Here is a 56,153-nt window from a genome sequence, read left to right on the forward strand (position 1 = left end):
TTAGAAGTGAGAATGCCGGTATGAGTAGCGAAAGACGGGTGAGAATCCCGTCCACCGAATGCCTAAGGTTTCCTGAGGAAGGCTCGTCCGCTCAGGGTTAGTCAGGACCTAAGCCGAGGCCGACAGGCGTAGGCGATGGACAACAGGTTGATATTCCTGTACCACCTCTTTATCGTTTGAGCAATGGAGGGACGCAGAAGGATAGAAGAAGCGTGCGATTGGTTGTGCACGTCCAAGCAGTTAGGCTGATAAGTAGGCAAATCCGCTTATCGTGAAGGCTGAGCTGTGATGGGGAAGCTCCTTATGGAGCGAAGTCTTTGATTCCCCGCTGCCAAGAAAAGCTTCTAGCGAGATAAAAGGTGCCTGTACCGCAAACCGACACAGGTAGGCGAGGAGAGAATCCTAAGGTGTGCGAGAGAACTCTGGTTAAGGAACTCGGCAAAATGACCCCGTAACTTCGGGAGAAGGGGTGCTTTCTTAACGGAAAGCCGCAGTGAATAGGCCCAAGCGACTGTTTAGCAAAAACACAGCTCTCTGCGAAGCCGTAAGGCGAAGTATAGGGGGTGACACCTGCCCGGTGCTGGAAGGTTAAGGAGAGGGGTTAGCGTAAGCGAAGCTCTGAACTGAAGCCCCAGTAAACGGCGGCCGTAACTATAACGGTCCTAAGGTAGCGAAATTCCTTGTCGGGTAAGTTCCGACCCGCACGAAAGGTGTAACGATTTGGGCACTGTCTCAACCAGAGACTCGGTGAAATTATAGTACCTGTGAAGATGCAGGTTACCCGCGACAGGACGGAAAGACCCCGTGGAGCTTTACTGTAGCCTGATATTGAATTTTGGTACAGTTTGTACAGGATAGGCGGGAGCCATTGAAACCGGAGCGCTAGCTTCGGTGGAGGCGCTGGTGGGATACCGCCCTGACTGTATTGAAATTCTAACCTACGGGTCTTATCGACCCGGGAGACAGTGTCAGGTGGGCAGTTTGACTGGGGCGGTCGCCTCCTAAAGTGTAACGGAGGCGCCCAAAGGTTCCCTCAGAATGGTTGGAAATCATTCGTAGAGTGCAAAGGCATAAGGGAGCTTGACTGCGAGACCTACAAGTCGAGCAGGGACGAAAGTCGGGCTTAGTGATCCGGTGGTTCCGCATGGAAGGGCCATCGCTCAACGGATAAAAGCTACCCCGGGGATAACAGGCTTATCTCCCCCAAGAGTCCACATCGACGGGGAGGTTTGGCACCTCGATGTCGGCTCATCGCATCCTGGGGCTGTAGTCGGTCCCAAGGGTTGGGCTGTTCGCCCATTAAAGCGGTACGCGAGCTGGGTTCAGAACGTCGTGAGACAGTTCGGTCCCTATCCGTCGTGGGCGTAGGAAATTTGAGAGGAGCTGTCCTTAGTACGAGAGGACCGGGATGGACGCACCGCTGGTGTACCAGTTGTTCTGCCAAGGGCATAGCTGGGTAGCTATGTGCGGAAGGGATAAGTGCTGAAAGCATCTAAGCATGAAGCCCCCCTCAAGATGAGATTTCCCATAGCGTAAGCTAGTAAGATCCCTGAAAGATGATCAGGTTGATAGGTTCGAGGTGGAAGCATGGTGACATGTGGAGCTGACGAATACTAATAGATCGAGGACTTAACCATATAATATGTAGCAAATGTTATCTAGTTTTGAAGGAATATGCCTTCATAGTTTGGTGATGATGGCAGAGAGGTCACACCCGTTCCCATACCGAACACGGAAGTTAAGCTCTCTAGCGCCGATGGTAGTTGGGACCTTGTCCCTGTGAGAGTAGGACGTCGCCAAGCAACTAAAACACGAGTCAAATGACTCGTGTTTTTTCGTGTTTTATTTTATAATCCATAGTAATAAAAAATGTGTTTAAAGTATTCATATTTTGTTTAAATACAGGGGAATGTGGCTAGGATAGTGAATAAGCAAAAGAGTTGCAAATTTTATTAATACGTATATAATTAAAGTCAAAGATAGTCAAAGTCAATAAAGGTGGCGGATAAATGAGAAATATATCTGATATCATTGAGCAATATCTAAAGCAAGTTATTGACTTAAGTAATAATAATGTGATTGAAATCAAGAGAAATGAGATTGCGGATCGATTCGAGTGCGTACCATCTCAAATCAATTATGTAATCAATACCCGTTTTACGTTAGAAAGAGGATTTGTAGTAGAAAGTAAACGTGGTGGAGGAGGTTACATTCGCATTATAAAAGTCAAACTGCATGATGATATAGACATTATTGATCAAATGCTTCATATGATTGATCATAGCGTTGCGCAAGGGAATGCAGAAAGTATGATTATACGTTTAATAGAAGAGGGAATCATAACAAATCGTGAAGCGAAACTGATGTTAAGTGTAATAGACCGTTCTGTATTATCAATGGATGTTCCTTCTCGAGATGAACTTAGGGCTCGAATATTATGCGCAATGTTAAGAACACTGAAATATAAATAAATATAACTTTTGTAAAAGATTGATAACTAAGATAAAGCAGTTAAATATTGTAGAAGTTTTGAAAAAGAACATGCACTTTTATTTAAATGGATTCAGGAAAGCGAACAATCTAGTAATGTATGAAAAGTACCATGAGATAGAGCGTTCCTGTTGTAAAGGTGGGGATAGTGATGACTTGTCAAAACTGTAACATAAGACCAGCAACTTTACATTATACAAAAGTAATTAACGAGAAGAAGGCGGAAGTTCATCTTTGTGAGCAATGTGCAGAGCAAAGTGGCTATACGTCTTTCTTTCAATCATCGCAGTCTAACTTTTCATTTCATGATTTATTTGCTGGTTTATTACACGGTGAATCAACAATGTTTGAAGAAGGAAAAAATGGATTTTCAAATGCAGATATAGTAAGGTGTCCAGATTGTAAGATGACATATGAACAATTTACAAAAGTCGGACGTTTTGGCTGTTCTTCTTGTTACGATACATTTAAGGAGCATTTAAAGCCATTATTAAAACGCCTTCACGGTGGGCATACAGAACATTGTGGAAAAATTCCGGAACGTATAGAAGGAAATATCCACTTAAAGAAAGAATTAGATGAACTAAAACTTATTCTGAAACAATACGTACAGAAAGAGGAATTTGAGAAAGCTGCAGAGGTAAGGGATAAAATCCGAGGTCTTGAAATACAGCTTAGTGAGCATAGGGAGGGGGAATAATTCTATGTCACTGGACAAAATTATGAACGAAGCAATTAGTCCATGGATGAAGGGGGATGGCCCTGATTCTGATATTGTTTTAAGTAGTCGAATTCGTTTGGCTCGTAATTTTAAACAATATCAATTTTCCACTATGCAAAACGAAGAAGAAGCTAAACAGATTCATGAACTATTCAAAAAGAAATTTATAAATAAAGCAGTAGGGTCCTTTGGGGAGTTTGGACTATTAAAGATGAATGAATTAACCCCTCTTCAAAGGAGAGTTTTAGTCGAAAAGCATTTAATTAGTCCAAATCTTGCAGGGACAGAATATGGAGCATGTCTACTATCAGAAAGTGAACATATTAGTGTTATGCTTAATGAAGAAGACCATATTCGGATTCAGTGCCTATTTTCAGGATTACAGTTATCAGAGGCGCTTCAAAGCGCCAATCAAATAGATAATTGGATTGAGAAAGAAGTTGAATACGCTTTTGATGAGTCACTTGGATATATTACAAGTTGTCCTACTAATGTTGGCACAGGGTTAAGAGCTTCTGTGATGATTCATTTACCGGGACTGGTTTTAACAAAAAGAATTAGCCGTATTATACAAGTAATTCAAAAATTAGGGTTAGTAGTAAGAGGAATATACGGTGAAGGTAGCGAAGCGTTAGGTAATATATTTCAAGTTTCAAATCAAATGACGCTAGGAAAGTCTGAAGAAGATATTATTGCAGATTTAAAGAGTGTCATTCAACAAATTATACAGCAAGAAAAAATAGCTAGAGAATTAATTGTACAAAATTCAAGTATTGAACTTGAAGATAAGGTTTATCGTTCTTACGGCATACTAGCAAACAGTCGTTTAATTCAATCTGCAGAAGCAGCCAATTGCTTATCGGATGTACGACTTGGTATTGATCTAGGATATATAAAAGGTATATCGAGAAATATTTTGACTGAGCTAATGGTTCTTACACAACCAGGTATTTTACAACAATACGCAGGTGGACCTTTAGGGCCAGAAGAAAGAGATTATCGAAGAGCAACCTTAATCCGTGAGCGATTACGTATTGAAAAAAACTAAGCGCAAGTAGGAGGCGATTTCTATGATGTTTGGAAGATTTACAGAAAGAGCACAGAAAGTATTAGCTTTATCTCAAGAGGAAGCAATTCGTATTGGGCATAATAATATTGGAACAGAACATATTTTACTTGGGCTTGTACGCGAAGGTGAAGGAATTGCAGCAAAAGCATTAATTGCTCTTGGATTAAGTCCAGAGAAAGTTCAAAAAGAAGTAGAAGCGTTAATTGGGCGTGGAACAGAAGCTTCTCAAACTGTACATTATACACCTCGTGCTAAAAAGGTTATTGAATTATCTATGGATGAAGCGCGTAAGCTAGGCCATTCTTACGTTGGAACAGAACACATTTTACTCGGTTTAATCCGTGAAGGTGAAGGTGTAGCCGCACGTGTTTTAAATAATTTAGGTGTAAGTCTAAATAAAGCAAGACAACAAGTTTTACAACTTCTTGGAAGTAATGAAGCTAGTTCAGGTCATCAAGGTGGTTCAGCATCAAATGCAAATACACCGACACTTGACAGTTTAGCAAGGGACTTAACAGTTGTTGCGCGTGAAAATCGCTTAGACCCTGTTATTGGACGTGGTAAAGAAATTCAACGTGTAATTGAGGTATTAAGCCGTAGAACGAAAAACAACCCAGTATTAATTGGTGAGCCTGGTGTAGGTAAAACGGCAATTGCAGAAGGATTAGCACAGCAAATTGTAAATAATGAAGTTCCTGAAACTTTAAGAGATAAGCGTGTTATGACACTAGATATGGGTACAGTGGTAGCTGGAACGAAATATCGCGGTGAATTTGAAGATCGTTTAAAGAAAGTGATGGATGAAATTCGCCAAGCAGGCAATATTATTCTATTTATTGATGAGCTTCATACATTAATTGGTGCAGGTGGAGCAGAAGGTGCAATCGATGCATCGAATATTTTAAAACCATCTTTAGCACGAGGAGAGTTACAATGTATTGGGGCAACAACTTTAGATGAGTATCGTAAATATATTGAAAAAGACGCGGCTTTAGAAAGACGTTTTCAACCAATTCATGTTGATGAGCCAAGTTTAGAAGAATCGATTCAAATCTTGAAAGGTTTACGTGATCGTTATGAGGCGCATCACCGTGTATCTATTACAGATGACGCTATTGATGCAGCTGTAAAACTTTCAGATCGTTATATTACAGATCGCTTTTTACCAGATAAAGCAATTGATTTAATTGATGAAGCTGCTTCAAAAGTTCGCTTACGTTCTTATACAACACCACCAAACTTAAAAGAGCTTGAAGTGAAGCTTGAGGAGATTCGAAAAGAAAAAGATGCAGCTGTACAAAGTCAAGAATTTGAAAAGGCTGCATCCTTACGTGATATGGAGCAACGCTTACGTGAGAAGTTAGAAGATACAAAACGTCAATGGAAAGAGCAACAAGGAAAAGAAAATTCAGAGGTTACGGTAGAAGATATTGCAAATGTCGTTTCTACATGGACGCGTATCCCAGTTTCTAAACTTGCACAAACAGAGACTGATAAATTATTAAATTTAGAATCCATTCTCCATGATCGTTTGATTGGTCAAGATGAAGCAGTAGTAGCTGTAGCAAAAGCTGTTCGTCGTGCAAGAGCAGGATTAAAAGATCCGAAGCGCCCAATTGGTTCATTTATTTTCTTAGGGCCAACAGGTGTAGGTAAAACAGAACTTGCAAGAGCACTAGCAGAATCTATGTTCGGTGATGAAGATGCAATGATTCGCATCGATATGTCAGAATACATGGAGAAGCATTCTACTTCCCGTTTAGTTGGTTCTCCTCCAGGATATGTTGGATATGAAGAAGGTGGACAATTAACAGAGAAAGTTCGTCGCAAGCCATATTCAGTTGTCTTATTAGATGAGGTAGAGAAAGCTCATCCGGATGTGTTTAATATTTTACTACAAGTATTAGAAGATGGTCGTTTAACAGATTCTAAAGGACGTACAGTTGATTTCCGTAATACGATTGTTATTATGACGTCTAACGTTGGTGCCGAGGCGTTAAAACGTAACAAACATCTTGGATTTAATGTACAAGATGAAAGCCGTGATTATTCGGATATGAAAGGTAAAGTAATGGATGAGCTGAAAAAGGCATTTCGTCCAGAATTCTTAAACCGTATTGATGAAATTATCGTATTCCATATGCTTGAGAAAAAACATATTCAAGAGATTGTAACTCTTATGGTAAATCAGTTAGTTAATCGCTTAAAAGAACAAGAAATCGAATTGCACTTAACGGAAGGGGCAATTTCAGCTATTGCAGATAAAGGATTTGATCGTGAGTATGGCGCTCGTCCACTTCGCAGAGCAATTCAGAAACATGTAGAAGATAGACTATCAGAAGAACTTTTAAAAGGTGCTATTGAGAAAGGACAAAAAGTTATCTTTGATGTAGAAGGAGAATCATTTGTCATTCATAGTGCGGAAAAGGTAAAATAAGTATAGACAAACAAAGAGGGCTACGCGATAGCCCTCTTTCTTGTACGAGAAGGATAAACGTTTATAGACGAAAGTGAAGTGAACTATAAAAAGGTATGGCTAAAAAGAAAACGAAATTTATATGTCAAGAATGTGGTTATCAGTCACCAAAATATATGGGTAAATGTCCTGGATGTGGTCAATGGAATACACTTGTTGAAGAAATGGAGCCAGTTGTATCATCTAGGCGCCTTAATTACGCGAATGCAATTCAAACGGAAGTAACAAAACCAAGACGTCTTACCGAAGTAGAAACAAAGTCTGAGGCACGTATTGAAACGGAATTTCAAGAGTTTAATCGTGTGCTTGGTGGTGGAATTGTAGATGGGTCCTTAGTGCTTATTGGTGGAGACCCTGGGATTGGAAAATCAACATTACTATTACAGATTTCATCACAATTAGCAGATTCTTCATATGATGTATTATACATATCGGGTGAGGAGTCGGCAAAGCAGATTAAACTTCGTGCAGATCGTTTGCATGTAAAGGGTAGCAATCTATTTGTTGTAGCAGAGACAGACCTGCAGCGTATTGCAGCACATATTGAAGAGATGAATCCAGCTTTTGTTGTTATTGATTCTATTCAAACGATACATTTACCTGAAGTGACGTCAGCACCAGGAAGTGTGGCACAAGTACGTGAATGTACAGCGGAATTAATGAAACTTGCAAAAACAAAAGGAATCCCTATTTTCATTGTCGGGCATGTGACAAAAGAAGGAGCAATTGCAGGACCTCGTATGTTAGAACATATGGTCGATGCAGTTCTTTACTTTGAAGGAGATCGACACCATACGTATCGTATTTTACGGGCTGTGAAGAACCGTTTTGGTTCCACGAATGAAATGGGTATCTTTGAAATGAAAGAGCTTGGTCTTGCGGAAGTTTTAAATCCTTCTGAAATCTTCCTTGAGGAAAGGCCGGTTGGTGTTGCAGGATCAACAGTAGTTGCTTCAATGGAAGGAACAAGACCGGTTTTAGTAGAAATACAAGCATTAATCTCCCCTACTAGTTTTGGAAATCCTCGAAGAATGGCGACGGGAATTGATCATAACCGTGTTTCGCTTATTATGGCAGTATTAGAAAAAAGAACAGGTTTACTATTGCAAAATCAAGATGCATATTTAAAAGTAGCTGGTGGTTTGAAATTAGACGAACCGGCAATTGATTTAGCAGTGGCTTTAAGTATAGCCTCAAGTTTTAGGGATAAATCTACGGCACCAACTGATGCAGTAATAGGAGAAGTAGGATTAACTGGAGAAATAAGAAGAGTATCAAGAATCGAACAACGTGTACAAGAAGCGGCTAAATTAGGATTTCAACGTGTTATTATTCCTAGAAAAAACTTAGGAGGATGGACAATTCCGGATGGGATTGAGGTTGTAGGTGTTTCTAATTTAGGAGAAGCGCTTCGTTTGACATTAGGAGGCTAGGCTATGGAAGAAAATAAGCAACGTGTCAAAAGTATGATTAATATTTTACAGCTCGTGGCCCCAGGAACACCACTGCGTGAAGGGATAGATAATGTACTTCGCGCACAAACAGGGGGGCTAATTGTTCTTGGATATAATGAGCAGATTAAAAGTATTGTGGATGGTGGTTTTCACATTAATTGTGCATTCTCTCCTGCTAGTTTATATGAATTAGCAAAAATGGACGGGGCACTTATTTTAAATGAAACGGGAAGTAAAATTTTAATAGCGAATGCACAGTTAGTTCCAGAGGCATCTATTGATTCTATTGAAACCGGTATGCGTCACCGAACAGCAGAACGTGTAGCGAAGCAGACGGGCAGCCTTGTTGTGGCCATTTCACAAAGACGTAACGTAATTACGCTATATCAAGGGAACTTACGTTATACACTAAAAGATATAGGGGTTATTTTAACAAAGGCAAACCAAGCTATTCAAACGTTAGAAAAATATAAGGCTGTATGGAATGATGGTATTACGAATTTGGGCATTCTAGAATTTGAAGAGGTCGTTACAATGTCTGAGGTAGTTCACGTTTTACATAGTGTTGAAATGGTACTGCGTATTAAAAATGAAATATTGAGCTATATTCATGAGCTAGGAACAGAAGGTAGGTTAATTCGTTTACAGCTTACAGAATTACTAGCTGATTTAGAAGCAGAGGCAGCATTGTTAATTAAAGATTACCATCAGGAGAAAACACAAGACCATCATCAAATTTTGAAAAAGTTACAGGACCTTGCAAATACACAACTTTTAGAGGATAGTGATTTAGTTAAATTACTTGGTTACCCAGGGCAAACCAGTTTAGAAGAAAGTGTGACGCCAAGGGGATATCGAATTACAAGCAAAATCTCTCGTGTTCCGCCACTTATCATTGAAAATTTAATTAATCGATTCAAAACGTTGCAAGGAGTTTGTCGCGCGACTATTCAGGAATTGGATGATGTGGAAGGAATTGGGGAAGTAAGGGCGAAGAAAATACGAGAAGGCTTAAAAAGAATTCAAGAGCATCTATATATGAGTAGACACAATTAAGAATATTACATTGATTCCATAATATAACGACACTAGAACATTTTTGGTATATGATATGATATATTGGTAAATAAAACTATTTATAAAAAAACACGTCCGCTTTTGCATTCGGCGTTTTGATTAGCGAAACAATGGTTAATAATGAGTAGGAGGTGGTTGGATGTTAAAACGGATCGTACAGCTCTTCTTTCTAGTGATCGGGGGAGCGTTAGGGATTTACTTAATCCCAAAAGTTATTAATGTATTAGACATCGGTGCTGTTCCTTTATTGGAAGGATCGTATGTTCGTGCGATTATTGGTGCAATTATTTTATTTTTAACAACATTTTGGCTTGTAGATTATATTGTTCAACTTATTAAGCATATTGAAGAGGCTCTTGTAAAGGCGCCTGTAGCAGATGTTTTATTTGGTACATTAGGATTGATCTCTGGTCTTATTGTTGCATATTTAATTTTAATACCGATTCGTGAATTTACAATTCCGGTTATTAGTACGGTATTGCAAGTGTTCTTCACTCTTTTACTTGGATATTTAGGATTCCAAGTAGGATTTAAAAAGAGGAATGAATTGCTAGGATTATTTACATTACCCCAACGCGGAGGTAAGAAGAAAAATAATAACGAGAACGAAGAGGCAGAAGCAGAAAAATCTACGACTCATTGGAAAATTCTCGATACGAGTGTAATTATCGATGGACGTATTGCTGACATTTGCCAAACGAAGTTTTTGGAAGGAACAATTGTGATTCCACAATTCGTATTAGAAGAGCTTCAGCATATTGCCGATTCTTCCGATGCTTTAAAGCGTAATCGTGGTCGCAGAGGACTAGACATTTTAAATCGTATTCAAAAAGAGATGCCGATTCCGGTAGAAATTTATGAAGGCGATTTCGAGGATATCCAAGAGGTGGATAGCAAACTTGTAAAGTTAGCAAAAATCACCGGTGGAACTGTAGTAACGAATGATTTTAACTTAAATAAAGTTTCTGAATTACAAGGAGTAACAGTGTTAAACATTAATGATTTAGCTAATGCAATTAAACCAGTTGTACTCCCTGGCGAAGAATTAAATGTTTATGTTGTGAAAGATGGTAAAGAGCAAAACCAAGGTGTTGCGTACTTAGATGATGGTACGATGATTGTAGTAGAAGATGGTAGAGAGTATGTAGGTTCGCAACTTAATGTACTGGTTACTAGCGTATTACAAACATCAGCTGGTCGTATGATTTTCGCAAAACGTAAATTATTAGAAAAAGCATTATAGGTAGAGGATTATTAATATGTATACATTAATTATTCCGGCAGCCGGCCAAGGAAAGCGGATGGGTGCTGGCAAAAATAAGTTGTTCTTACTTATAAATGAAGTACCGATTATCGTTCATACATTACGTGCTTTTGAAAGAGATAAAGCGTGCAAAAGTATTGTTATGGCAATTAACGAAGAGGAACGCCCGTATTTTGAAGAATTAATGCAGAAGTATCCGATTGAAAAACAGGTACAATTTATTCAGGGTGGAGCCGAAAGACAAGATAGTGTATATAACGCGATTCAGCATGCGAGTGATGTTGAATACGTTCTTGTACATGACGGAGCGCGCCCATTCGTAACGAATAAAGTGATTCAAGATGTATTAACAGCAGCAGAAAAATATGGAGCTTCCATTTGTGCAGTGCCAGTAAAGGATACAGTTAAGAAGGTAGAGCAAGGTGTTGTTGTCGAAACGGTAGAACGATCTCAGCTTAAGGCTGTACAAACACCGCAAGGGTTCTCTGTTTCTCTTTTGCTAGAAGCTCATAGAAGTGCAAAACAGAGCTGTTTTCTTGGTACAGATGATGCAAGTCTCGTGGAACGTATTGGAAAGCAAGTAGGTGTAGTAGAAGGGAGTTACTATAATATTAAAGTGACGACTCCAGAGGATTTACTAATTGCTGAAAGTTTCCTTCATGTTCTGAAAAAATAGCCGTGATAGTGTATAACAAAGAAAAGCTCGGCAATGGCCGGGCTTTTCTTTGTAAGGATATCGATATAATATAGAGTCATAAAGCTCAGTGGTTTAGCTCAAGGAGGATGTAAAGAATGTTTCGAATTGGACAAGGTTTTGACGTGCATGAATTTGCAGAAGGTAGACCGTTAATTATTGGCGGAATTACAATTCCACACGAGAAAGGATTAATCGGCCATTCAGATGCAGATGTATTGTTACATACGATTGCTGATGCATGTTTAGGTGCCATTGCAGCAGGAGATATCGGAAAGCATTTTCCTGATACAGACCCAGCTTTTAAAGATGCAGATTCAGCTGTATTGTTGCAAAAAGTTTGGGAATTTGTGCGTGAACAAGGTTACGAGTTAGGGAATTTAGATTGTACAATCATTGCTCAAAAGCCAAAAATGGCACCGCATATTGAAAGTATGCGTAAACGTATTAGTGAACTGTTAGAAACGTCTATAGATAACATTAATGTAAAGGCAACTACAACAGAAAAATTAGGATTTACAGGTAGGGAAGAAGGAATTGCCTCTCAAGCAGTGGTATTATTACAGAAAAAATAATGGTTTTTAATTCGTAAGATGGATAATCACATTTTTTTGTTGTACAATTATAGAATGTGTAGACATTAAGAATGGAAGGTGTACCAATTATGGAAAAGCAAGTGAGAGTGCGCTATGCGCCAAGTCCAACAGGACACTTACATATCGGAAATGCGCGTACGGCATTATTTAATTATTTATTTGCTCGTCATTTAGATGGCAAGTTTATTATTCGTATTGAAGATACTGATGTAAAACGTAACGTGGCTGGTGGAGAAGAAAGCCAATTAAAATACTTAAAATGGCTCGGTATGGACTGGGATGAAGGTGTTGATGTTGGCGGTGAATTTGGACCATATCGTCAAACAGAGCGTTTAGATATTTATAAAAAATTATATCTAGATTTATTAGAGCGTGGTTTAGCTTACAAATGTTATATGACAGAAGAAGAGCTAGAAGCAGAGCGTGAAGGACAAATTTCTCGTGGTGAAACACCTCGTTATGCAGGTAACCACCGTGATTTAACTGAAGAACAAATGAAAGAATTTGAAGCTGAGGGACGTATTCCGAGTATTCGTTTCCGTGTACCAGCTAATCGTGATTACACATTCAAAGACATCGTAAAAGACGAAGTTGCATTCCATTCAAATGATTTTGGTGATTTTGTTATCGTGAAAAAAGATGGAATCCCAACTTATAACTTTGCGGTAGCAGTAGATGATCACTTAATGGAGATTACACATGTACTTCGTGGTGATGATCATATTTCAAACACGCCAAAACAAATGATGATTTATGAAGCTTTCGGTTGGGATATCCCACAATTCGGTCATATGACTTTAATTGTAAATGAAAGTCGTAAAAAATTAAGCAAGCGTGATGAATCTATTATTCAATTTATTGAGCAATATAAAGAGCTTGGATATCTTCCAGAAGCAATCTTTAACTTTATTGCGCTATTAGGTTGGTCACCAGTAGGTGAAGAAGAAATCTTCTCTAAAGATGAGTTTATCAAAATGTTTGATGCAGCTCGTTTATCAAAATCACCTGCATTATTTGATTCTCAAAAACTAAAATGGATGAACAACCAGTATATGAAAAAGCAAGATTTAGATACGGTTGTAGAGTTAAGTTTACCGCATTTAGTGAAAGCTGGACGTGTGGGAGAAACTTTAAGTGAACAAGATCAAGATTGGATCCGTGGTGTAATTGCTTTATACCATGAACAAATGAGTTTTGGAGCTGAAATTGTAGAGCTTTCTGAAATGTTCTTCAAAGATCATGTTGATTATGAAGAAGAAGGACAAGAAGTATTAAAAGGTGAACAAGTACCAGAAGTACTTCGTGCATTTGCTGGTCAAGTAGAAGCACTAGAAGCGATGGAACCAACAGCAATTAAGGCGGCTATTAAAGCAGTTCAAAAGGAAACAGGTCATAAAGGTAAAAACTTATTTATGCCAATCCGTGTTGCAACTACTGGTCAAACACATGGTCCAGAGCTTCCGAATGCTATTGCACTTCTTGGAAAAGAAAAAGTTTTAAATCGTCTTCAAAAAGTAATTGGTTAACATTTTCTAGGTTTAGAAATATAATAAGTATACTTAAAACCTAATAAGGAAAAGCGACGAGAAGGAGAAGTAGAAAATCAGGCTTTTTACAGAGAGAACCACCTTTAGGCTGGAAGTGGTTTATAAGCGGATTTTTGAAATGCCCCTTCGAGTCTTCTGCTGAACAGTAAATTGTTTTGCGAAACGTCTTAGGGCGTAAAGTAAGCAGAAGCGGTGTACACCGTTATCAGAGATGAGTTTGAGGCTTTTTTAGCCTAAACAGAGTGGAACCGCGCTTATAAGGCGTCTCTGTCAATATGACAGAGGCGTCTTTTTTTATACCGTAAAACTGGGTATGAGTATAAATTTTATCTACGTGTATAAAGATTTAGGGAGATAAGTAGGGAGTTAGTTCATTCGAAAAAGCAGCCCATAAAGGGGAGGGAACGTCGATGTTTAAGAGGCTTCGGGAAGATATTGAAGTCGTTTTTGAACAGGATCCAGCGGCAAGAAGTTATTTCGAAGTCATTTTGACTTACTCTGGATTACATGCAGTTTGGGCCCATCGAATTGCACATGCTTTTTATAAAAAAAATTTCTTCTTTATTGCACGTTGGATCTCACAAGTTAGTCGTTTCTTTACTGGCATTGAGATTCATCCAGGAGCAACAATTGGTCGTCGTTTTTTCATAGACCATGGAATGGGGGTTGTAATTGGAGAAACGTGCGAAATTGGTGATAATGTAACGATCTATCAAGGGGTTACATTAGGTGGTACGGGTAAAGAAAAGGGAAAGAGGCACCCTACAATTCAGGATAATGTATTAATTGCAACAGGTGCTAAAGTACTAGGTTCTATTACAGTTGGAGAGAATTCTAAAATTGGAGCAGGTTCTGTCGTATTAAAAGAAGTCCCTGCACATTCTACAGTTGTAGGTATACCTGGCCGAGTCGTTATTCAAAATGGAGTAAAAATCGGTCAAGAATTAAATCATTCTGACCTTCCAGACCCAATTTTTGATAAGTTAAAGGTCATGGAAGTAGAACTTGATAAATTGAAAAAACAACTTGAAGTAAAGGTAGAAAGGAAGGATAAAAATGACTATTCACATTTATAATACGTTAACACGTCAAAAGGAAGAGTTTACTCCATTAGAAGAAAATAAGGTAAAGATGTATGTGTGTGGACCTACAGTTTATAACTATATTCACATTGGGAATGCAAGACCACCTATGGTATTTGATACGGTACGCCGTTATTTAGAATATAAAGGGTATGATGTGCAGTATGTGTCCAACTTTACTGACGTAGATGATAAATTAATTAAAGCAGCAAATGAATTAGGTGAAGATGTGCCGACAATTGCTGACCGTTTCGTTGAAGCGTACTTTGAGGATGTAACGGCACTAGGTTGCAAACACGCAACAGTTCATCCGCGTGTAACGGAAAATATGGATATCATTATTGAATTTATTCAAGAACTTGTGAATAAAGGATATGCATATGAATCAGAAGGTGATGTGTACTTTAGAACGAAGGAATTCGAAGGATACGGTAAATTATCGCATCAACCAATCGCAGACTTACGTCACGGTGCGCGTATTGAAGTAGGAGAAAAGAAACAAGACCCTCTTGATTTTGCTTTATGGAAAGATGCTAAAGAAGGAGAAATCTTCTGGGAAAGCCCTTGGGGGAAAGGTCGTCCAGGCTGGCATATTGAATGCTCGGCAATGGCACGTAAATACTTAGGAGATACAATCGATATTCATGCTGGTGGTCAAGACTTAGCATTTCCTCATCATGAGAATGAAATTGCGCAGTCTGAGGCGTTAACTGGAAAAACATTTGCACGTTACTGGATGCACAATGGATATATTAATATTAATAATGAGAAGATGTCTAAGTCATTGGGGAACTTTATTTTAGTTCACGATATCATTAAGCAATATAATCCGCAGTTAATTAGATTCTTTATGCTATCGGTACATTACCGTCATCCAATTAATTTCAGTGAAGAGTTATTACAAAGCACAAATAACGGACTGGAAAGAATTAAGACGGCTTACGGTAACTTAAAACACCGTATGGAGAGTAGTACTGATTTAACAGACCATAATGAGAAATGGTTAGCGGAACTGGAAAAATTCCAGACTGCATTTGAAGAAGCGATGAATGATGACTTCAACACTGCTAATGCAATCACTGAGTTATATAATGTGGCAAATCATGCGAATCAATATTTACTGGAAGAACATACGTCTACAGTGGTAATTGAAGCATACGTAAAACAACTTGAAACATTATTTGATATTTTAGGGTTAGAATTAGCGCAAGAAGAGTTGCTTGATGAAGAAATTGAGGCACTTATTCAAAAACGCATTGAAGCTCGTAAAAATCGTGATTTTGCATTATCAGATCAAATTCGCGATGACTTAAAAGACCGTAATATTATTTTAGAAGATACCGCTCAAGGTACAAGATGGAAAAGAGGATAAGAATGATTGATGCAAAGCAATTAAACAGCTTAGCGTTAGCATACATGGGTGATGCGGTATATGAACAATATATCCGCTATCACCTACTTCAAAAAGGGAAAGTTCGCCCTAATCAATTACATCGATTAGGGACGAGCTTTGTTTCAGCAAAAGCACAGGCGAAAGTTGTTTATCATTTATTAGAGACGGCGTTTTTGACAGAGGAAGAAGAGGCGGTATTAAGAAGAGGACGTAATGCAAATTCAGGTACAGTTCCAAAAAATACGGATGTACAAACATATCGACATAGTACAGCCTTTGAAGCGCTAATTGGTTATCATCATTTATTAAATAACCGTGAAAGATTAGACGAAATTGTATATAAGGCAATTGCAGTTTTAGAAGAAAAGGAAGGGGGCACATCATCATGAGTAGTGAATATATTATCGGACGTAACCCTGTAATTGAGGCGTTACGATCAGGGAGAGATATAAATAAAATTTGGATCGCAGAAGGTGCTGCCAAAGGACAAGTACAGATTGTACTAGCGTTAGCGAAAGAAAATAAGGTTATTTTACAACATGCACCAAAGAAAAAGTTAGATCAATTAGTTGAGGGTAATCATCAAGGTGTAATTGCTCAAGTAGCTGCATATCAGTATGCGGAGTTAGAAGAGTTATTCAAAGTGGCAGAAAAACGTAATGAAGATCCATTCTTCTTAATTTTAGATGAGATTGAAGATCCCCATAACCTAGGTTCTATTATGCGTACTGCTGATGCGACAGGAGCTCATGGAATTATTATTCCAAAGAGAAGGGCTGTGGGGCTTACAGCGTCAGTTGCGAAAGCATCAACAGGAGCGATTGAATACATTCCTGTTGCGCGCGTAACGAACTTATCCCGTACAATTGATGAATTAAAAGAACGTGGACTTTGGATTGCTGGTACAGATGCCAAAGGGAAAACGGATTACCGTAATTTAGATGGTAAAATGCCAATTGGGTTAGTAATTGGTAGTGAAGGAAAAGGTATGAGTCGTATTATTGGTGAAAAGTGTGATTTCCTAATCACTCTACCGATGGTTGGTAAAGTTACATCCTTAAATGCTTCCGTAGCCGCAAGTTTGTTAATGTATGAGGTATATCGTAAACGTCACGAAATTGGTAAATAAAAGATGAACGATATTTTAATCGTTGACGGTTACAACATTATCGGAGCTTGGGGAGATTTGAAGAAACTGCGGGATGTAGATTTACAATCATCAAGAGATGCACTTATTGATAAGATGGCGGATTATCAAGGTTATACAGGTACAAAAGTGATGATAGTCTTTGATGCCTATACAGTACATGGTATTGAAAAAAAGATGAAACAATCTCGTGTGGAAGTAATATTCACACGAAAGAATCAAACTGCAGACGAAAAGATAGAGCAACTTGCGATAGAGCTTAGAAATATAAATACACGAATATATGTTGCGACTTCTGATTACACGGAACAATGGGTTATATTTGCGCAAGGTGCCCTTCGGAAATCTGCGCGTGAATTAGAGTTGGAAGTACAGGCAATGGAGCAACAAGTAAGAAGGCGTACAAAAGACACGAAAGAACAGCAACCCGCCATGCGAAAGATATTTAGTAAAGATATTACAGAAAAATTAGAAAAATTAAGAAGAGGAGAGCGTTGAAGCATTGACGCTCTTTGTCTTTTTACTGTATAATATTGCTAAATAAATAGCGGTCGGAGGGATCAAGGTGGAAGCAGGCTTCGTAAGTGTAGGCGACGTTACATTTCGTGATTTAGAGGATGAGGCAATCGTTGAGTTAGTTCGAAAAGGTAATACTGACGCTCTAGAATATTTAATTCACAAATATAAGAACTTTGTTCGCGCGAAATCAAGATCTTACTTTTTAGTGGGTGCCGATCGAGAAGATATTGTTCAAGAAGGTATGATAGGATTGTTTAAAGCAATTCGTGATTATAAAGAGGACAAGCTGTCTTCATTCAAAGCATTTGCTGAACTGTGTATCACTCGACAAATTATTACCGCTATTAAAACGGCAACAAGGCAAAAACATATTCCCTTAAATTCGTATGTGTCTTTAGATAAGCCGATTTACGATGAGGAATCTGATCGAACATTATTGGATGTTATTTCTGAAGCGAAGGTAACTGATCCTGAAGAGATGATTATTAGCCAAGAAGAATATACAGACATAGAATCAAAAATATCAGAATTATTAAGCGATTTAGAAAGAAAAGTACTTTCTTTATATCTAGATGGGCGTTCTTATCAAGAGATTTCAGAACAGTTAAACAGACATGTGAAATCTATTGATAACGCTTTACAGCGGGTGAAGAGGAAATTGGAACGATATATGGAAATGCGAGAAAGTACAACTTTAAATTCATAACAAATAACAAGTGCAACAGGTGTAAAATAAATCACCTGTTTTCTTTTGTAGACAGTACAAAATGCATGTCATTGACATTGTCTTTTATTGTATGATACATTTTTAGGGACATAATGTTACAAGGTTGGTGTAACTAATGAGGAAAAAAGTTGTACTCTCATGTGAAGAGTGTAAAAATCGAAACTACTCTACTATGAAAGATACGAGCTCAATAGAGCGACTTGAAATAAAAAAGTTTTGTAAAACATGCAATCAGCATACAGTTCACAAGGAAACAAAATAAATAATTGAAATAATACACTGGAGGTCCCGCAGATGCGTTTAACGAACTTTTTCGGCGATGTAGGTCGCGAAATGAAAAAAGTAAGTTGGCCTAAAAAAGATGAATTACTCCGCTCAACAGCGACTGTTGTTGCTACAGTTGTGTTCTTTGCGATTTTCTTCGCAGTAGTTGATATGGGCATTTCTTCTTTAATTCGGTTAATTCTTGGTTAATTCTTGAATAAGAAGCACTTATCCATGATATAATGTTATTTATAAGAACTGTGTAAAAGCCCGGTGAACGGGTTTTTTCATTTGCGCAAAAAAATGTACGTCAGGGAGGGAAGGACGCTCGTCCTAAATGAATGGAAAAAAGTTGGTATGTTGTCCATACTTATTCTGGATATGAAAATAAAGTAAAAGCAAACCTAGAGAAGCGTGTAGAATCAATGGGTATGCAAGATAAAATTTTCCGTGTTGTTGTCCCGGAAGAAGTAGAAGTAGAAATGAAAAACGGAAAAGAAAAATTAATGAAAAGAAAAGTGTTCCCAGGTTATGTATTAGTAGAATTAATCATGACTGATGATTCTTGGTATGTTGTACGTAACACGCCGGGTGTAACTGGGTTCGTTGGTTCTTCTGGTTCTGGATCTAAACCATCACCTCTATTAGAAGAGGAAGTTGTTACCATTATGAAACATATGGGAATGGACAACGAAGTGGTTGATTTCGACTTTGAACTTCATGAGACAGTACGTGTAAATGAGGGGCCATTCGCAGATTATACAGGTGCTATTGAAGAAATTGATGTGGAGAAGAAAAAGGTTAGCGTCCTTGTGGACATGTTTGGTCGCGAGACTCCAGTTGAACTTGACTTCCATCAAATTGAAAAATTATAAAATGAAACTTGAAATGAATTGTAAAAAGTGATAATATCTTTTAAGTCAGTACGTCTTCGTTATCGGAGACGTTTTTTGAAAGATTTTATCCTTACAGATAAAATATGACGTGGGAGGGCAAATCACTGTCCAATTGACCACATCACGGACTTAAGGAGGTGTGTCTCGTGGCTAAAAAGGTAATTAAAATGGTAAAGCTTCAAATTCCTGCAGGTAAAGCTAACCCAGCTCCACCAGTTGGTCCAGCATTAGGACAAGCAGGTGTTAACATCATGGGCTTCTGTAAAGAGTTTAACGCTCGTACAGCAGATCAAGCTGGTCTTATCATCCCTGTTGAAATTACGGTATTTGAGGACCGTTCATTCACTTTCATTACTAAAACTCCTCCTGCTGCTGTTCTTCTTAAGAAAGTAGCTGGTATTGAGTCTGGTTCTGGTGAACCAAACCGTAATAAAGTGGCAACTGTTAAGCGTGATAAAGTACGCGAAATCGCTGAAACTAAAATGCCTGACCTAAACGCTGCTAGCGTAGAAGCTGCAATGCGTATGGTTGAAGGTACTGCACGCAGTATGGGCATCGTTATCGAAGACTAATTCGATTTGTTTTTAAAAAAGGTTGCGGGTCTGGAATTCCAATTCGCAACCTTTATTATCGTAAATGATTATTGTTTTTAAATAAATGGATGGCGCTCATCCTCAGGTTATACCTGAAAACAGGCGTAAACGTGGGAGGTTATTCCGCTAAAACCACATTCGAGGAGGAAATAAAAATGGCTAAAAGAGGTAAAAAGTACGTAGAAGCTGCAAAGCTTGTTGATCGTGCATCTGCTTACTCTGCAACAGAAGCAGTAGAATTAGTAAAGAAAACAAACACAGCTAAATTTGATGCAACTGTAGAAGCTGCATTCCGTTTAGGTGTTGACCCTAAGAAAGCTGACCAACAAATCCGTGGTGCAGTTGTTCTTCCGCACGGTACTGGTAAAGTACAACGTGTATTAGTGTTCGCTAAAGGTGAAAAAGCTAAAGAAGCTGAAGCTGCTGGCGCTGACTTCGTAGGCGATACTGATTACATCGGTAAAATCCAACAAGGTTGGTTCGATTTCGATGTAGTAGTAGCAACTCCTGACATGATGGGTGAAGTTGGTAAACTTGGTCGCGTATTAGGACCTAAAGGTTTAATGCCAAACCCTAAAACTGGAACAGTTACTTTCGATGTAACTAAAGCTGTTAACGAAATCAAAGCTGGTAAAGTTGAATACCGCGTTGATAAAGCTGGTAACATCCATGTTCCAATCGGTAAAGTATCTTTCGAAGATGCTAAATTAGTAGAAAACTTCAAAACAATCGCTGACACTTTATTAAAAGTTAAGCCATCTGCTGCAAAAGGTACTTACATGAAGAATGTAACAGTTGCTTCTACAATGGGACCTGGCGTACGCGTAGACGTTTCTACATTAGCGTAAAAATTGGAAGTTGACTTCATAAAGAAGATTTAATATAATCATTTATGTTGTGAATTTAAATAGTGTACCGTAGACAGTAGGTGTCAATAGACTTAATTTCCTACCTAGGTGTTAATATACGAAACGGAATTTTTTTCTGTGACTATATGCCTCCATGTCTACAAGTTGGGCATGGAGGTTTTTAGTGCACTTTCGGTACATCTTCTATATAATCTACAGGAGGTGTAATAACATGAGCAAAGTAATCGAAACTAAACAACAAGTTGTAACTGAAATCGCGGACAAACTTCGTGCTAGTAAATCTACAATTGTTGTTGACTACCGTGGTTTAACAGTTTCTGAAGCAACAGAATTACGTAAGCAATTACGTGAAGCTGGCGTTGAGTTCAAAGTTTACAAAAACTCTCTAACTCGTCGTGCTGCAGAATCTGCTGAAATGGCTGAGTTAAACGAATTCTTAACAGGACCAAACGCAATCGCGTTCAGTAACGAGGATGTAGTTGCTCCTGCGAAAGTATTAAACGACTTCGCTACAAAACATGAAGCTTTAGAAATTAAAGCGGGCGTAATCGAAGGTAAACTTGTAACACTTGATGAGGTTAAAGCAATCGCTACTCTTCCATCACGTGAAGGCTTACTTTCTATGCTTCTTAGCGTTCTTCAAGCTCCAATCCGTAACCTTGCACTTGCTACTAAAGCAGTTGCAGAACAAAAGGAAGAGCAAGGCGCTTAATTTTTTAAAAGATAATTACTTGTTATCTATAAAACAATACAAACCTATTTAAGGGAGGATATTTACAATGACTAAAGAACAAATCATTGAAGCAGTTAAATCTATGACTGTATTAGAACTTAACGACTTAGTAAAAGCTATCGAGGAAGAATTCGGCGTAACTGCTGCTGCTCCTGTAGCTGTAGCTGGTGGCGCTGGTGAAGCTGCTGCTGAAAAAACTGAGTTTGACGTAGTACTTGCAAGTGCTGGCGCTCAAAAAATCAAAGTTATCAAAGCTGTACGTGAAATCACTGGTCTTGGCTTAAAAGAAGCTAAAGAATTAGTTGACAACACTCCAAAAGCAATCAAAGAAGGCGTTTCTAAAGAGGAAGCTGAAGAAATGAAAGCTAAACTTGAAGAAGTTGGCGCTGCTGTAGAAGTTAAGTAATTAACTTTTGATGCTTTAAAAAAAGCTCGCTCTCATGCGAGCTTTTTTTTTAACTGTAAAGAAAAGAGGTGGCCATATGGCAGACCATTATTTTTCTAACGACCCTTCTAGTAAAAGTGATCGTAAACGATGGGAATTTCCACTTCGTGGATCTCAATTTACTTTTTTATCTGACCATGGGGTGTTTTCGAAAAACGAGGTGGACTTTGGTTCTCGTCTTTTAATTGAAGCGTTTCAAATGCCGGATATTAAAGGTGATATATTAGACGTAGGTTGTGGATACGGTCCTATTGGTTTGTCGTTAGCGAAAGAGTTTCAAGGTTGTGAAGTTCACATGGTGGATGTGAATGAAAGGGCGCTTGGGCTTGCGAAAGAAAATGCCGCTAATAACAGAATCGAGAATATACGTATTTTTCAAAGTAGCGTCTATGAAAATGTAGATGGCGAGTATGCTGCTATTCTATCTAACCCTCCAATTCGTGCGGGTAAAGATATCGTACATGAGATTTTAGAAAAAGCTGTGGAGTATTTAGTTCCAGGTGGAGAACTTTGGATTGTTATTCAAAAGAAGCAAGGTGCACCATCTGCGCTGAAAAAACTAGAAGAAGTATTTTCTGAAGTTGAGATTGTAGAAAAGAAAAAAGGATATTATATCATAAAATCAAAAAAACGTTGACGGTTATTTTTGGCTATGTTAACATTATACAATGCCAATATATGATTTTCTGCGTTGAGAAAGATGTATATTTTTGTTTCTCTTGGAAAAGATAGTAAAATCAGCAGATTATGAAACAGAATGATGGTTTTCTTATAGAAGCCATTTTTCTTTTTTGAGCAGGTAGAAAGACTCAACGTATTTATCTTTAAGAGAAAAAGACTACGCTAATAGCAGTAGTTGTATTTATTTGTGATTTTGCACAAATTTTTTTGTGCATTTATAATACTCATGATTTGAGGGGTGAAGCAGTTGACAGGTCAACTAGTTCAATACGGACGCCACCGCCAACGAAGAAGTTATGCCCGTATTAGTGAAGTATTAGAGTTACCAAATCTTATCGAAATTCAAACCTCTTCTTATCAGTGGTTTCTTGATGAGGGTTTGCGAGAAATGTTCCAAGACATTTCTCCGATTGAAGACTTTACGGGAAATCTATCGCTTGAATTTATCGACTACAGCTTAGGTGAACCTAAATACTCTGTAGACGAATGCAAAGAGCGTGATGTGACGTATGCAGCACCACTTCGTGTAAAAGTGCGTCTAATCAACAAGGAAACTGGTGAAGTAAAAGAACAAGATGTGTTCATGGGAGATTTCCCACTCATGACAGAGACTGGAACATTCGTAATTAACGGTGCAGAACGTGTTATCGTTTCCCAGTTAGTTCGCTCTCCAAGCGTATACTATAGTGGCAAAGTGGATAAAAACGGAAAACGTGGTTTTACTGCTACTGTAATTCCAAACCGCGGAGCTTGGTTAGAGTATGAGACAGATGCTAAGGATGTTGTATATGTGCGTATTGACCGTACGCGTAAACTTCCTGTAACTGTTTTGTTACGCGCATTAGGGTTTGGCTCTGATCAAGAAATCACCGAGCTTTTAGGTGATAACGAATACTTAAGCAACACATTAGAAAAAGACAACACAGATAGTACAGAAAAAGCATTGCTTGAAATTTATGAGCGTCTACGTCCTGGTGAACCACCAACAGTAGAAAATGCTAAGAGCTTACTTGTGTCTCGTTTCTTCGATCCAAAGCGCTACGATTTAGCAAATGTAGGTCGCTATAAGATCAACAAGAAGTTACACATTAAAAACAGATTGTTTAATCAACGTTTAGCTGAAACATTAGTGGATCCAGAAACTGGTGAAATTTTAGCGGCAGAAGGAACAATCTTAGATCGTCGTACACTTGATCGCATTTTACCTTACTTAGAGAAAAACATTGGATTCAAAACAGCGAAACCAATGGGTGGAGTGGTAGAAGGCGATGTTGAGCTGCAATCTATTAAGATTTATGCTCCTGAGTCGGAAGGCGAACGTGTAATTAATGTAATTGGTAATGCAAATATTACTCGTGATGTGAAACACATCACACCAGGTGATATCCTTGCTTCTATCAGTTACTTCTTCAACCTACTATACAAAGTAGGGGATACAGATGATATTGACCATTTAGGAAACCGTCGTCTGCGTTCTGTTGGAGAACTATTACAAAATCAATTCCGTATCGGTCTTTCTCGTATGGAACGTGTTGTTCGTGAGAGAATGTCGATCCAAGATACAAATGCAATTACACCACAGGCGCTAATTAATATTCGTCCTGTTATTGCATCTATTAAAGAGTTCTTCGGAAGTTCTCAGTTATCTCAGTTCATGGACCAAACAAATCCATTAGCAGAGTTAACTCACAAACGAAGACTATCTGCATTAGGACCTGGTGGTTTAACGCGTGAGCGCGCAGGCTTTGAAGTACGTGACGTTCATTACTCCCACTACGGTCGTATGTGTCCGATTGAAACACCAGAGGGACCAAACATCGGTTTGATTAACTCATTATCTTCGTTCGCGAAAGTAAATGAGTTTGGTTTCATTGAAACACCATATCGTCGTGTTGACCCAGAAACTGGTCTTGTAACAGGGCATGTTGATTATTTAACAGCAGATGAAGAAGATAACTATGTTGTAGCCCAAGCGAATATGAAATTATCTGATGAAGGTGAATTCCTAAGTGAAGATATCGTAGCTCGTTTCCGTGGTGAAAACATTGTCACAAATAGAGAACGCATCGACTACATGGATGTATCTCCAAAACAAGTAGTGTCGGCAGCGACAGCTTGTATTCCGTTCTTAGAAAACGATGACTCTAACCGCGCACTTATGGGAGCGAACATGCAACGTCAGGCGGTTCCGTTAATGAATCCGGAATCTCCGATTGTAGGTACAGGTATGGAGTACGTATCAGCAAAAGACTCAGGTGCTGCAGTAATCTGTAAACATCCTGGTGTTGTTGAGCGCGTAGAAGCACGTGAAGTTTGGGTACGTCGCTATGTAGAAGTTGACGGTCAAACAGTAAAAGGCGACTTAGATCGCTACAAAATGCAAAAATTCATTCGTTCTAACCAAGGAACTTGTTACAACCAACGTCCAATCGTAAGTGTTGGAAATGAAGTTGTAAAAGGTGAAATCCTTGCGGATGGTCCTTCTATGGAATTAGGTGAACTAGCACTTGGACGTAACGTGCTTGTTGGCTTCATGACTTGGGACGGTTATAACTACGAGGATGCGATCATCATGAGTGAGCGCCTTGTAAAAGATGATGTGTACACTTCTATTCATATTGAAGAATATGAATCAGAAGCTCGTGATACGAAGCTTGGACCAGAAGAAATTACACGTGACATTCCAAACGTTGGGGAAGACGCATTACGTAACCTTGACGAGCGCGGTATCATTCGCGTTGGTGCTGAAGTAAAAGATGGAGATTTACTTGTTGGTAAAGTAACACCTAAAGGTGTAACAGAATTAACAGCTGAAGAACGTCTATTACATGCTATCTTTGGAGAAAAAGCGCGTGAAGTACGTGATACATCACTACGTGTACCACACGGTGGTGGCGGTATTATCTTAGACGTAAAAGTATTCAACCGTGAAGATGGCGATGAATTGCCACCAGGCGTGAATCAACTTGTACGTGCATATATCGTTCAAAAACGTAAAATTTCTGAAGGTGACAAGATGGCCGGACGTCACGGTAACAAAGGTGTTATTTCTCGTATTTTACCAGAAGAAGATATGCCTTACTTACCAGACGGTACGCCAATCGATATCATGTTAAACCCATTAGGGGTACCATCTCGTATGAATATCGGTCAGGTATTAGAGCTTCATCTTGGTATGGCAGCAAGATACCTGGGCATTCACATTGCAACACCAGTATTCGATGGTGCTCGTGAGGAAGATGTTTGGGGCACAATTGAAGAAGCTGGTATGGCAAATGACGCGAAAACAATCCTGTATGACGGACGTACTGGTGAACCATTCGATAACCGCGTATCTGTTGGTGTCATGTATATGATCAAACTTGCGCACATGGTTGACGATAAACTTCATGCTCGTTCTACTGGACCATACTCACTTGTAACGCAGCAACCTCTTGGAGGTAAAGCTCAGTTCGGTGGACAGCGTTTCGGTGAGATGGAGGTTTGGGCACTTGAAGCTTACGGTGCTGCTTATACTCTTCAAGAAATCTTAACAGTGAAGTCTGATGATGTTGTTGGACGTGTTAAGACTTATGAAGCAATTGTTAAAGGCGAAAATGTTCCAGAACCAGGCGTTCCTGAATCATTCAAAGTATTGATTAAAGAGCTGCAAAGTTTAGGTATGGACGTTAAAATGATGTCTAGCGACGATACAGAAATTGAAATGCGTGATACAGAAGATGACGATGATCATCAATCAGCAGATAAATTGAATGTCGAAGTTGAGACAACTAAGGAATAATTGGGATAACCTGTAGACTAAAAGGGAGGTAGGCCCCTTGATAGATGTAAATAACTTTGAATATATGAAGATTGGACTTGCTTCACCTGACAAGATTCGTTCTTGGTCATACGGTGAAGTTAAGAAACCAGAAACTATTAACTATCGTACGTTAAAGCCTGAAAAAGATGGCTTGTTCTGTGAGCGTATTTTCGGACCACAAAAGGACTGGGAATGTCATTGCGGAAAATACAAACGTGTACGTTATAAAGGTGTAGTTTGTGATCGATGTGGCGTTGAAGTAACGCGTGCAAAAGTACGTCGTGAACGTATGGGTCATATTGAATTAGCTGCTCCTGTATCTCATATTTGGTATTTCAAAGGTATCCCGAGCCGCATGGGACTTGTCTTAGACATGTCCCCTCGCGCGCTTGAAGAAGTAATTTATTTCGCTTCTTATGTTGTAACAGAAAGTGGAGATACACCACTTGATAAGAAGCAATTACTTTCTGAAAAAGAATACCGTGCATATCGTGATCGATATGGTAGCACATTCCAAGCTGCTATGGGTGCAGAAGCGATTAAAAAGCTACTACAAGACATTGATTTAGATAAAGAAGTAGACTTCTTAAAAGAAGAATTAAAAACAGCACAAGGACAACGCCGTACTCGTGCTATTAAACGTCTAGAAGTATTAGAAGCATTCCGTAACTCTGGAAATGAACCATCTTGGATGATCTTAGATGTTCTACCAGTTATCCCACCAGAACTACGCCCAATGGTACAGTTAGATGGTGGACGTTTTGCTACTTCTGACTTAAACGACTTATATCGTCGTGTAATTAACCGTAACAACCGTTTAAAACGTCTATTGGACCTAGGTGCTCCAAGCATCATCGTTCAAAACGAAAAACGTATGTTACAAGAAGCTGTAGATGCATTAATTGATAATGGTCGTCGTGGCCGTCCAGTAACTGGACCGGGTAACCGTCCATTAAAATCATTATCTCACATGCTTAAAGGTAAACAAGGACGTTTCCGTCAAAACTTATTAGGTAAACGTGTTGACTACTCTGGCCGTTCTGTAATCGTTGTAGGACCGAACTTAAAGATGTACCAATGTGGATTACCGAAAGAAATGGCGCTTGAACTGTTCAAACCTTTTGTTATGAAAGAGTTAGTTGGAAAAGGGTTAGCACACAACATTAAGAGTGCGAAACGTAAAATTGAGCGTGTACACCCTGAAGTTTGGGACGTTTTAGAATCTGTGATTAAAGAACATCCAGTACTTCTAAACCGCGCACCAACACTTCACCGTCTTGGTATCCAGGCGTTTGAACCTACATTAGTAGAAGGTCGCGCAATTCGTCTTCACCCACTTGTATGTACTGCATACAACGCGGACTTTGACGGTGACCAAATGGCGGTTCACGTTCCGTTATCATCAGAGGCACAAGCAGAAGCTCGTATTCTTATGTTAGCGGCACAAAACATCTTGAATCCAAAAGACGGAAAACCAGTTGTTACTCCATCTCAGGATATGGTATTAGGTAACTACTACTTAACACTTGAGCGTGAAGGCGCAATCGGTGAAGGTATGGTCTTCAAAGATGCAAACGAAGCAATACTTGCATATCAAAATGGATATGTACATCTGCACACACGTGTTGCAGTTGCTGCAAGTTCAGTAAATAACGTAACGTTTACTGAAGAGCAAAAAGGTAAGCTTCTATTAACAACAGTTGGTAAATTAATATTTAACGAAATCTTACCAGAGTCGTTCCCTTATATTAATGAACCGACAAACTCAAACCTTGAAAAAGAAACACCAGCGGAATATTTCGTTGAAAAAGGTGCGAACATTAAAGAAATTATTGCTAGTCGCGAAGAAGTGGCGCCATTTAGCAAGAAGATCCTTGGTAACATCATTGCGGAAGTGTTCAAACGTTTCCAAATTACAGAAACGTCTCGCATGCTTGACCGTATGAAAAACTTAGGGTTCAAGTACTCTACAAAAGCTGGTATTACAGTTGGGGTATCTGACATTCTTGTATTAGGCGAAAAAGATGAAATTCTCCACGAAGCACAAGCAAAAGTAGATAATGTAATTAAACAATTCCGTCGCGGTTTAATCACGGAAGAAGAACGTTACGATCGCGTTATCTCTATTTGGAGTAATGCAAAAGATGTTATCCAAGGAAAACTGATGAAATCCTTGAATAAACGCAATCCAATCTTCATGATGAGTGACTCAGGTGCCCGTGGTAACGCATCTAACTTTACTCAGCTTGCTGGTATGCGTGGTCTGATGGCCAATCCATCTGGTCGTATCATCGAACTTCCAATCAAATCGAGTTTCCGTGAAGGTTTAACAGTACTTGAGTACTTCATCTCTACGCATGGTGCGCGTAAAGGTCTTGCCGATACAGCACTTAAAACTGCCGATTCTGGTTACTTAACACGTCGTCTTGTAGACGTTGCACAAGATGTAATTGTCCGTGAAGATGATTGTGGAACAGATCGTGGTCTATTAATTGGTGCGATTAAAGAGGGTAATGAAGTAATTGAGTCATTATATGATCGTCTTGTTGGACGTTTTGCAAGAAAAACTGTAAAACATCCTGAAACAGGTGAAGTATTAGTTAGTGAAAACCAATTAATTACTGAAGATATCGCTCATATCGTTGAAAATTCGGGTGTTGAAACTGTAAATATTCGTTCAGCGTTTACGTGTAACACTCGCCATGGTGTATGTAAGAAGTGTTACGGTCGTAACTTAGCAACTGGTACAGACGTAGAAGTAGGAGAAGCGGTAGGTATTATCGCAGCTCAATCTATCGGTGAGCCAGGTACACAGTTAACGATGCGTACATTCCATACAGGTGGGGTTGCCGGAGATGATATCACTCAAGGTTTACCTCGTATCCAAGAGATCTTCGAAGCTCGTAATCCGAAAGGTCAGGCAGTTATCAGTGAAATCGACGGTGTTATCGCAGCGATCAACGATGTTAAAGATCGCCAAGAAGTAGTTGTACAGGGTGAAGTTGAAGCTCGTACGTATGCTATTCCTTACGGTGCTCGTCTGAAAGTAACTCCAGGACAGCCAATTAGCCACGGTAAAGAGTTAACAGAAGGTTCTATTGATCCGAAAGAATTACTAAAAGTAACGGACATTACAGCAGTTCAAGAATACTTATTACGTGAAGTTCAAAAAGTATACCGTATGCAAGGGGTAGAAATTGGTGACAAACACGTAGAGGTAATGGTACGTCAAATGCTACGTAAAGTTCGTGTAAGTGATGCAGGTGAAACAGACGTATTACCAGGAACATTACTAGATATCCATCAGTTTACTGATGCGAATGCGAAGGTGTTACTGAAAGGTAAACAACCAGCGACAGCTAGACCTGTTCTACTTGGTATTACAAAAGCTTCACTTGAAACTGATTCATTCTTATCTGCAGCATCATTCCAAGAAACAACTCGTGTCTTAACTGATGCAGCAATTAAAGGTAAACGTGATGAGCTTCTAGGATTGAAAGAGAACGTTATTATCGGTAAACTTGTTCCTGCTGGAACAGGTATGAATCGTTATCGCAAAGTGGATCTTGTAAAAACAACACAAGATAACATGAATGTAGAAAACGATGAGATTTATGTGGAACAGTAAAATTTTCCGTCGTAAATTTTGTATAAAAACATCTAATCCTAGTTGACATTGTATGAGTCAAAATGTTACTATAATCAAGGTTGCTCCTGAACGATGCTTTGGAGGATATTTATATGTCTTATCAAAAAGTGTCAAATGCTGAAAATGTAGTCGTTGGTCATAAACGCACATTGGAAGCAATCAAAAATGGTATAGTTAAAGAAGTTGTTATTGCAGAAGATGCTGATGTGCGGTTAACCCATATTATCATTCGCACTGCTTTGCAACATAACATACCCATAACAAAGGTTGAATCAGTTCGTAAGCTTGGAAAAGTTTCGGGGATTCAAGTGGGAGCTTCAGCAATAGGAATAATAAGTTAAAACTGTTTTTGTGAGGAGAGAGCATTTGCTCTTCCTTGCAAAAACTTTGTTTTCAACTAATAATGAACCACCTGGATATGTGGTCATACAAACATGCGAAGGGAGGATAATCAAATGCCTACTATTAACCAATTAGTGAGAAATGGTCGTACTGATAAAGTATGGAAATCTAAATCACCTGCGTTAAACAAAGGATTTAACTCTTTAAAGAAAAAATCAACTGATATCTCTGCACCTCAAAAACGTGGTGTATGTACTCGTGTTGGTACAATGACTCCAAAGAAACCTAACTCAGCGTTACGTAAATACGCTCGTGTACGTTTAACAAACGGTATTGAAGTTACAGCTTACATCCCAGGTATCGGTCATAACTTACAAGAGCATAGCGTAGTATTAATTCGCGGTGGTCGAGTAAAGGATTTACCAGGGGTACGTTACCACATCGTTCGTGGAGCGCTTGATACAGCTGGTGTTGACAAACGTATGCAAGGACGTTCTAAATATGGTACTAAGCGACCAAAACCTGCTAAAAAATAATAAACTTATAATGAAAGGAGGAACTCAATATGCCTCGTAAAGGACCTGTTGCGAAACGTGACGTGTTACCAGATCCAATGTACAATTCTAAGCTAGTAACACGCCTTATCAACAAAATGATGGTTGACGGTAAAAAAGGTAAATCTCAAACAATTCTTTATAACGCTTTCGATATCGTTCGTGAACGTTCAGATAAAGAACCAATGGAAGTATTCGAGCAAGCTCTTAAGAACATCATGCCTGTTCTTGAAGTACGCGCTCGTCGTGTTGGTGGTGCTAACTACCAAGTTCCAGTTGAGGTTCGTCCAGAACGCCGTACAACTTTAGGTCTTCGCTGGTTAGTAAACTATGCTCGTCTTCGTGGTGAAAAAACTATGGAAGAGCGTCTAGCTTACGAAATCTTAGATGCAGCTAACAACGCTGGTGCATCTGTTAAGAAACGTGAAGACACTCATAAAATGGCAGAAGCTAACAAAGCATTTGCTCATTACCGTTGGTAGGATTCAACGTAAAATAAATGTATGCATAAACCGCTTTATTTGTCGCTTATGGAAGTGTGGAGAGGGAGAATGCCTCTCCCTTTCGTTGGGCGCTCGTTTTACATAATGAGGGTACTGGACACTGGCATATGTAACAATATAAAGTGGCTTTTTTGCTACTTAAAATAAAAAATCCAATCCATATATGGAAGGAGCAAGACACCAAATGACAAGAGAGTTCTCTTTAGAAAACACTCGTAATATTGGTATCATGGCTCACATCGATGCTGGTAAAACAACAGCAACTGAGCGTATTCTGTATTACACAGGACGTATTCATAAAATCGGTGAAACTCATGAAGGTGCATCTCAGATGGACTGGATGGAGCAAGAGCAAGAGCGTGGTATCACAATTACTTCTGCTGCAACTACAGCTCAATGGAAAGGTCACCGTGTAAACATCATTGACACTCCAGGACACGTAGACTTCACAGTAGAAGTAGAACGTTCTTTACGCGTACTTGATGGTGCGGTAGCAGTACTTGATGCACAATCTGGTGTAGAACCACAAACAGAAACTGTTTGGCGTCAGGCTACTACTTACGGTGTACCTCGTATCGTATTCGTTAACAAAATGGATAAGATCGGTGCAGATTTCTTATACTCTGTAGGAACAATCCACGATCGTTTACAAGCAAACGCACATCCAATTCAGTTACCAATCGGTGCTGAAGATGAGTTCAATGGTATCATTGACCTTGTTGAAGAGTGTGCTTACATGTACGGTAACGATTTAGGAACAGACATCGAGCGTGTCGAAATTCCTGAAGAGCACAAAGAACTAGCTGAAGAATACCGCGGAAAGCTTATTGAAGCGGTAGCTGAGCTTGATGAAGAAATGATGATGAAGTACCTAGAAGGTGAAGAAATCACTGTAGAAGAGCTTAAAGCTGGTATCCGTAAGGCTACAACTTCTGTAGAATTCTTCCCAGTAATCTGTGGTTCTGCATTCAAAAACAAAGGTGTTCAAATTCTGTTAGACGCAGTTATCGACTACCTACCATCTCCATTAGATGTACCTGCTATTAAAGGTACTCTTCCGGATACAGATGAAGAAATCGAACGTAAGTCTAGCGATGAAGAACCATTCGCAGCTTTAGCATTCAAAATCATGACTGACCCTTATGTTGGTAAGTTAACGTTCTTCCGTGTGTACTCTGGTGTGTTAAACTCTGGATCATACGTGAAAAACTCAACTAAAGGTAAGCGTGAGCGTGTAGGACGTATCCTACAAATGCACGCTAACAGCCGTGAAGAGATTTCAACAGTTTACGCTGGTGATATCGCTGCTGCTGTAGGTTTAAAAGATACTACTACTGGTGATACTCTTTGTGACGAGAAGAGCCTTGTTATCCTTGAGTCTATGGAATTCCCAGAGCCAGTTATCTCTGTAGCTATCGAACCAAAATCTAAAGCTGACCAAGATAAAATGGGTACAGCATTATCTAAGCTTTCTGAAGAAGATCCAACATTCCGTGCTCACACTGACCAAGAAACTGGCCAAACTATCATCGCTGGTATGGGTGAACTTCACCTTGATATCATCGTTGACCGTATGCGCCGTGAATTCAAAGTCGAAGCAAACGTTGGTGCTCCTCAGGTAGCATACCGTGAAACTTTCCGCGCTGCTGCGAAAGTTGAAGGTAAGTTTGCTCGTCAATCTGGTGGACGTGGACAATTCGGTCACGTTTGGATTGAGTTTGCACCTAACGAAGAAGGTAAAGGATTTGAATTCGAAAACAAAATCGTCGGCGGTGTAGTTCCACGTGAATACATCCCAGCTGTTGGAGCGGGTCTTGAAGACTCACTTAAAAATGGTGTACTAGCTGGTTATCCACTAGTTGACATTAAAGCAGCATTAGTTGACGGTTCTTACCATGATGTCGATTCATCTGAGATGGCGTTCAAAATCGCTGCATCAATGGCACTTAAAGCTGCGGTTTCTAAATGTAACCCAGTAATTCTTGAGCCAATGATGAAAGTTGAAGTTGTAATTCCTGAAGAGTACATGGGAGACATCATGGGTGACGTAACATCTCGTCGTGGACGTGTAGAAGGTATGGAAGCTCGCGGTAACGCACAAGTTGTTCGCGCTATGGTTCCACTTTCTGAAATGTTCGGTTATGCGACAGCATTACGTTCTAACACTCAAGGACGCGGAACATTCTCAATGACATTTGATCATTATGAAGAAGTACCGAAGTCTGTTTCAGAAGAAATTATTAAAAAAAATAAAGGCGAATAATTGATTTTTATCAATTGTTCGAGTATAACTACTTATGTAAGCTTAGAAAGTGGGACGTAAGTTTCGCTTTCTAGTCTAAATATAAAATAACCTATATAAACTAAGGAGGAATTTAGAATGGCTAAAGCTAAATTCGAACGTTCTAAACCCCATGTTAACATCGGTACAATCGGCCACGTTGACCATGGTAAAACTACATTAACTGCTGCGATCACTACAGTTCTTGCAAAAGCTGGTGGTGCTGAAGCACGCGGATACGATCAAATCGACGCTGCTCCAGAAGAAAGAGAGCGCGGAATCACAATCTCAACTGCACACGTTGAGTACGAAACTGAAACTCGTCACTATGCACACGTTGACTGCCCAGGTCACGCTGACTATGTTAAAAACATGATCACTGGTGCTGCTCAAATGGACGGCGGTATCTTAGTAGTATCTGCTGCTGATGGCCCAATGCCTCAAACACGTGAGCACATCCTTCTTTCTCGTCAAGTAGGTGTTCCTTACATCGTTGTATTCTTAAACAAATGCGACATGGTAGACGACGAAGAATTATTAGAATTAGTAGAAATGGAAGTTCGTGACCTATTATCTGAATACGGATTCCCAGGCGACGACATTCCTGTAATCAAAGGTTCTGCTCTTAAAGCTCTTCAAGGAGAAGCTGATTGGGAAGCAAAAATCATTGAATTAATGACTGAAGTTGATGCTTACATCCCAACTCCAGAACGTGAAACTGACAAACCATTCTTAATGCCTATCGAGGATGTATTCTCTATCACAGGTCGTGGTACAGTTGCAACTGGTCGTGTAGAGCGCGGAATCGTTAAAGTTGGTGACGTAGTAGAAATCATCGGTCTTGCTGAAGAGAATGCTTCTACAACTGTAACTGGTGTAGAAATGTTCCGTAAACTTCTTGACCAAGCTCAAGCTGGAGACAACATCGGTGCTCTTCTTCGTGGGGTTGCTCGTGAAGACATCCAACGTGGACAAGTTCTTGCTAAAACTGGCTCTGTAAAAGCACACGCTAAATTCAAAGCTGAAGTTTTCGTATTATCTAAAGAAGAAGGTGGACGTCACACTCCATTCTTCGCTAACTACCGTCCTCAGTTCTACTTCCGTACAACTGACGTAACTGGTATCATCCAATTACCAGAAGGTACTGAAATGGTAATGCCTGGTGACAACATCGAAATGACTATCGAACTTATCGCTCCAATCGCTATCGAAGAGGGAACTAAATTCTCTATTCGTGAAGGTGGACGTACAGTAGGTTACGGTGTAGTTGCTACTATCGTTGAGTAATCTTAGCTGATATAAAAAAACCTAAGGGATTTTCCCTTAGGTTTTTTGTTTGCGTTTATATAAAGAAGAAGAGTGTGTTTTTTTGTTTTGACGAGTTTCTTCTATAGTAATATAAAAACAACAAAAGATAATCCAGAAACTGTAAAACGAATTCTGTTAGATGAAAACTTGAAATTCTTTAAAGTGCCATGTATAATAGCAAAAGTAGAGAAAAGCAGATGCAAACAAAAAGATGCTTGCATCTAGACGAATAACATTGTATAATAGACAATGTTGGTCTTTGACTGCGATGAAGTGGAAGGTTGCTGACACACCCGGCCGCTTTGCCATGGCATGGTGTGGGGAAATTTCCATGGAGAAGGTCTATTTTAGAAATAGGCGAACGAAGGAGGGAAAATAATGGCAAAAGAAAAAATTCGTATCCGTTTAAAAGCTTATGATCACCGTATTCTTGATCAATCAGCTGAGAAAATTGTAGAAACAGCTAAGCGTTCTGGGGCAACAGTTTCTGGTCCGATCCCATTACCAACTGAGAAGACTATTTACACAATTCTTCGTGCTGTTCATAAGTACAAAGATTCTCGTGAGCAATTCGAAATGCGCACACACAAACGTTTAATCGATATCGTGAGTCCTACTCCACAAACAGTAGATTCATTAATGCGTTTAGACTTACCGTCTGGTGTAGATATCGAAATCAAACTATAAATTATATAACTTAAAAATGTAGGAGGTGTAACTCATGACCAAAGGAATCTTAGGAAGAAAGATCGGTATGACTCAAGTATTTGCTGAGAACGGTGAGTTAATCCCAGTAACAGTTATCGCTGCTAATCCAAACGTTGTTCTTCAAAAGAAAACAACTGAAACTGATGGCTACAATGCAATCCAGTTAGGATTTGAAGATAAACGTGAAAAGTTAACTAACAAACCTGAACAAGGCCACACTGCTAAAGCATCTACAACTCCTAAGCGCTTCATTCGCGAAATCCGCGATGCAGACGTGGACGGATTAGAGGTTGGTCAAGAGGTAAAAGTTGAAGTTTTCGCTGCAGGTGAAATCGTTGACGTAACAGGAATTTCTAAAGGTAAAGGTTTCCAAGGTGTTATCAAACGCCACGGACAATCTCGCGGACCTATGTCTCATGGTTCTCGCTATCACCGTCGTCCAGGTTCAATGGGCCCAGTTGCTCCGAACCGTGTATTCAAAGGCAAAAAACTTGCTGGACGTATGGGTGGAGACCAAGTTACTATCCAAAACTTAGAAATCGTTCAAGTTGACACTGAGCGCAACTTATTACTAGTAAAAGGTAACGTTCCAGGTGCTAAGAAATCTCTTGTAGTTGTTCAAGGCGCTGTGAAGGTTAGCAAATAATTCACAATAGGAAGGAGGAATTCCAATGCCAAAAGTTACTGTATATAACCAAACTGGTTCACAGGTTGGTGAAATCGAATTAGCTGAAGCTATTTTCGGTATCGAACCAAATGAAGCTGTACTTTTCGAAGCTGTAATGATGCAACGTGCATCTTTACGTCAAGGTACACACAAAGTAAAAACTCGCTCTGAAGTTCGCGGTGGTGGTCGTAAACCATGGCGTCAAAAAGGAACTGGACGTGCTCGTCAAGGGTCTATCCGCTCTCCTCAATGGCGTGGTGGTGGTACGGTATTCGGACCTACACCAAGAAGCTATGCGTACAAACTTCCTAAGAAAGTTCGTCGTTTAGCAATCAAATCTGCATTAGCTACTAAAGTAGTTGAGAACAACATTGTAGTTCTTGAAGACCTAGTGTTAAATGCACCAAAAACAAAAGACATGCTAGCAGTACTTAAAGGATTAACTGTTGAGAAGAAAGCTCTTATCGTAACTGCTGATGCAAACGAATCTGTAGAGTTATCTGCTCGCAATATCCCTGGAGTAACAGTAATCACTGCTGATGGCGTAAACGTTTTAGACGTGCTTCATCATGATAAGCTAATCATGACAAAAGCGGCAGTGGAAAAAGTAGAGGAGGTGCTTGCATAATGAGAGATCCTCGTGATATCATTAAGCGCCCAGTTATCACTGAACGTTCTATGGAAATGATGGCTGAAAAAAAATACACGTTCGATGTGGACGTTAAATCTAATAAAACAGAAGTTAAAGATGCTCTTGAAGCGATCTTTGGTGTTAAAGTAGAAAAAGTGAACATCATGAACTACAAGCCGAAAGCAAAACGCGTTGGTCGTCACGCTGGTTTTACTAGCCGTCGTCGTAAAGCAATCGTTAAGCTAACTGCTGACAGCAAAGAAATCGAAATCTTCCAAGGCGTTTAATTCTTACTAAAGAAGGAGGGAAATTGAGATGGGAATTAAAAAGTATAATCCAACTACTAACGGTCGTCGTAATATGACTACGAATGATTTCGCTGAAATCACGACTGACAGACCCGAAAAGTCATTACTTGCTCCTTTAAGCAAGAAGGCTGGTCGTAATAACCAAGGTAAAATTACTGTACGTCATCAAGGTGGCGGACATAAGCGTCAATACCGTATCATCGACTTTAAGCGTAACAAAGATGGAATTCCAGGACGCGTTGCTACGATCGAATACGATCCAAACCGCTCTGCGAATATCGCATTAATTAACTACGTTGACGGTGAAAAACGTTACATTCTTGCTCCTAAATCTTTAGAAGTAGGTATGGAAGTTATGTCTGGCCCAGAAGCTGACATCAAAATCGGTAACGCATTACCATTAATCAACATTCCAGTAGGTACTGTTGTTCATAACATCGAGCTTAAGCCTGGTCGTGGCGGACAATTAGTTCGTTCTGCTGGTACATCTGCTCAAGTACTTGGTAAAGAAGGTAAATACGTACTTGTACGTTTAACTTCTGGTGAAGTACGTCTTGTATTATCTGCTTGTCGCGCTTCAATCGGTCAAGTAGGTAACGAACAACACGAACTTATTAAAATCGGTAAAGCAGGTCGCTCTCGCTGGTTAGGTAAACGCCCAACAGTTCGTGGTTCTGTAATGAACCCGGTTGATCACCCACACGGTGGTGGTGAAGGACGTTCTCCAATCGGACGTAAGTCTCCAATGTCTCCATGGGGTAAACCAACTCTTGGATTCAAGACTCGTAAGAAAAACAAAGCGTCTGACAAATTCATCGTTCGTCGTCGTAAAAAATAATGGGATTGTAGTACGGTTCATTTCTAGAACCGTACGCCAATCACGAAGGGAGGCACCAAAATGGCTCGTAGCTTAAAAAAAGGACCATTTGTCGATGATCACTTAATGAGCAAAATGGAAAAATTAGTTGCATCTGAGCAAAAACAAGTTGTTAAAACTTGGTCTCGCCGTTCAACAATCTTCCCTCAGTTCATCGGACACACAATCGCTGTATATGATGGTCGTAAACACGTACCTGTGTACATCACTGAGGATATGGTTGGCCATAAGTTAGGTGAATTCGCACCAACTCGTACGTATAAAGGTCACCTTGCTGACGATAAGAAAACTAGAAGATAATGAGAGGAGGCACTTCAATGCAAGCTAAAGCAGTAGCGAGAACAGTTCGTATTGCTCCTCGTAAAGTTCGTTTAGTAGTAGACTTAATCCGAGGTAAGCAAGTGGGTGAAGCGATTGCTATCCTTAACCACACACCAAAAACTGCTTCTCCAGTTGTAGAAAAAGTTTTAAAATCTGCAATCGCAAATGCAGAGCACAATTATGAGATGGACATTAACAACCTAGTTGTTGAAAAAGTCTTCGTTGACGAAGGTCCAACGTTGAAACGTTTCCGTCCACGTGCAATGGGTCGTGCAAGCCAAATTAACAAACGCACAAGCCACATTACAGTTGTGGTATCAGAAAAGAAGGAGGGATAATCGATGGGTCAAAAGGTTAATCCAATTGGTCTTCGTGTCGGTGTTATCCGTGACTGGGAATCTCGTTGGTTCGCTGAGAAAGATTACGCTACATTATTACATGAAGACATCAAAATCCGTGAGTACATTAATGTACGCTTAAAAGATTCTGCTGTTGCTAAAGTAGAAATCGAACGTGCAGCAAATCGTGTAAATGTTACAATTCACACTGCAAAACCTGGTATGGTAATTGGTAAAGGTGGTACTGAAGTTGAAGCACTTCGTAAAGCTCTTAACCAATTAACAGGCAAGCGTGTACACATCAACATTTTAGAAGTTAAGAGAGCTGATCTTAACGCTAAATTAGTAGGCGAAAACATCGCTCGTCAATTAGAAAACCGTGTATCATTCCGTCGTGCACAAAAGCAAGTTATTCAACGTGCTATGCGTGCAGGTGCTAAAGGTATTAAAACACAGGTTTCTGGTCGTCTTGGCGGAGCTGATATCGCTCGTGCAGAATCTTACAGTGAAGGAACTGTTCCACTTCATACACTTCGCGCTGATATTGACTATGCAGCAGTTGAAGCTGATACAACATACGGTAAATTAGGCGTAAAAGTATGGATCTACCGTGGAGAAGTCCTTCCTACAAAAAAGAAAGCTTCTGAGGAAGGAGGAAAATAATATGTTAATGCCAAAACGCGTAAAATATCGTAGAGAGCATCGTGGTAAAATGCGTGGTCGTGCTAAAGGTGGAACTGAAGTTGCTTTCGGTGAATTCGGTTTACAAGCACAAGCTGCTTCATGGATTACAAACCGTCAAATCGAAGCTGCTCGTCGTGCAATGACTCGTTACATGAAACGTGGCGGTAAAGTATGGATTAAAATTTTCCCTTCTAAACCTTACACTGCAAAACCTCTAGAAGTACGTATGGGTTCCGGTAAAGGGGCACCAGAAGGCTGGGTAGCAGTAGTAAAACCTGGGAAAATTATGTTCGAAATCGCGGGTGTATCTGAAGAGGTAGCACGCGAAGCATTACGTCTTGCAGCTCACAAGTTACCTGTGAAATGTAAATTCGTAAAACGTGAAGAAAATGGTGGTGAATCTAATGAAAACTAATGATATTCGTGAATTAACCACTGCCGAAATCGAAACAAAAGTTAAAGCTTTAAAGGAAGAGTTGTTTAATCTTCGCTTCCAACTTGCTACAGGACAATTAGAGAATCCAACTCGCATTCGTGAAGTGCGTAAAGCAATTGCTCGTATGAAAACTGTAGTTCGTGAAAGAGAGATCGGAATTAATCGATAAATTGAGGGGAGGTTTGCATAGTGAGCGAACGTAACCAACGCAAAGTTTATACTGGTCGTGTAGTGTCTGACAAAATGGACAAAACGATTACAGTTTTAGTTGAAACTTACAAAACTCATTCCTTGTACGGAAAACGTGTTAAGTATTCTAAGAAGTACAAAGCCCATGATGAGCAAAACCAAGCGAAACTTGGCGATATCGTTAAAATCATGGAAACTCGCCCGCTTTCTGCTACTAAGCGTTTCCGTTTAGTTGAAATCGTTGAAGAAGCGGTTATTATCTAAATAGACGAATCGGAATTTTTAGTCCGAAGGGAGGTTTCATAACATGATCCAACAAGAATCTCGTTTGAAAGTTGCTGACAACTCTGGTGCACGTGAACTTTTAACAATTAAAGTATTAGGCGGCTCTGGTCGTAAATATGCTAACATTGGTGACATTATCGTTGCTACGGTAAAACAAGCAACACCAGGTGGCGTTGTTAAAAAAGGTGACGTTGTTAAAGCAGTAGTAGTACGTACGAAGAGCGGAGCTCGTCGTCCGGACGGTTCTTACATCAAATTTGATGAAAACGCAGCGGTTATCATTAAAGACGATAAGAGCCCACGTGGTACTCGTATCTTCGGACCAGTAGCTCGTGAATTACGTGATAGCAACTTCATGAAGATCGTTTCTTTAGCTCCAGAAGTTCTATAATTTAAGGTATTGCCTTGCTAAGGAGGTGCAGAATTAAGATGCATGTAAAAAAAGGTGATAAAGTACAGGTAATCACTGGTAAAGACAAAGGAAAACAAGGCGTTATCCTTGTGGCTTTCCCAAAGCAAAACCGTGTTATCGTTGAGGGTGTTAACATCGTTAAAAAACACTCTAAGCCATCTCAATTAAATCCACAAGGTGGAATTATTACTAAAGAAGCACCTATTCACGTTTCTAACGTTATGATTTTAGATCCGAAAACAGGTGAACCTACTCGCGTAGGCTTCAAAGTAGAAGATGGTAAAAAAGTTCGTATTGCAAAAAAATCTGGTGAATTATTAGATAAATAATTTTCTTAAGAAAGGAGGTCACTTCATTGAATCGCCTTAAAGAGAAGTTCCAAAAGGAAATTACTCCTGCTCTAGTGAGCAAGTTTAACTATAAATCTGTGATGGAAGTACCGAAAATCGAAAAGATCGTAATCAACACTGGTGTTGGTGACGCGGTATCTAACTCAAAAGCTTTAGACAATGCAGTAGAAGAATTAACACAAATCGCAGGTCAAAAACCTGTTGTAACTCGTGCTAAAAAATCAATCGCTGGTTTCCGTCTTCGTGAAGGTATGCCAATCGGTGCGAAAGTAACTTTGCGCGGCGAGCAAATGTATGAGTTCTTCGACAAATTAGTATCGGTTTCTTTACCACGTGTACGTGATTTCCGTGGTGTTTCTAAGAAATCATTCGATGGTCGTGGGAACTACACATTAGGTGTTAAAGAGCAACTTATCTTCCCTGAGATTGATTATGATAAAGTAAGCAAAGTACGCGGTATGGACATCGTAATCGTTACTACAGCGAAAACTGATGAAGAAGCTCGTGAACTTTTAACACAATTCGGTATGCCATTCCAAAAATAATGGAAGCCAACGCTAAGTAGAGGAGGCGAAAACGTGGCTAAAAAATCTATGATAGCGAAACAAAAGCGTACTCCTAAGTTTAAAGTACAAGAGTATACACGTTGCGAACGCTGCGGTCGTCCGCATTCTGTATACCGCAAATTTAAACTTTGCCGTATTTGTTTCCGTGAACTTGCATATAAAGGTCAAATTCCTGGTGTTAAAAAAGCTAGTTGGTAAAACCCACAAATGGGAAGGAGGTAAAACACATGGTGATGACAGATCCAATTGCAGACATGCTTACTCGCATCCGTAATGCGAACATGGTACGTCATGAGAAATTAGAGGTTCCTGCTTCTAAAATCAAAAAAGAGATCGCTGAACTTTTAAAACGTGAAGGTTTCATTCGTGATGTAGAATACATCGAGGATAACAAACAAGGTATCCTTCGTATTTTCCTGAAATATGGTGCAAACAATGAACGTGTAATCACTGGATTAAAACGTATCAGTAAACCTGGCTTACGCGTTTACGCTAAAGCTGACGAAGTACCACGTGTACTTAACGGATTAGGTATCGCTCTTGTTTCTACATCTAAGGGAGTAATGACAGACAAAGACGCTCGTCAATTACAAACTGGTGGAGAAGTAGTAGCATACGTTTGGTAATATATATTTAAAACGAACGGAGGTGTGACCACATGTCTCGTATTGGTAAAAAGATTCTTGAAATCCCTGCAGGTGTTACTATTACAATTGCAGAAGACAATACTGTAACAGTAAAAGGCCCTAAAGGTGAATTAACTCGTAAATTCAATGCTGATATGTCTATCAAAATTGAAGAAAATACACTAACAGTTGAGCGTCCATCTGAACAGAAGGAACACCGTGCATTACACGGTACAACTCGTGCTTTAATCGGAAACATGGTTGAAGGTGTAACTGCAGGTTTCGCACGCGGACTTGAATTAGTCGGTGTTGGTTACCGTGCTCAAAAACAAGGAGATAAACTTGTTTTAAGCGTAGGTTATTCTCATCCAGTAGAAATGACTCCGGAAGCAGGACTTGAAGTTGAAGTACCTGCACCAACTAAAATCGTAATTAAAGGTATCGACAAGCAACGTGTTGGCGAATTTGCTGCTAACATCCGTGCTGTACGTGCTCCTGAGCCTTACAAAGGTAAAGGTATTCGTTACGAAGGCGAAGTTGTTCGTCGTAAAGAAGGTAAAACTGCTAAGTAAACCCGTTAGGTGAGAGAAAGGAGTGACAAGAAAATGATCACTAAAGCTGATAAAAATGCGACTCGTAAGAAAAGACATGCACGTGTACGTGCTAAACTTACTGGTACTGCAGAGCGTCCACGTTTAAACGTGTTCCGTTCTAACCAACATATTTACGCTCAAGTTATTGATGATGTGAATGGTGTAACGTTAGTAAGTGCATCTACTCTTGATAAAGACCTTGCTCTTAACGGTACTAGCAATACTGAAGCTGCTACGAAAGTTGGAGAATCAGTTGCTAAGCGTGCTGTAGAGAAAGGCGTTAAAGAAGTAGTATTTGATCGCGGTGGTTACTTATACCATGGCCGTGTTAAAGCTCTAGCTGAAGCTGCTCGTGAGGCTGGATTACAATTTTAATGGTCAAAGGAGGGAAAATTGATGCATCGCATTGACCCAAGTAAATTAGAACTTGAAGAACGTGTAGTTACGATAAATCGTGTCGCGAAAGTTGTTAAGGGTGGTCGTCGTTTCCGCTTTGCTGCACTAGTTGTAGTTGGCGATAAAAACGGTCATGTTGGATTCGGTACTGGTAAAGCACAAGAGGTACCAGACGCAATCCGCAAAGCTATCGAAGACGCTAAGAAAAACTTAATCGCTGTACCATTAGTTGGTACAACAATTCCACACACAATCAACGGTCACTTTGGAGCTGGTGAAGTATTCTTAAAACCTGCTGCTGAAGGTACTGGTGTTATTGCTGGTGGACCTGTTCGTGCGGTACTTGAATTAGCTGGTGTACAAGATATTCTTTCGAAATCTCTTGGTTCTAACACACCAATCAACATGATTCGCGCTACTGTGAACGGATTAAGCGAACTTAAGCGCGCTGAAGATGTTGCAAAATTACGCGGTAAATCTGTAGAAGAGCTACTAGGTTAAGGAGGGAAAACAAATGGCGAAAAAGTTAGAAATTACCCTCACTCGTAGTGTAATTGGTCGTCCACAAGATCAACGTGCGACGGTAGAAGCTTTAGGTCTTAAAAAGTTGAATTCAACTGTAGTTAAGGAAGAAACTCCTGCTATTCTTGGTATGATCAACAAAGTTTCTCACCTTTTAACTGTAAAAGAAGCTTAAGGATAACTCATTAATATAAGGAGGTGCCTGGGAATGAAACTTCATGAATTAAAACCTGCAGAAGGTTCTCGTAAAGTACGTAACCGTGTCGGTCGTGGTATCGGTTCTGGTAACGGTAAAACTGCTGGTAAAGGTCATAAAGGACAAAACGCACGTTCTGGTGGCGGTGTTCGTCTTGGCTTCGAAGGTGGTCAAACTCCATTATTCCGTCGTTTACCAAAACGCGGCTTCACAAACATTAACCGTAAAGAGTTTACTATTGTAAACTTATCAACGTTAAATCGTTTTGAAGATGGTACAGAAGTAACACCTGAATTATTGCTGGAAACTGGCGTTATCAGCAAGTTAAACGACGGTGTTAAAATTCTTGCAAGCGGAGCAGTAGAGAAAAAACTAACTGTTAAAGCGCACAAGTTCTCTTCAAGTGCTAAAGAAGCAATTGAAGCAGCTGGCGGATCAGTTGAGGTGATCTAATGTTTCGTACAATCTCCAACTTTATGCGCGTTGCTGAGATAAGACGTAAAATATTATTCACTTTAGCGATGTTAATCGTATTCAGGATTGGCACGTTTATCCCAGTGCCATTTACAAATGGAGACGTACTGAAAGCACAAGACCAATTAAATGCTTTAGGTATTCTAAATACATTTGGCGGTGGCGCCTTGAAAAACTTCTCCATCTTTGCGATGGGAATCATGCCGTATATTACAGCATCCATCATCGTGCAATTATTGCAGATGGATGTTGTTCCTAAATTTTCGGAATGGTCGAAGCAAGGTGAAATGGGCCGTCGTAAACTAACGCAATTCACGCGTTACTTTACAATTGTTCTTGCGTTTATTCAGGGGTTTGGTATGTCAATCGGTTTTAACGGTATGGTAGGTGGGCAATTAATTTTGAATCCTGGTTGGAGCACTTATTTATACATTGCTACGGTACTGACTGCTGGTACTGCATTTTTAATGTGGTTAGGCGAACAGATTACAGCTAAAGGTGTGGGTAATGGTATTTCCATCCTTATCTTTGGCGGTATTGCTGCAGCGATCCCAAGTGTTATATCTCAAGTGTATCAACAACAGTTTCAAAATATCGGAGATCAATTGTTCATGAGTATCGTTAAAGTTGCATTGATTTTACTAGCTGTGCTAGCAGTTATTGTTGGTGTTATTTTCATTCAACAAGCTGTTAGAAAGATCCCAATTCAATACGCGAAGCGTGTAACAGGAGGGAATGGGAATCATGCTGGAGCACAAAACACACATTTACCGCTTAAGGTAAATAGTGCGGGTGTTATTCCAGTCATTTTTGCTGTTTCATTCTTAATTACGCCTCCAACTATTGCACAGTTCTTCCCGAAACATGATGTATCGCAGTGGATTATTGCAAACTTTAACTATTCTCACCCAGTGGGAATGATCATATATGTTGCGCTCATTGTAGCCTTCACATATTTCTATGCGTTTGTTCAGGTTAATCCAGAGCAAATGTCAGAGAATCTAAACAAGCAAGGTGGATATGTTCCAGGTATTCGTCCGGGTAAGAATACAGAACAATATCTAACAAAAATCTTGTATCGTTTGACCTTTGTAGGATCAATTTTCCTAGCAGCGATTGCAATCTTACCAGTTATCTTTACGAAATTGGGAAATCTTCCTCCATCTGCACAGATTGGTGGAACGAGTATGTTAATCGTTGTCGGCGTTGCTTTAGAAACAATGAAGCAGCTAGAAAGCCAACTGGTAAAACGCCATTACAAAGGGTTTATCAAGCAGTGAGTAAGTGGGAAGAACCATCTTCCCTACATGCTCATGTACTGAGGGGGAACAAGGATGAACTTAATTTTAATGGGGCTTCCTGGTGCTGGTAAAGGTACACAAGCCGAACAGATTGTAGCCAAGTATAACATCCCTCACATTTCAACAGGAGATATGTTCCGTGCAGCTATGAAGGCTGAAACTGAAATGGGTCTACAAGCAAAATCTTTTATTGATAAAGGTGCACTTGTTCCAGATGAAGTTACAATCGGAATTGTTCGTGAACGTTTAAGTCAAGAAGACTGCGTAAGAGGTTTCTTACTAGACGGTTTCCCACGAACTGTTGCACAAGCATCAGCTCTTGAAGAGATTATGAAAGATCTTGGCAAAAAAATCGACTATGTTTTAAACATTAATGTGGATTCAGGGTTGTTATTAAAACGCCTTACAGGCCGTCGCATTTGTAAAGAGTGCGGTGCGACTTACCACTTAGAATTCAATCCACCAGCAACAGCTGATGTGTGCGATAAATGTGGTGGCGAATTATACCAACGCTCTGATGACAATGAAGAAACTGTAGCAAATCGTTTAGATGTGAATATTAAGCAAACAAAACCTTTGCTTGATTTCTACGACGAGCTTGGTTACTTAAAAAGCATTAATGGTGAGCAAGATATCAATAAAGTATTTGCTGATATCGATGTTCTCATCGGAGGCTTAGCGTAATGATCATCTGCAAAACTCCTCGCGAGATAGAAATCATGCGAGAAGCTGGCAGAATCGTTGCTTTAACTCATCAAGAGTTGAAACAGCACATTACTCCAGGAATTACAACGAAAGAGCTCGATCAAATAGCGGAAAAGACGATTCAAAAATATGGTGCTACGCCATCTTTTAAAGGATACAACGGATTTCCGGGGAGCATATGTGCTTCTGTAAATGAAGAGCTTGTACACGGAATTCCAGGAAAGCGCAAGCTCAAAGAGGGCGATATCATCAGTATCGATATTGGTGCGAAATACAATGGGTACCATGGAGATTCTGCATGGACGTATCCAGTTGGAAACATTTCTGAATCTGTTCAAAAGCTACTTGATGTCACAGAAAAATCGTTGTATCTTGGTCTAGAACAAGTAAAACCAGGCGAGAGATTATCAAATATCTCACATGCGGTTCAAACCCATGCTGAAGAGAATGGATTCTCGATCGTTAGGGAGTATGTTGGTCACGGAATCGGGCAAGACTTACATGAGGACCCTCAAATCCCGCACTATGGTCCACCAAATAGAGGCCCTAGATTAAAGCCGGGAATGGTCATCTGTGTTGAGCCGATGGTGAATCAAGGAAGACGATATGTAAAAACACTATCTGATGACTGGACAGTGGTAACGGTAGATGGTAAATGGTGTGCCCATTTTGAGCACACGATTGCTCTTACAGAAGCAGGATACGAAATCCTTACCACTTTATAAGTAGCTGGCTCTCCGGGATTTCAGAGCAGTGTAAAATGTTACTGATTTGAAGAAGGGAGAACTATTGAATGGCTAAAGATGATGTAATTGAAGTCGAAGGTACCGTTCTTGAAACGTTGCCAAATGCTATGTTCAAAGTAGAATTAGAGAATGGGCATGTCGTATTGGCTCACGTTTCTGGTAAAATCCGTATGAACTTCATTCGTATTTTACCAGGAGACAAAGTTACGGTAGAATTATCTCCGTACGATTTAAATCGTGGTCGTATTACGTACCGTTTTAAATAATATAGCACTCCGTAATCTTTAAGGAGGTTCGAGACATGAAAGTAAGACCGTCAGTTAAACCAATCTGCGAAAAATGTAAAGTTATTCGTAGACGTGGAAAAGTAATGGTTATTTGTGAAAACCCTAAACATAAACAAAAACAAGGTTAATCAGAAGGAGGTGCATTCAGAATGGCACGTATCGCAGGTGTAGATATTCCTCGAGACAAACGCGTTGTTATTTCTTTAACTTACGTATTCGGCATTGGTCGCACAACTGCTGAAAAAATTCTTACTGAAGCTGGTATTTCTTCAGAAACACGAGTTCGTGATTTAACGGAAGACGAATTAGGACGTATCCGTGATGTTATCGATCGTATTAAAGTTGAGGGAGACCTTCGTCGTGAAGTATCTCTTAACATTAAACGTCTAATGGAGATCGGTTCTTACCGTGGTCTTCGTCACCGTCGTGGTTTACCAGTTCGTGGTCAAAATTCTAAAAACAATGCTCGTACACGTAAAGGTCCACGTCGTACAGTAGCAAATAAAAAGAAATAATAAGTAAAGGAGGTTGAACTAACAATGGCACGTAAAACAAACACTCGTAAAAAACGTGTGAAAAAGAATATCGAAGCTGGTATAGCTCATATTCGTTCTACTTTCAACAACACAATCGTAACACTTACAGATACTCACGGTAACGCGCTTTCTTGGTCTAGTGCTGGTGCACTTGGTTTCCGTGGATCTCGTAAATCTACTCCATTCGCTGCGCAAATGGCTGCTGAAGCTGCTGCTAAAGTTGCAATGGAGCACGGTTTAAAAACTTTAGAGGTTACTGTTAAAGGTCCTGGTGCTGGTCGTGAAGCTGCAATTCGTGCTCTTCAAGCTGCAGGTCTAGAAGTAACAGCAATTAGAGATGTTACTCCAGTTCCTCATAATGGATGTCGTCCGCCAAAACGTCGTCGTGTGTAATTTTTCTGTATAGAATTTTCCCTTTTGTCTATAATGGATATGATGCATTATCGAGAAATTTCGTACAGAAACATCGCTTGTTGTGCACAATCGGGAACTGCCTAAGGGGGACTTTCGGTTAGACAGGGGTTATACCTTTGTTTAACCGGGGTTTCGACGTTTTGAAGGAGGGTTTAGTTAATGATTGAAATCGAAAAGCCGAAAATCGAAACGGTTGAACTTAACGAAGATGCTAAATATGGTAAATTCGTAATTGAACCGCTTGAGCGTGGATATGGTACTACTTTGGGTAACTCCTTACGTCGTATTCTTTTATCCTCACTCCCTGGTGCCGCTGTTACTGCTATCCAAATCGATGGCGTATTACATGAATTTTCAACAGTTGAGGGCGTAGTAGAAGACGTTACGACGATCATCTTAAACTTGAAAAAGTTAGCTCTTAAAATCTACTCTGAAGAAGAGAAGACGTTGGAAATTGATGTGCAGGGCGAAGGTATTGTCACAGCTGCTGATATTACTCACGATAGTGATGTAGAAATCTTAAATCCAGATTTACACATTGCAACGTTAGCAAAAGATGCGCATTTCCGCGTGCGTTTAACTGCAAAGCGTGGCCGTGGGTATACGCCAGCTGATGCAAATAAAAGCGAAGATCAACCAATAGGAGTAATTCCTATTGATTCTATTTATACTCCAGTATCACGTGTGACTTACCAAGTGGAAAAGACACGTGTCGGACAAGTGGCTAATTATGATAAGCTTACGCTTGATGTATGGACGGATGGAAGCATCGGGCCAAAAGAAGCTATCTCTTTAGGTGCCAAAATCTTAACTGAGCATTTAAATATCTTTGTTGGTTTAACTGATGAAGCACAAAATGCTGAGATTATGGTCGAGAAGGAAGAAGATCAAAAAGAGAAAGTTCTTGAGATGACTATCGAAGAACTAGACCTTTCTGTTCGTTCTTATAATTGCCTAAAACGTGCAGGAATTAATACTGTACAAGAGCTTGCGAACAAAACAGAAGAAGATATGATGAAAGTTCGTAACTTAGGACGTAAATCCTTAGAAGAAGTTAAACATAAACTTGAGGAATTAGGTTTAGGTTTACGTAAAGACGACTGAGGATTTAAACCCATGAACAAAGGAGGGAACTACGAATGGCATACAGAAAATTAGGCCGTACAAGTGCGCAACGTAAAGCTATGTTACGTGACTTAGCTACTGATTTAATTATCAACGAGCGCATCCAAACGACAGAAACTCGTGCAAAAGAACTTCGTTCTGTAGTGGAAAAAATGATCACTTTAGGTAAACGCGGAGATCTTCATGCTCGTCGTCAAGCAGCAGCTTTCATTCGCAATGAAGTAGCTAACGCTGAGACTGGTCAAGATGCACTTCAAAAATTATTCGCTGATGTAGCTCCACGCTATGCTGAGCGCCAAGGCGGATACACTCGTATTGCAAAAATTGGTCCACGTCGCGGAGACGCAGCACCAATGGTAATTATCGAGTTAGTATAATGATAATTAAAAGGGCAGGACAGTTCTTTTCAAGAAACTGGTCATGGCCCTTTTTTTTAAATATAAAAATAGGCGAGCTTGGCGAAGGAAAGGGTGCCTTCTATTGAAAAAAGAGAAACTTCGGATAGGAAATATATCATTTCAATATCCTGGGGCAGCCACGTATGCATTAAAAGATGTTTCATTTTCCTTATATGAGGGAGAATGGGTATCTATTATTGGACAAAACGGTTCAGGAAAGTCTACACTTGCAAAATTATTGAATGGTTTGTTTTTGCCGGAAGCAGGGACTATTACAGTAAATGATTCAATGGTTTTATCAGAGGAAACGGTATGGGATGTTCGAAAACAAATTGGAATGGTATTTCAAAATCCAGATAATCAATTTGTTGGAACAACAGTGCAAGATGATGTTGTATTTGGCTTAGAGAATATCGGAATGCCCAGAGAACAAATGATTGAAAGATTAGAACAGGCCTTACGACTTGTCCGTATGGAAGATTTTCTTAATGATGAGCCTCATTCCTTATCTGGTGGGCAAAAGCAGCGAGTGGCAATAGCAGGCGTTTTAGCACTTCAGCCATCTATTTTAATATTAGATGAAGCAACGTCAATGTTAGATCCTCAAGGAAGACGTGAAGTAGTAGAAACGGTTAGACAACTTGTTAATCAAAAAGGTATTACTGTGTTATCAATTACGCACGATTTAGAAGAAGCGGCACAGTCAGATCGTGTCATTATTTTAAATAAGGGAGAAATATTAGAGGAAGGGACTCCAGAGAAAATTTTCAAGTCCTCTCATATGCTCCAAGAAATTGGCTTAGATGTACCGTTTTCGGTGAAAATAGCAGAATTATTAAAAAGAAATGAAATTATTTTGCAAAATACGCATCTTACAATGGAAAGCTTGGTGAACGAACTTTGGAGATTACATTCCAAAAAGTAGAACATCGTTATCAATATAAAACTCCATTTGAAAGACGCGCGCTTTATGATGTAGACGTGTCGTTTCCAAGTGGGGGCTATTATGCCATTATCGGTCATACTGGTTCAGGTAAGTCGACGATGATTCAACATTTAAATGGTTTATTGCAGCCGACAAATGGTACAGTTCAAATTGGTGAACATTTGATTTCGGCAGGAAAGAAAGAAAAAAAGCTAAAGCCACTACGTAAAAAAGTAGGGGTTGTCTTTCAATTCCCAGAACATCAGTTGTTTGAAGAGACTGTGGAGAAAGATATTTGTTTCGGCCCTACTAATTTTGGGGTATCTGTAGAAGAAGCGAAGCAAAAGGCAAGAGAGGCAATTGAACTTGTAGGGTTAGAGCCAGAACTGTTAACACGTTCACCGTTTGAGTTAAGTGGCGGGCAAATGAGGCGTGTTGCGATAGCGGGTGTATTGGCGATGGAACCTGAAGTGCTTGTATTAGATGAACCTACAGCAGGTCTAGATCCAAAAGGGCAGAACGAACTTATGCAGATGTTTTATAAGTTGCATAAGGAGAAGGGGCTTACAGTTATCCTTGTAACGCATAATATGGAGGATGCCGCTCAGTATGCGGAGCAGATTGTAGTTATGCATAAAGGAACGGTCTTTTTGCAAGGAAGTGCAGAGGAAGTATTTTCACATGCTGATGAACTAGAGAAAATTGGTGTGGATCTTCCTATGTCATTAAAGTATAAACGTGCAATTGAAGAGAAGTTTGGTATTTCAATTCCAAAGGCTACCTTATCTTTAGAGGATCTTACTCATGAAGTTGTGCAGGTGTTACGAAAAGGTGGTCATGAATCATGCAGCAGTTGATTATTGGGAGATATATCCCGGGGAATTCACTTATTCATCAACTTGATCCACGTACGAAGCTGCTGATTGTCTTTTTATATGTATTTGTTGTTTTCTTAGCAAATAATGCGATTTCATATGGATTTTTATTTTTATATGCACTCATTGCTTTATTTTTTGCAAAAGTGCCGATTCGTTATGTACTTTCGGGCTTAAAACCAATTTTATGGATTTTTCTTTTTACATTTTTCCTGCATATTTTTACAAATAAAGAGGGGGATGTACTACTCCAGCTTGGTTGGTTTTCGATACATGAAAAAGGATTAGAGCAAGGGATATACATTTCTGTACGATTCTTCGTTATTATTTTAATGACGACATTATTAACGTTAACGACGACACCTATTGAAATTACAGATGGTTTGGAGACGTTATTAAAGCCGTTGAAGCGTATAAAGGTTCCTGTTCATGAAATCGCATTAATGATGTCAATTTCTCTTCGTTTTATTCCGACATTAATGGATGAAACTAGTAAAATAATGAAAGCACAAGCATCACGTGGTATTGATTTCGCTGGGGGACCGATAAAAGATAGAATGAAAGCTATTATCTCACTGCTTGTTCCTCTGTTTATCAGTGCTTTTAAGCGTGCAGAGGACTTAGCTATTGCGATGGAAGCTCGTGGATATCAAAGTGGTGAAGGACGTACTAAATTTAGGCAACTACGCTGGAAAACAAGCGATACAGTAACGATTGTAAGCTTATTTTGTTTAGCTTGTATTTTGGCATGGGTGCGATCGTAATGGAGAATAGAGAAATGGATAGAATAAAATGTACGGTTGCATATGATGGCATGCATTTTTGTGGTTATCAAATTCAGCCGAAGCATCGTACTGTTCAACAGGAGATAGAAAAAGCATTACAGAAATTGCATAAGGGAGAACTTGTTCGTGTTCAGGCATCTGGTAGAACAGATTCTACGGTTCATGCAAAAGGACAAGTCATACACTTTGATACTCCTTTGTCTCTTGAAGAGTGGCAATGGAGTAACGCTTTAAATACAATGTTGCCAGATGATATTGTTATTAGGCAAGTAGAGAAAAAAACAGAAGAATTTCATGCACGTTACGGTGTCGAGAGAAAAGAATATCGTTATCGTGTATTATTATCAAAGACTGCGGATGTATTCCGTAGAAATTACGTATATCAATATCCATATCCGCTCGAAATCAAAAAAATAAGAAAAGCAATTCCGTATTTTATTGGAACGCATGATTTCACTTCTTTTTGTTCGGCAAAAACTGACAAAAAAGATAAAGTGCGAACAATTTATGAAATCGAGTTAATTGAGCAAGACGATGAATTAATTTTTCGTTTTGTAGGTAATGGATTTTTATATAATATGGTCAGAATTATTGTTGGTACGTTACTTAACGTAGGGCAAGGAAAGCTTGATCCTGATAGCATTCCAGAGATTTTAGCGAAACAAAATCGTCAGTTTGCTGGAAAGATGGCTCCAGGTCATGGGCTTTACCTATGGGAGGTAAACTATAACAACTAATCCTGGTGTAACATTTGCTTGACATTAGAAACTCAAAAGTATATCATAACATATGGTATTGTTTCTAAAACCACGATTAGCCCCGGAAGGAAATCGTGTTTAAGATAAACAATAGATTTTTTCTATGGAAAAGATAACGAGGAGGGAAACACATGCGTACGACTTTTATGGCAAAAGCTAACGAAGTTGAGCGTAAATGGTATGTGGTTGATGCTGAAGGTCAAACTTTAGGTCGCCTATCTACTGAAGTAGCATCCATTTTACGTGGTAAAAACAAACCTACATTTACACCACACGTTGACACGGGTGATCATGTAATTATTATTAACGCTGAGAAAATTCATTTAACAGGTAATAAATTAAACGATAAAATTTACTACCGTCACACTAACCACCCAGGTGGACTTAAGCAAAGAACAGCTCTTGAAATGCGTACAAACTACCCTGTACAAATGTTAGAGCTTGCAATTAAAGGCATGCTTCCAAAAGGACGCTTAGGCCGTCAAGTTTCTAAGAAACTTAACGTGTATGCTGGAGCAGAGCATCCACACCAAGCACAAAAACCAGAAGTTTACGAACTTCGCGGATAATTAATTAAAGGAGGGCTTACTTTGGCACAGGTTCAATACTATGGCACTGGACGTCGTAAGAGTTCAGTAGCGCGCGTACGCCTAGTTCCAGGCGAAGGACGCGTTATCATTAACGGTCGTGATTTTGAAAACTATATCCCATTTGCTGCATTACGTGAAGTAGTGAAACAACCTCTAGTTGCAACAGAAACTTTAGGTAACTACGATGTACTTGTAAACGTAAATGGTGGTGGATACACTGGTCAAGCTGGTGCTATTCGTCACGGTATTTCTCGCGCTTTATTAAAAGCTGATCCAGAATACCGTCTAACACTAAAACGTGCAGGTCTATTAACTCGTGACGCACGTATGAAAGAGCGTAAAAAATACGGTCTTAAAGGCGCACGTCGTGCACCTCAGTTCTCAAAACGTTAATTTTTGCGAACTACAAACCCCAACCATTTTGGTTGGGGTTTTTTTATGTTTCATTCCTCTTTTGTAATTTTTATAGCTTGGAATATTTTAGTGCTACCGCCGCGCGTATGCTTCTTCTTTAGAAGTTTAGACTAATACGTATTAGGGAGGTTTATAAGTACTATGAATGTCATTGTCAGCTTACAAGAAAAACAAAAAGAAAAGCAGTTAAAATACGAGCGGAAGATGTTGCGGGAATTATCATTAAAAACATTACGTTCAAATATTCGTGATGCCTTTCAAATGCAAGAGCTTCATCGTCAGTATGAAGATTACTGTATTGAATTAGGGATAGAATCTTATTTATTAGGAGCGAGATATAGTAAATTTGGTTATTATGGTGAATCGTTTTTTGATGTGAAATATAGAGCTTTAGAAGAAGAACAACAATTAACTGAAACGCTATTTCAATTTTTAACGAGTATGACTATGCGAGAAATAAAGTTGAAAGATGAGGAATTACTTTTTGAATCTTGTCAGCAGTTTATAGGATTGTGGTGGCAAGAAGGGTATGAAAAAGGTGAAAGAAGATATCGATTAAAGCTTCATTAAGACAAGCATAAACTTTCCTCTTGTCCCATATAAGTAATTAGAGGGACTAGCTGGAGGAGGAAAGGTATGAAGAGAATTCGAATTATCTCTTTTGCACTCGCTGCGGTTGTATTGTTTTTTTTAGTCAAACAAGAATTTCAAATTACAAAATCGTGGCGAGCTTGGAATTTACCCTTATCAGGGAAAGTAATTGTATTAGATGCTGGTCATGGTGGACCAGATGGAGGGGCTGTTGGAGGAAAGGATATTATAGAAAAGGATATTACGCTTGAAATTACAAAAAAGGTACAAGACTATTTACAAGAACAAGGTGCACTAGTTATTTTAACGCGTGAGGGAGATTATGATTTAGCTAACAAAGATACAAAGTCATATAGTAGACGTAAAGCAGAGGATTTAAAAAAACGTGTAGAAATCATCAATAAACCTGATGTAGACTTTTTTGCAAGTATTCATTTAAATGCTTTAACTAGTAGTGGATCGAAGGGCGCACAAACGTTCTATTACCGCTCTTCAATTGAAAATGAACGTGCTGCAAAATTTATACAGGCTGAATTGAGAACAAGTTTAGAGAACACGAATCGTTCTGCTAAGACAATTTCGCATGTGTATTTATTAAAGTATTCTAAAACACCAGGTGCTTTAATTGAAGCCGGCTTTTTATCGAATGTGAACGAAAGGTATATGTTAAATTCGGAGAAATATCAGCAAAAGGTAGCGGCTGCAATATACCGGGGTATATTACGCTATTTCACGGAAAAAGGAAATCCTCCAGAATAAGGAGGATTTTTTTGAGTTTCTCTCGTTAACGAAGTTTTCGGAAAATATGTTATACTGGAAATGTAAACGCATTTATTTCAAGAATAAGCAGAGATAAATTCAATTAACATTACGTTATTTTTCATACAGGGGGCTGGGCTAATTATGGTAACGAAAGAACAAGTGGTTGAAGCGTTAGAAGGGATTGTA

At 39.4% G+C, this 56,153-nt stretch carries 70 protein-coding genes, 2 rRNA genes and 2 other annotated features (1 of these 74 running past the window's edge); all 72 genes read left to right on the top strand.

The annotated features are described in order from the left end of the window. Window positions 1-1,637, top strand: a 23S ribosomal RNA gene (locus tag ACO6VI_RS23610); the annotation flags it as partial. 49 nt (window positions 1,638-1,686) lie between these two features. Then, window positions 1,687-1,802: ribosomal RNA gene (gene rrf, locus ACO6VI_RS23615) — 5S ribosomal RNA — on the top strand. Between the two features lie 207 nt (window positions 1,803-2,009). Further along, window positions 2,010-2,471, top strand: a complete 462-nt coding sequence (ctsR, locus tag ACO6VI_RS23620; protein WP_001244560.1) for a transcriptional regulator CtsR — start codon at window positions 2,010-2,012, stop codon at window positions 2,469-2,471. Between the two features lie 170 nt (window positions 2,472-2,641). Next, window positions 2,642-3,190, top strand: a complete 549-nt coding sequence (locus ACO6VI_RS23625) for a UvrB/UvrC motif-containing protein (protein WP_000128385.1) — start codon at window positions 2,642-2,644, stop codon at window positions 3,188-3,190. 4 nt (window positions 3,191-3,194) lie between these two features. Then, entirely contained in the window at window positions 3,195-4,259 is a 1,065-nt protein-coding gene (locus ACO6VI_RS23630; RefSeq protein ID WP_000050836.1) for a protein arginine kinase, read from the top strand. A 22-nt stretch (window positions 4,260-4,281) separates the two neighbouring features. After that, window positions 4,282-6,717: an ATP-dependent protease ATP-binding subunit ClpC gene (gene clpC / locus ACO6VI_RS23635; RefSeq protein WP_000971170.1), complete on the top strand. Its 2,436-nt coding sequence runs from the start codon at window positions 4,282-4,284 to the stop codon at window positions 6,715-6,717. Window positions 6,718-6,812: 95 nt separating this feature from the next. Further along, window positions 6,813-8,189 (top strand): DNA repair protein RadA, encoded by a 1,377-nt coding sequence (radA, locus tag ACO6VI_RS23640; RefSeq protein ID WP_001085199.1) that lies wholly within the window; start codon window positions 6,813-6,815, stop codon window positions 8,187-8,189. 3 nt (window positions 8,190-8,192) lie between these two features. Beyond that, window positions 8,193-9,266, top strand: a complete 1,074-nt coding sequence (gene disA, locus ACO6VI_RS23645; RefSeq protein WP_063546189.1) for a DNA integrity scanning diadenylate cyclase DisA — start codon at window positions 8,193-8,195, stop codon at window positions 9,264-9,266. 160 nt (window positions 9,267-9,426) lie between these two features. Next, window positions 9,427-10,530, top strand: a complete 1,104-nt coding sequence (locus ACO6VI_RS23650) for a PIN/TRAM domain-containing protein (protein ID WP_000919679.1) — start codon at window positions 9,427-9,429, stop codon at window positions 10,528-10,530. A 16-nt stretch (window positions 10,531-10,546) separates the two neighbouring features. Next, entirely contained in the window at window positions 10,547-11,227 is a 681-nt protein-coding gene (gene ispD, locus ACO6VI_RS23655; RefSeq protein ID WP_000288307.1) for a 2-C-methyl-D-erythritol 4-phosphate cytidylyltransferase, read from the top strand. A 116-nt stretch (window positions 11,228-11,343) separates the two neighbouring features. Then, window positions 11,344-11,820 carry a 2-C-methyl-D-erythritol 2,4-cyclodiphosphate synthase gene (gene ispF / locus ACO6VI_RS23660; protein ID WP_000488386.1) on the top strand — a complete coding sequence of 159 codons (477 nt, stop codon included), beginning with the start codon at window positions 11,344-11,346 and terminating at the stop codon, window positions 11,818-11,820. Window positions 11,821-11,909: 89 nt separating this feature from the next. Then, entirely contained in the window at window positions 11,910-13,367 is a 1,458-nt protein-coding gene (gltX, locus tag ACO6VI_RS23665; RefSeq protein WP_063546191.1) for a glutamate--tRNA ligase, read from the top strand. A gap of 47 nt (window positions 13,368-13,414) precedes the next feature. Beyond that, window positions 13,415-13,660, top strand: a binding site (T-box leader). Between the two features lie 138 nt (window positions 13,661-13,798). Further along, window positions 13,799-14,464, top strand: coding sequence for a serine O-acetyltransferase (gene cysE, locus ACO6VI_RS23670; RefSeq protein WP_000476500.1), 666 nt, complete (start codon window positions 13,799-13,801; stop codon window positions 14,462-14,464). Then, entirely contained in the window at window positions 14,445-15,842 is a 1,398-nt protein-coding gene (gene cysS, locus ACO6VI_RS23675) for a cysteine--tRNA ligase (protein ID WP_000152273.1), read from the top strand. The genes cysE and cysS overlap by 20 nt, the downstream gene beginning before the upstream one ends. Window positions 15,843-15,844: 2 nt before the next feature. Then, window positions 15,845-16,252: a Mini-ribonuclease 3 gene (locus ACO6VI_RS23680; RefSeq protein WP_000564261.1), complete on the top strand. Its 408-nt coding sequence runs from the start codon at window positions 15,845-15,847 to the stop codon at window positions 16,250-16,252. Further along, window positions 16,249-16,992: a 23S rRNA (guanosine(2251)-2'-O)-methyltransferase RlmB gene (gene rlmB / locus ACO6VI_RS23685; protein ID WP_000093765.1), complete on the top strand. Its 744-nt coding sequence runs from the start codon at window positions 16,249-16,251 to the stop codon at window positions 16,990-16,992. The genes ACO6VI_RS23680 and rlmB overlap by 4 nt, the downstream gene beginning before the upstream one ends. A gap of 3 nt (window positions 16,993-16,995) precedes the next feature. After that, window positions 16,996-17,508, top strand: coding sequence for an NYN domain-containing protein (locus ACO6VI_RS23690; protein ID WP_000997887.1), 513 nt, complete (start codon window positions 16,996-16,998; stop codon window positions 17,506-17,508). Window positions 17,509-17,575: 67 nt separating this feature from the next. Beyond that, window positions 17,576-18,235, top strand: coding sequence for an RNA polymerase sporulation sigma factor SigH (locus ACO6VI_RS23695; protein ID WP_000387198.1), 660 nt, complete (start codon window positions 17,576-17,578; stop codon window positions 18,233-18,235). 136 nt (window positions 18,236-18,371) lie between these two features. Continuing rightward, entirely contained in the window at window positions 18,372-18,518 is a 147-nt protein-coding gene (gene rpmG / locus ACO6VI_RS23700) for a 50S ribosomal protein L33 (RefSeq protein WP_014481927.1), read from the top strand. 32 nt (window positions 18,519-18,550) lie between these two features. Next, complete coding sequence (gene secE / locus ACO6VI_RS23705) at window positions 18,551-18,730, top strand: preprotein translocase subunit SecE (RefSeq protein WP_001241323.1); 180 nt, start codon at window positions 18,551-18,553, stop codon at window positions 18,728-18,730. 131 nt (window positions 18,731-18,861) lie between these two features. Continuing rightward, a complete protein-coding gene (gene nusG / locus ACO6VI_RS23710) occupies window positions 18,862-19,395 on the top strand; it encodes a transcription termination/antitermination protein NusG (RefSeq protein WP_000415794.1) in 534 nt (177 codons plus the stop codon). 167 nt (window positions 19,396-19,562) lie between these two features. Next, a complete protein-coding gene (gene rplK, locus ACO6VI_RS23715; RefSeq protein WP_001085872.1) occupies window positions 19,563-19,988 on the top strand; it encodes a 50S ribosomal protein L11 in 426 nt (141 codons plus the stop codon). A 176-nt stretch (window positions 19,989-20,164) separates the two neighbouring features. After that, window positions 20,165-20,857 carry a 50S ribosomal protein L1 gene (gene rplA / locus ACO6VI_RS23720; protein WP_002094239.1) on the top strand — a complete coding sequence of 231 codons (693 nt, stop codon included), beginning with the start codon at window positions 20,165-20,167 and terminating at the stop codon, window positions 20,855-20,857. 49 nt (window positions 20,858-20,906) lie between these two features. Further along, window positions 20,907-21,050: a sequence feature (ribosomal protein L10 leader region), on the top strand. Between the two features lie 39 nt (window positions 21,051-21,089). Next, window positions 21,090-21,590 (top strand): 50S ribosomal protein L10, encoded by a 501-nt coding sequence (gene rplJ, locus ACO6VI_RS23725; protein ID WP_000048718.1) that lies wholly within the window; start codon window positions 21,090-21,092, stop codon window positions 21,588-21,590. Window positions 21,591-21,657: 67 nt separating this feature from the next. Then, complete coding sequence (rplL, locus tag ACO6VI_RS23730) at window positions 21,658-22,017, top strand: 50S ribosomal protein L7/L12 (RefSeq protein ID WP_000159737.1); 360 nt, start codon at window positions 21,658-21,660, stop codon at window positions 22,015-22,017. 76 nt (window positions 22,018-22,093) lie between these two features. Continuing rightward, window positions 22,094-22,693 carry a class I SAM-dependent methyltransferase gene (locus tag ACO6VI_RS23735; protein WP_000763269.1) on the top strand — a complete coding sequence of 200 codons (600 nt, stop codon included), beginning with the start codon at window positions 22,094-22,096 and terminating at the stop codon, window positions 22,691-22,693. A 291-nt stretch (window positions 22,694-22,984) separates the two neighbouring features. After that, entirely contained in the window at window positions 22,985-26,518 is a 3,534-nt protein-coding gene (gene rpoB / locus ACO6VI_RS23740; protein ID WP_000147553.1) for a DNA-directed RNA polymerase subunit beta, read from the top strand. A 37-nt stretch (window positions 26,519-26,555) separates the two neighbouring features. Then, window positions 26,556-30,167 (top strand): DNA-directed RNA polymerase subunit beta', encoded by a 3,612-nt coding sequence (gene rpoC, locus ACO6VI_RS23745; RefSeq protein ID WP_000567943.1) that lies wholly within the window; start codon window positions 26,556-26,558, stop codon window positions 30,165-30,167. Window positions 30,168-30,280: 113 nt separating this feature from the next. Beyond that, the gene (locus ACO6VI_RS23750; protein WP_000121831.1) at window positions 30,281-30,529 is read left to right on the top strand and encodes a 50S ribosomal protein L7ae-like protein; all 249 of its coding nucleotides are present in this window, start codon (window positions 30,281-30,283) and stop codon (window positions 30,527-30,529) included. 114 nt (window positions 30,530-30,643) lie between these two features. Continuing rightward, window positions 30,644-31,066, top strand: coding sequence for a 30S ribosomal protein S12 (gene rpsL, locus ACO6VI_RS23755; protein ID WP_001142341.1), 423 nt, complete (start codon window positions 30,644-30,646; stop codon window positions 31,064-31,066). A 29-nt stretch (window positions 31,067-31,095) separates the two neighbouring features. Beyond that, window positions 31,096-31,566 (top strand): 30S ribosomal protein S7, encoded by a 471-nt coding sequence (gene rpsG / locus ACO6VI_RS23760; protein ID WP_001137492.1) that lies wholly within the window; start codon window positions 31,096-31,098, stop codon window positions 31,564-31,566. A gap of 205 nt (window positions 31,567-31,771) precedes the next feature. Then, a complete protein-coding gene (gene fusA / locus ACO6VI_RS23765) occupies window positions 31,772-33,850 on the top strand; it encodes an elongation factor G (RefSeq protein ID WP_000196383.1) in 2,079 nt (692 codons plus the stop codon). 117 nt (window positions 33,851-33,967) lie between these two features. Beyond that, complete coding sequence (gene tuf / locus ACO6VI_RS23770) at window positions 33,968-35,155, top strand: elongation factor Tu (protein WP_001029617.1); 1,188 nt, start codon at window positions 33,968-33,970, stop codon at window positions 35,153-35,155. Between the two features lie 399 nt (window positions 35,156-35,554). Beyond that, window positions 35,555-35,863, top strand: coding sequence for a 30S ribosomal protein S10 (gene rpsJ, locus ACO6VI_RS23775; protein WP_001040595.1), 309 nt, complete (start codon window positions 35,555-35,557; stop codon window positions 35,861-35,863). A gap of 34 nt (window positions 35,864-35,897) precedes the next feature. Next, window positions 35,898-36,530 (top strand): 50S ribosomal protein L3, encoded by a 633-nt coding sequence (gene rplC / locus ACO6VI_RS23780; RefSeq protein ID WP_000160209.1) that lies wholly within the window; start codon window positions 35,898-35,900, stop codon window positions 36,528-36,530. Window positions 36,531-36,555: 25 nt separating this feature from the next. After that, window positions 36,556-37,179, top strand: coding sequence for a 50S ribosomal protein L4 (gene rplD / locus ACO6VI_RS23785; RefSeq protein WP_001127258.1), 624 nt, complete (start codon window positions 36,556-36,558; stop codon window positions 37,177-37,179). Beyond that, window positions 37,179-37,469 carry a 50S ribosomal protein L23 gene (rplW, locus tag ACO6VI_RS23790; protein ID WP_001205558.1) on the top strand — a complete coding sequence of 97 codons (291 nt, stop codon included), beginning with the start codon at window positions 37,179-37,181 and terminating at the stop codon, window positions 37,467-37,469. The genes rplD and rplW overlap by 1 nt, the downstream gene beginning before the upstream one ends. A 28-nt stretch (window positions 37,470-37,497) precedes the next feature. Continuing rightward, the gene (gene rplB / locus ACO6VI_RS23795) at window positions 37,498-38,328 is read left to right on the top strand and encodes a 50S ribosomal protein L2 (protein WP_000511583.1); all 831 of its coding nucleotides are present in this window, start codon (window positions 37,498-37,500) and stop codon (window positions 38,326-38,328) included. A 60-nt stretch (window positions 38,329-38,388) separates the two neighbouring features. After that, a complete protein-coding gene (rpsS, locus tag ACO6VI_RS23800) occupies window positions 38,389-38,667 on the top strand; it encodes a 30S ribosomal protein S19 (protein WP_000124454.1) in 279 nt (92 codons plus the stop codon). A 17-nt stretch (window positions 38,668-38,684) separates the two neighbouring features. Beyond that, window positions 38,685-39,026: a 50S ribosomal protein L22 gene (rplV, locus tag ACO6VI_RS23805; protein WP_001148024.1), complete on the top strand. Its 342-nt coding sequence runs from the start codon at window positions 38,685-38,687 to the stop codon at window positions 39,024-39,026. 3 nt (window positions 39,027-39,029) lie between these two features. Next, window positions 39,030-39,689 (top strand): 30S ribosomal protein S3, encoded by a 660-nt coding sequence (rpsC, locus tag ACO6VI_RS23810; RefSeq protein ID WP_000529956.1) that lies wholly within the window; start codon window positions 39,030-39,032, stop codon window positions 39,687-39,689. Between the two features lies 1 nt (window position 39,690). Next, entirely contained in the window at window positions 39,691-40,125 is a 435-nt protein-coding gene (gene rplP / locus ACO6VI_RS23815) for a 50S ribosomal protein L16 (RefSeq protein WP_000928971.1), read from the top strand. Further along, a complete protein-coding gene (gene rpmC, locus ACO6VI_RS23820) occupies window positions 40,115-40,315 on the top strand; it encodes a 50S ribosomal protein L29 (RefSeq protein WP_000855718.1) in 201 nt (66 codons plus the stop codon). The genes rplP and rpmC overlap by 11 nt, the downstream gene beginning before the upstream one ends. Before the next feature lie 20 nt (window positions 40,316-40,335). Then, window positions 40,336-40,599: a 30S ribosomal protein S17 gene (gene rpsQ, locus ACO6VI_RS23825; protein ID WP_000004106.1), complete on the top strand. Its 264-nt coding sequence runs from the start codon at window positions 40,336-40,338 to the stop codon at window positions 40,597-40,599. A 43-nt stretch (window positions 40,600-40,642) separates the two neighbouring features. After that, a complete protein-coding gene (gene rplN, locus ACO6VI_RS23830) occupies window positions 40,643-41,011 on the top strand; it encodes a 50S ribosomal protein L14 (RefSeq protein WP_000615912.1) in 369 nt (122 codons plus the stop codon). 38 nt (window positions 41,012-41,049) lie between these two features. Then, entirely contained in the window at window positions 41,050-41,361 is a 312-nt protein-coding gene (rplX, locus tag ACO6VI_RS23835) for a 50S ribosomal protein L24 (protein ID WP_000558200.1), read from the top strand. A gap of 26 nt (window positions 41,362-41,387) precedes the next feature. Continuing rightward, on the top strand, window positions 41,388-41,927 hold the full coding sequence (gene rplE / locus ACO6VI_RS23840; protein WP_001080829.1) for a 50S ribosomal protein L5: 540 nt from the start codon (window positions 41,388-41,390) through the stop codon (window positions 41,925-41,927). Between the two features lie 33 nt (window positions 41,928-41,960). Then, complete coding sequence (gene rpsN, locus ACO6VI_RS23845) at window positions 41,961-42,146, top strand: 30S ribosomal protein S14 (protein WP_001085700.1); 186 nt, start codon at window positions 41,961-41,963, stop codon at window positions 42,144-42,146. 29 nt (window positions 42,147-42,175) lie between these two features. Next, complete coding sequence (gene rpsH, locus ACO6VI_RS23850; protein WP_000245511.1) at window positions 42,176-42,574, top strand: 30S ribosomal protein S8; 399 nt, start codon at window positions 42,176-42,178, stop codon at window positions 42,572-42,574. A gap of 32 nt (window positions 42,575-42,606) precedes the next feature. After that, window positions 42,607-43,146 (top strand): 50S ribosomal protein L6, encoded by a 540-nt coding sequence (rplF, locus tag ACO6VI_RS23855; RefSeq protein ID WP_000086551.1) that lies wholly within the window; start codon window positions 42,607-42,609, stop codon window positions 43,144-43,146. A gap of 33 nt (window positions 43,147-43,179) precedes the next feature. Then, entirely contained in the window at window positions 43,180-43,542 is a 363-nt protein-coding gene (rplR, locus tag ACO6VI_RS23860) for a 50S ribosomal protein L18 (protein WP_000628818.1), read from the top strand. Window positions 43,543-43,563: 21 nt separating this feature from the next. Further along, entirely contained in the window at window positions 43,564-44,064 is a 501-nt protein-coding gene (gene rpsE / locus ACO6VI_RS23865) for a 30S ribosomal protein S5 (protein ID WP_000554646.1), read from the top strand. A gap of 13 nt (window positions 44,065-44,077) precedes the next feature. Then, window positions 44,078-44,260, top strand: coding sequence for a 50S ribosomal protein L30 (gene rpmD, locus ACO6VI_RS23870; protein WP_001085233.1), 183 nt, complete (start codon window positions 44,078-44,080; stop codon window positions 44,258-44,260). A gap of 33 nt (window positions 44,261-44,293) precedes the next feature. Then, window positions 44,294-44,734, top strand: a complete 441-nt coding sequence (gene rplO / locus ACO6VI_RS23875) for a 50S ribosomal protein L15 (RefSeq protein ID WP_000766083.1) — start codon at window positions 44,294-44,296, stop codon at window positions 44,732-44,734. Beyond that, a complete protein-coding gene (gene secY / locus ACO6VI_RS23880; protein ID WP_000490118.1) occupies window positions 44,734-46,035 on the top strand; it encodes a preprotein translocase subunit SecY in 1,302 nt (433 codons plus the stop codon). Before rplO ends, secY begins: the two co-directional genes overlap by 1 nt. Before the next feature lie 54 nt (window positions 46,036-46,089). Further along, complete coding sequence (locus tag ACO6VI_RS23885; RefSeq protein WP_001048997.1) at window positions 46,090-46,740, top strand: adenylate kinase; 651 nt, start codon at window positions 46,090-46,092, stop codon at window positions 46,738-46,740. Continuing rightward, window positions 46,740-47,486, top strand: coding sequence for a type I methionyl aminopeptidase (gene map / locus ACO6VI_RS23890; protein ID WP_000582539.1), 747 nt, complete (start codon window positions 46,740-46,742; stop codon window positions 47,484-47,486). Before ACO6VI_RS23885 ends, map begins: the two co-directional genes overlap by 1 nt. A gap of 68 nt (window positions 47,487-47,554) precedes the next feature. Continuing rightward, window positions 47,555-47,773: a translation initiation factor IF-1 gene (infA, locus tag ACO6VI_RS23895; protein WP_001029884.1), complete on the top strand. Its 219-nt coding sequence runs from the start codon at window positions 47,555-47,557 to the stop codon at window positions 47,771-47,773. 35 nt (window positions 47,774-47,808) lie between these two features. Further along, window positions 47,809-47,922 carry a 50S ribosomal protein L36 gene (rpmJ, locus tag ACO6VI_RS23900; RefSeq protein ID WP_000868344.1) on the top strand — a complete coding sequence of 38 codons (114 nt, stop codon included), beginning with the start codon at window positions 47,809-47,811 and terminating at the stop codon, window positions 47,920-47,922. A gap of 21 nt (window positions 47,923-47,943) precedes the next feature. Next, complete coding sequence (rpsM, locus tag ACO6VI_RS23905; RefSeq protein WP_000090792.1) at window positions 47,944-48,309, top strand: 30S ribosomal protein S13; 366 nt, start codon at window positions 47,944-47,946, stop codon at window positions 48,307-48,309. Between the two features lie 24 nt (window positions 48,310-48,333). Next, window positions 48,334-48,723: a 30S ribosomal protein S11 gene (gene rpsK / locus ACO6VI_RS23910; protein ID WP_000101797.1), complete on the top strand. Its 390-nt coding sequence runs from the start codon at window positions 48,334-48,336 to the stop codon at window positions 48,721-48,723. 180 nt (window positions 48,724-48,903) lie between these two features. Next, the gene (locus ACO6VI_RS23915; protein WP_000569643.1) at window positions 48,904-49,848 is read left to right on the top strand and encodes a DNA-directed RNA polymerase subunit alpha; all 945 of its coding nucleotides are present in this window, start codon (window positions 48,904-48,906) and stop codon (window positions 49,846-49,848) included. A gap of 35 nt (window positions 49,849-49,883) precedes the next feature. Beyond that, window positions 49,884-50,246: a 50S ribosomal protein L17 gene (gene rplQ, locus ACO6VI_RS23920; RefSeq protein ID WP_000331490.1), complete on the top strand. Its 363-nt coding sequence runs from the start codon at window positions 49,884-49,886 to the stop codon at window positions 50,244-50,246. 103 nt (window positions 50,247-50,349) lie between these two features. After that, window positions 50,350-51,192 carry an energy-coupling factor ABC transporter ATP-binding protein gene (locus ACO6VI_RS23925; RefSeq protein ID WP_000711762.1) on the top strand — a complete coding sequence of 281 codons (843 nt, stop codon included), beginning with the start codon at window positions 50,350-50,352 and terminating at the stop codon, window positions 51,190-51,192. Next, a complete protein-coding gene (locus ACO6VI_RS23930; protein WP_000406539.1) occupies window positions 51,168-52,049 on the top strand; it encodes an energy-coupling factor ABC transporter ATP-binding protein in 882 nt (293 codons plus the stop codon). The genes ACO6VI_RS23925 and ACO6VI_RS23930 overlap by 25 nt, the downstream gene beginning before the upstream one ends. Continuing rightward, on the top strand, window positions 52,037-52,831 hold the full coding sequence (locus ACO6VI_RS23935; protein WP_001186530.1) for an energy-coupling factor transporter transmembrane component T family protein: 795 nt from the start codon (window positions 52,037-52,039) through the stop codon (window positions 52,829-52,831). The genes ACO6VI_RS23930 and ACO6VI_RS23935 overlap by 13 nt, the downstream gene beginning before the upstream one ends. A gap of 14 nt (window positions 52,832-52,845) precedes the next feature. Next, window positions 52,846-53,589: a tRNA pseudouridine(38-40) synthase TruA gene (truA, locus tag ACO6VI_RS23940; protein ID WP_015055073.1), complete on the top strand. Its 744-nt coding sequence runs from the start codon at window positions 52,846-52,848 to the stop codon at window positions 53,587-53,589. Between the two features lie 152 nt (window positions 53,590-53,741). Then, window positions 53,742-54,179 (top strand): 50S ribosomal protein L13, encoded by a 438-nt coding sequence (rplM, locus tag ACO6VI_RS23945; RefSeq protein ID WP_001260795.1) that lies wholly within the window; start codon window positions 53,742-53,744, stop codon window positions 54,177-54,179. A gap of 21 nt (window positions 54,180-54,200) precedes the next feature. Further along, window positions 54,201-54,593, top strand: coding sequence for a 30S ribosomal protein S9 (gene rpsI, locus ACO6VI_RS23950; RefSeq protein ID WP_000079986.1), 393 nt, complete (start codon window positions 54,201-54,203; stop codon window positions 54,591-54,593). Between the two features lie 162 nt (window positions 54,594-54,755). Beyond that, on the top strand, window positions 54,756-55,184 hold the full coding sequence (locus ACO6VI_RS23955) for a DUF2521 family protein (protein ID WP_001101005.1): 429 nt from the start codon (window positions 54,756-54,758) through the stop codon (window positions 55,182-55,184). Window positions 55,185-55,250: 66 nt separating this feature from the next. Next, the gene (cwlD, locus tag ACO6VI_RS23960; RefSeq protein WP_000822439.1) at window positions 55,251-55,964 is read left to right on the top strand and encodes an N-acetylmuramoyl-L-alanine amidase CwlD; all 714 of its coding nucleotides are present in this window, start codon (window positions 55,251-55,253) and stop codon (window positions 55,962-55,964) included. Between the two features lie 144 nt (window positions 55,965-56,108). Beyond that, a protein-coding gene (locus ACO6VI_RS23965) for an Mrp/NBP35 family ATP-binding protein (protein ID WP_000256623.1) crosses the window boundary here: on the top strand, window positions 56,109-56,153 show its 5' portion. Its footprint extends 1,023 nt past the window's final position; 45 of the gene's 1,068 nt are visible here — the first part of the coding sequence; it begins with the start codon at window positions 56,109-56,111; its stop codon lies beyond the right edge, outside the window.

The organism is Bacillus sp. PSXD-155 (assembly GCF_049310765.1).
Taxonomy (GTDB): domain Bacteria; phylum Bacillota; class Bacilli; order Bacillales; family Bacillaceae_G; genus Bacillus_A; species Bacillus_A cereus.

Excerpts from the sequence above, each read along its gene's own strand:
- ctsR (WP_001244560.1), top strand. The coding sequence starts at position 2,010 with ATGAGAAATATATCTGATATCATTGAGCAATATCTAAAGCAAGTTATT.
- ACO6VI_RS23625 (WP_000128385.1), top strand. The coding sequence starts at position 2,642 with ATGACTTGTCAAAACTGTAACATAAGACCAGCAACTTTACATTATACA.
- ACO6VI_RS23630 (WP_000050836.1), top strand. The coding sequence starts at position 3,195 with ATGTCACTGGACAAAATTATGAACGAAGCAATTAGTCCATGGATGAAG.
- clpC (WP_000971170.1), top strand. The coding sequence starts at position 4,282 with ATGATGTTTGGAAGATTTACAGAAAGAGCACAGAAAGTATTAGCTTTA.
- radA (WP_001085199.1), top strand. The coding sequence starts at position 6,813 with ATGGCTAAAAAGAAAACGAAATTTATATGTCAAGAATGTGGTTATCAG.
- disA (WP_063546189.1), top strand. The coding sequence starts at position 8,193 with ATGGAAGAAAATAAGCAACGTGTCAAAAGTATGATTAATATTTTACAG.
- ACO6VI_RS23650 (WP_000919679.1), top strand. The coding sequence starts at position 9,427 with ATGTTAAAACGGATCGTACAGCTCTTCTTTCTAGTGATCGGGGGAGCG.
- ispD (WP_000288307.1), top strand. The coding sequence starts at position 10,547 with ATGTATACATTAATTATTCCGGCAGCCGGCCAAGGAAAGCGGATGGGT.
- ispF (WP_000488386.1), top strand. The coding sequence starts at position 11,344 with ATGTTTCGAATTGGACAAGGTTTTGACGTGCATGAATTTGCAGAAGGT.
- gltX (WP_063546191.1), top strand. The coding sequence starts at position 11,910 with ATGGAAAAGCAAGTGAGAGTGCGCTATGCGCCAAGTCCAACAGGACAC.
- cysE (WP_000476500.1), top strand. The coding sequence starts at position 13,799 with ATGTTTAAGAGGCTTCGGGAAGATATTGAAGTCGTTTTTGAACAGGAT.
- cysS (WP_000152273.1), top strand. The coding sequence starts at position 14,445 with ATGACTATTCACATTTATAATACGTTAACACGTCAAAAGGAAGAGTTT.
- ACO6VI_RS23680 (WP_000564261.1), top strand. The coding sequence starts at position 15,845 with ATGATTGATGCAAAGCAATTAAACAGCTTAGCGTTAGCATACATGGGT.
- rlmB (WP_000093765.1), top strand. The coding sequence starts at position 16,249 with ATGAGTAGTGAATATATTATCGGACGTAACCCTGTAATTGAGGCGTTA.
- ACO6VI_RS23690 (WP_000997887.1), top strand. The coding sequence starts at position 16,996 with ATGAACGATATTTTAATCGTTGACGGTTACAACATTATCGGAGCTTGG.
- rpmG (WP_014481927.1), top strand. The coding sequence starts at position 18,372 with ATGAGGAAAAAAGTTGTACTCTCATGTGAAGAGTGTAAAAATCGAAAC.
- secE (WP_001241323.1), top strand. The coding sequence starts at position 18,551 with ATGCGTTTAACGAACTTTTTCGGCGATGTAGGTCGCGAAATGAAAAAA.
- nusG (WP_000415794.1), top strand. The coding sequence starts at position 18,862 with ATGGAAAAAAGTTGGTATGTTGTCCATACTTATTCTGGATATGAAAAT.
- rplA (WP_002094239.1), top strand. The coding sequence starts at position 20,165 with ATGGCTAAAAGAGGTAAAAAGTACGTAGAAGCTGCAAAGCTTGTTGAT.
- rplJ (WP_000048718.1), top strand. The coding sequence starts at position 21,090 with ATGAGCAAAGTAATCGAAACTAAACAACAAGTTGTAACTGAAATCGCG.
- rplL (WP_000159737.1), top strand. The coding sequence starts at position 21,658 with ATGACTAAAGAACAAATCATTGAAGCAGTTAAATCTATGACTGTATTA.
- ACO6VI_RS23735 (WP_000763269.1), top strand. The coding sequence starts at position 22,094 with ATGGCAGACCATTATTTTTCTAACGACCCTTCTAGTAAAAGTGATCGT.
- ACO6VI_RS23750 (WP_000121831.1), top strand. The coding sequence starts at position 30,281 with ATGTCTTATCAAAAAGTGTCAAATGCTGAAAATGTAGTCGTTGGTCAT.
- rpsL (WP_001142341.1), top strand. The coding sequence starts at position 30,644 with ATGCCTACTATTAACCAATTAGTGAGAAATGGTCGTACTGATAAAGTA.
- rpsG (WP_001137492.1), top strand. The coding sequence starts at position 31,096 with ATGCCTCGTAAAGGACCTGTTGCGAAACGTGACGTGTTACCAGATCCA.
- fusA (WP_000196383.1), top strand. The coding sequence starts at position 31,772 with ATGACAAGAGAGTTCTCTTTAGAAAACACTCGTAATATTGGTATCATG.
- tuf (WP_001029617.1), top strand. The coding sequence starts at position 33,968 with ATGGCTAAAGCTAAATTCGAACGTTCTAAACCCCATGTTAACATCGGT.
- rpsJ (WP_001040595.1), top strand. The coding sequence starts at position 35,555 with ATGGCAAAAGAAAAAATTCGTATCCGTTTAAAAGCTTATGATCACCGT.
- rplC (WP_000160209.1), top strand. The coding sequence starts at position 35,898 with ATGACCAAAGGAATCTTAGGAAGAAAGATCGGTATGACTCAAGTATTT.
- rplD (WP_001127258.1), top strand. The coding sequence starts at position 36,556 with ATGCCAAAAGTTACTGTATATAACCAAACTGGTTCACAGGTTGGTGAA.
- rplW (WP_001205558.1), top strand. The coding sequence starts at position 37,179 with ATGAGAGATCCTCGTGATATCATTAAGCGCCCAGTTATCACTGAACGT.
- rplB (WP_000511583.1), top strand. The coding sequence starts at position 37,498 with ATGGGAATTAAAAAGTATAATCCAACTACTAACGGTCGTCGTAATATG.
- rpsS (WP_000124454.1), top strand. The coding sequence starts at position 38,389 with ATGGCTCGTAGCTTAAAAAAAGGACCATTTGTCGATGATCACTTAATG.
- rplV (WP_001148024.1), top strand. The coding sequence starts at position 38,685 with ATGCAAGCTAAAGCAGTAGCGAGAACAGTTCGTATTGCTCCTCGTAAA.
- rpsC (WP_000529956.1), top strand. The coding sequence starts at position 39,030 with ATGGGTCAAAAGGTTAATCCAATTGGTCTTCGTGTCGGTGTTATCCGT.
- rplP (WP_000928971.1), top strand. The coding sequence starts at position 39,691 with ATGTTAATGCCAAAACGCGTAAAATATCGTAGAGAGCATCGTGGTAAA.
- rpmC (WP_000855718.1), top strand. The coding sequence starts at position 40,115 with ATGAAAACTAATGATATTCGTGAATTAACCACTGCCGAAATCGAAACA.
- rplN (WP_000615912.1), top strand. The coding sequence starts at position 40,643 with ATGATCCAACAAGAATCTCGTTTGAAAGTTGCTGACAACTCTGGTGCA.
- rplX (WP_000558200.1), top strand. The coding sequence starts at position 41,050 with ATGCATGTAAAAAAAGGTGATAAAGTACAGGTAATCACTGGTAAAGAC.
- rpsH (WP_000245511.1), top strand. The coding sequence starts at position 42,176 with ATGGTGATGACAGATCCAATTGCAGACATGCTTACTCGCATCCGTAAT.
- rplF (WP_000086551.1), top strand. The coding sequence starts at position 42,607 with ATGTCTCGTATTGGTAAAAAGATTCTTGAAATCCCTGCAGGTGTTACT.
- rplR (WP_000628818.1), top strand. The coding sequence starts at position 43,180 with ATGATCACTAAAGCTGATAAAAATGCGACTCGTAAGAAAAGACATGCA.
- rpsE (WP_000554646.1), top strand. The coding sequence starts at position 43,564 with ATGCATCGCATTGACCCAAGTAAATTAGAACTTGAAGAACGTGTAGTT.
- rpmD (WP_001085233.1), top strand. The coding sequence starts at position 44,078 with ATGGCGAAAAAGTTAGAAATTACCCTCACTCGTAGTGTAATTGGTCGT.
- rplO (WP_000766083.1), top strand. The coding sequence starts at position 44,294 with ATGAAACTTCATGAATTAAAACCTGCAGAAGGTTCTCGTAAAGTACGT.
- secY (WP_000490118.1), top strand. The coding sequence starts at position 44,734 with ATGTTTCGTACAATCTCCAACTTTATGCGCGTTGCTGAGATAAGACGT.
- ACO6VI_RS23885 (WP_001048997.1), top strand. The coding sequence starts at position 46,090 with ATGAACTTAATTTTAATGGGGCTTCCTGGTGCTGGTAAAGGTACACAA.
- map (WP_000582539.1), top strand. The coding sequence starts at position 46,740 with ATGATCATCTGCAAAACTCCTCGCGAGATAGAAATCATGCGAGAAGCT.
- infA (WP_001029884.1), top strand. The coding sequence starts at position 47,555 with ATGGCTAAAGATGATGTAATTGAAGTCGAAGGTACCGTTCTTGAAACG.
- rpmJ (WP_000868344.1), top strand. The coding sequence starts at position 47,809 with ATGAAAGTAAGACCGTCAGTTAAACCAATCTGCGAAAAATGTAAAGTT.
- rpsM (WP_000090792.1), top strand. The coding sequence starts at position 47,944 with ATGGCACGTATCGCAGGTGTAGATATTCCTCGAGACAAACGCGTTGTT.
- rpsK (WP_000101797.1), top strand. The coding sequence starts at position 48,334 with ATGGCACGTAAAACAAACACTCGTAAAAAACGTGTGAAAAAGAATATC.
- ACO6VI_RS23915 (WP_000569643.1), top strand. The coding sequence starts at position 48,904 with ATGATTGAAATCGAAAAGCCGAAAATCGAAACGGTTGAACTTAACGAA.
- rplQ (WP_000331490.1), top strand. The coding sequence starts at position 49,884 with ATGGCATACAGAAAATTAGGCCGTACAAGTGCGCAACGTAAAGCTATG.
- ACO6VI_RS23935 (WP_001186530.1), top strand. The coding sequence starts at position 52,037 with ATGCAGCAGTTGATTATTGGGAGATATATCCCGGGGAATTCACTTATT.
- truA (WP_015055073.1), top strand. The coding sequence starts at position 52,846 with ATGGATAGAATAAAATGTACGGTTGCATATGATGGCATGCATTTTTGT.
- rplM (WP_001260795.1), top strand. The coding sequence starts at position 53,742 with ATGCGTACGACTTTTATGGCAAAAGCTAACGAAGTTGAGCGTAAATGG.
- ACO6VI_RS23955 (WP_001101005.1), top strand. The coding sequence starts at position 54,756 with ATGAATGTCATTGTCAGCTTACAAGAAAAACAAAAAGAAAAGCAGTTA.
- cwlD (WP_000822439.1), top strand. The coding sequence starts at position 55,251 with ATGAAGAGAATTCGAATTATCTCTTTTGCACTCGCTGCGGTTGTATTG.